This is a genomic window from Ensifer sp. YR511 (assembly GCF_900103045.1).
GTDB classification, from domain to species: domain Bacteria; phylum Pseudomonadota; class Alphaproteobacteria; order Rhizobiales; family Rhizobiaceae; genus Ensifer; species Ensifer adhaerens.
In genome coordinates this window covers 1-57,671 of the sequence record NZ_FNGR01000036.1, presented here as the reverse complement: position 1 = coordinate 57,671, position 57,671 = coordinate 1, and the positions used below count along the sequence as shown (strand labels likewise).

Annotated in this window: 49 protein-coding genes and 8 pseudogenes (1 of these 57 running past the window's edge); 39 read left to right on the top strand and 18 right to left on the bottom strand. The window is 58.5% G+C overall.

Going from position 1 to position 57,671, the window contains the following annotated elements; translation table 11 throughout:
• From BLU15_RS33185 to BLU15_RS33165, 5 genes are all read left to right on the top strand, one after another.
• Positions 1-617: the 3' portion of an ABC transporter ATP-binding protein gene (locus BLU15_RS33185; protein ID WP_090301275.1), read on the top strand. It extends 472 nt beyond the left edge of the window; only the last 617 of its 1,089 coding nucleotides appear in the window; the start codon falls outside the window, past its left edge; the stop codon is at positions 615-617.
• Between the two features lie 33 nt (positions 618-650).
• Complete coding sequence (locus BLU15_RS33180) at positions 651-1,949, top strand: ABC transporter substrate-binding protein (protein WP_090301271.1); 1,299 nt, start codon at positions 651-653, stop codon at positions 1,947-1,949.
• Between the two features lie 125 nt (positions 1,950-2,074).
• Entirely contained in the window at positions 2,075-2,989 is a 915-nt protein-coding gene (locus tag BLU15_RS33175) for an ABC transporter permease (RefSeq protein WP_090301270.1), read from the top strand.
• A gap of 1 nt (position 2,990) precedes the next feature.
• Positions 2,991-3,812, top strand: coding sequence for an ABC transporter permease (locus tag BLU15_RS33170; RefSeq protein WP_090301268.1), 822 nt, complete (start codon positions 2,991-2,993; stop codon positions 3,810-3,812).
• A gap of 5 nt (positions 3,813-3,817) precedes the next feature.
• Entirely contained in the window at positions 3,818-4,549 is a 732-nt protein-coding gene (locus BLU15_RS33165; RefSeq protein ID WP_090301266.1) for an aspartate/glutamate racemase family protein, read from the top strand.
• Positions 4,550-4,932: 383 nt separating this feature from the next.
• Here BLU15_RS33165 and BLU15_RS33155 read toward each other — a convergent pair whose 3' ends face one another.
• From BLU15_RS33155 to BLU15_RS33150, 3 genes are read right to left on the bottom strand one after another with little or no spacing between them, the layout of a single operon-like run.
• A complete protein-coding gene (locus BLU15_RS33155) occupies positions 4,933-5,385 on the bottom strand; it encodes a HipA N-terminal domain-containing protein (protein ID WP_090301262.1) in 453 nt (150 codons plus the stop codon).
• The gene (locus BLU15_RS41050) at positions 5,270-5,551 is read right to left on the bottom strand and encodes a hypothetical protein (protein WP_371590270.1); all 282 of its coding nucleotides are present in this window, start codon (positions 5,549-5,551) and stop codon (positions 5,270-5,272) included. The genes BLU15_RS33155 and BLU15_RS41050 overlap by 116 nt, the downstream gene beginning before the upstream one ends.
• On the bottom strand, positions 5,458-5,694 hold the full coding sequence (locus tag BLU15_RS33150) for a hypothetical protein (protein ID WP_371590266.1): 237 nt from the start codon (positions 5,692-5,694) through the stop codon (positions 5,458-5,460). The genes BLU15_RS41050 and BLU15_RS33150 overlap by 94 nt, the downstream gene beginning before the upstream one ends.
• A 385-nt stretch (positions 5,695-6,079) precedes the next feature.
• Here BLU15_RS33150 and BLU15_RS33145 point away from each other — a divergent pair, with 385 nt between their 5' ends.
• The 7 genes from BLU15_RS33145 (at position 6,080) to BLU15_RS33115 (ending at position 14,173) form a co-directional block, all read left to right on the top strand.
• Positions 6,080-6,907 (top strand): phosphogluconate dehydrogenase C-terminal domain-containing protein, encoded by an 828-nt coding sequence (locus BLU15_RS33145; protein WP_090301260.1) that lies wholly within the window; start codon positions 6,080-6,082, stop codon positions 6,905-6,907.
• A 110-nt stretch (positions 6,908-7,017) separates the two neighbouring features.
• Positions 7,018-7,959: a D-ribose ABC transporter substrate-binding protein gene (locus BLU15_RS33140; protein ID WP_090301258.1), complete on the top strand. Its 942-nt coding sequence runs from the start codon at positions 7,018-7,020 to the stop codon at positions 7,957-7,959.
• A 68-nt stretch (positions 7,960-8,027) separates the two neighbouring features.
• Positions 8,028-8,672, top strand: a complete 645-nt coding sequence (locus BLU15_RS33135; protein ID WP_090301256.1) for a DUF2291 family protein — start codon at positions 8,028-8,030, stop codon at positions 8,670-8,672.
• Positions 8,669-10,210 carry a sugar ABC transporter ATP-binding protein gene (locus BLU15_RS33130; RefSeq protein ID WP_090301254.1) on the top strand — a complete coding sequence of 514 codons (1,542 nt, stop codon included), beginning with the start codon at positions 8,669-8,671 and terminating at the stop codon, positions 10,208-10,210. Before BLU15_RS33135 ends, BLU15_RS33130 begins: the two co-directional genes overlap by 4 nt.
• Positions 10,210-11,274 (top strand): ABC transporter permease, encoded by a 1,065-nt coding sequence (locus BLU15_RS33125; RefSeq protein WP_090301252.1) that lies wholly within the window; start codon positions 10,210-10,212, stop codon positions 11,272-11,274. Before BLU15_RS33130 ends, BLU15_RS33125 begins: the two co-directional genes overlap by 1 nt.
• A gap of 2 nt (positions 11,275-11,276) precedes the next feature.
• Positions 11,277-12,311, top strand: a complete 1,035-nt coding sequence (locus tag BLU15_RS33120; RefSeq protein ID WP_090301250.1) for a Gfo/Idh/MocA family protein — start codon at positions 11,277-11,279, stop codon at positions 12,309-12,311.
• Positions 12,308-14,173: a D-apionate lactonase gene (locus BLU15_RS33115; RefSeq protein ID WP_090301248.1), complete on the top strand. Its 1,866-nt coding sequence runs from the start codon at positions 12,308-12,310 to the stop codon at positions 14,171-14,173. Before BLU15_RS33120 ends, BLU15_RS33115 begins: the two co-directional genes overlap by 4 nt.
• 3 nt (positions 14,174-14,176) lie before the next feature.
• On the opposite strand, the gene BLU15_RS33110 is transcribed toward BLU15_RS33115, so the two are convergent.
• On the bottom strand, positions 14,177-14,893 hold the full coding sequence (locus tag BLU15_RS33110) for a transcriptional regulator NanR (RefSeq protein WP_090301246.1): 717 nt from the start codon (positions 14,891-14,893) through the stop codon (positions 14,177-14,179).
• Between the two features lie 134 nt (positions 14,894-15,027).
• Here BLU15_RS33110 and oiaX point away from each other — a divergent pair, with 134 nt between their 5' ends.
• Positions 15,028-16,284: a 3-oxo-isoapionate-4-phosphate decarboxylase OiaX gene (oiaX, locus tag BLU15_RS33105; RefSeq protein ID WP_090301244.1), complete on the top strand. Its 1,257-nt coding sequence runs from the start codon at positions 15,028-15,030 to the stop codon at positions 16,282-16,284.
• Between the two features lie 3 nt (positions 16,285-16,287).
• The gene (locus BLU15_RS33100) at positions 16,288-17,583 is read left to right on the top strand and encodes a four-carbon acid sugar kinase family protein (RefSeq protein ID WP_090301242.1); all 1,296 of its coding nucleotides are present in this window, start codon (positions 16,288-16,290) and stop codon (positions 17,581-17,583) included.
• A gap of 320 nt (positions 17,584-17,903) precedes the next feature.
• Here BLU15_RS33100 and BLU15_RS33095 read toward each other — a convergent pair whose 3' ends face one another.
• Positions 17,904-19,940: an NADH:flavin oxidoreductase gene (locus BLU15_RS33095; protein ID WP_090301240.1), complete on the bottom strand. Its 2,037-nt coding sequence runs from the start codon at positions 19,938-19,940 to the stop codon at positions 17,904-17,906.
• 187 nt (positions 19,941-20,127) lie between these two features.
• Between BLU15_RS33095 and BLU15_RS33090 the strand changes: the two genes are divergently transcribed.
• From BLU15_RS33090 to BLU15_RS40785, 4 genes and pseudogenes are all read left to right on the top strand, one after another.
• Positions 20,128-20,754 (top strand): TetR/AcrR family transcriptional regulator, encoded by a 627-nt coding sequence (locus BLU15_RS33090; RefSeq protein ID WP_090301239.1) that lies wholly within the window; start codon positions 20,128-20,130, stop codon positions 20,752-20,754.
• Positions 20,755-20,768: 14 nt separating this feature from the next.
• Positions 20,769-21,437: pseudogene (locus tag BLU15_RS41045) on the top strand (pyrroline-5-carboxylate reductase family protein).
• 111 nt (positions 21,438-21,548) lie between these two features.
• Positions 21,549-21,706: pseudogene (locus BLU15_RS33080) on the top strand (ABC transporter permease subunit); the annotation flags it as partial.
• A 57-nt stretch (positions 21,707-21,763) separates the two neighbouring features.
• A pseudogene (locus tag BLU15_RS40785) lies at positions 21,764-22,032 on the top strand (ATP-binding cassette domain-containing protein); the annotation flags it as partial.
• Here the strand turns inward: BLU15_RS40785 and BLU15_RS33070 are convergent.
• Together BLU15_RS33070 and BLU15_RS33065 are read right to left on the bottom strand one after the other, a co-directional pair.
• A pseudogene (locus BLU15_RS33070) lies at positions 22,031-22,232 on the bottom strand (MFS transporter); the annotation flags it as partial. The pseudogenes BLU15_RS40785 and BLU15_RS33070 sit on opposite strands and share 2 nt — an antisense overlap.
• Before the next feature lie 254 nt (positions 22,233-22,486).
• Positions 22,487-23,167, bottom strand: a complete 681-nt coding sequence (locus BLU15_RS33065; protein WP_090301237.1) for a GntR family transcriptional regulator — start codon at positions 23,165-23,167, stop codon at positions 22,487-22,489.
• 98 nt (positions 23,168-23,265) lie between these two features.
• Between BLU15_RS33065 and BLU15_RS33060 the strand changes: the two genes are divergently transcribed.
• From BLU15_RS33060 to BLU15_RS33010, 11 genes are all read left to right on the top strand, one after another.
• Entirely contained in the window at positions 23,266-23,868 is a 603-nt protein-coding gene (locus BLU15_RS33060) for an amino acid synthesis family protein (protein WP_090301235.1), read from the top strand.
• Positions 23,843-24,643, top strand: a complete 801-nt coding sequence (locus BLU15_RS33055) for an alpha/beta fold hydrolase (protein ID WP_090301233.1) — start codon at positions 23,843-23,845, stop codon at positions 24,641-24,643. Before BLU15_RS33060 ends, BLU15_RS33055 begins: the two co-directional genes overlap by 26 nt.
• Positions 24,640-25,563 (top strand): flavin reductase, encoded by a 924-nt coding sequence (locus BLU15_RS33050; protein ID WP_090301231.1) that lies wholly within the window; start codon positions 24,640-24,642, stop codon positions 25,561-25,563. Before BLU15_RS33055 ends, BLU15_RS33050 begins: the two co-directional genes overlap by 4 nt.
• 4 nt (positions 25,564-25,567) lie before the next feature.
• Positions 25,568-26,605: an LLM class flavin-dependent oxidoreductase gene (locus BLU15_RS33045; protein ID WP_090301229.1), complete on the top strand. Its 1,038-nt coding sequence runs from the start codon at positions 25,568-25,570 to the stop codon at positions 26,603-26,605.
• 7 nt (positions 26,606-26,612) lie between these two features.
• Positions 26,613-28,076 (top strand): aldehyde dehydrogenase, encoded by a 1,464-nt coding sequence (locus BLU15_RS33040; protein WP_090301227.1) that lies wholly within the window; start codon positions 26,613-26,615, stop codon positions 28,074-28,076.
• Positions 28,077-28,080: 4 nt separating this feature from the next.
• Positions 28,081-28,410: an NIPSNAP family protein gene (locus BLU15_RS33035; RefSeq protein ID WP_090301225.1), complete on the top strand. Its 330-nt coding sequence runs from the start codon at positions 28,081-28,083 to the stop codon at positions 28,408-28,410.
• 32 nt (positions 28,411-28,442) lie between these two features.
• Complete coding sequence (locus BLU15_RS33030; RefSeq protein WP_090301223.1) at positions 28,443-29,453, top strand: ABC transporter substrate-binding protein; 1,011 nt, start codon at positions 28,443-28,445, stop codon at positions 29,451-29,453.
• A 70-nt stretch (positions 29,454-29,523) separates the two neighbouring features.
• A complete protein-coding gene (locus BLU15_RS33025; RefSeq protein ID WP_090301221.1) occupies positions 29,524-30,378 on the top strand; it encodes an ABC transporter permease in 855 nt (284 codons plus the stop codon).
• A 2-nt stretch (positions 30,379-30,380) separates the two neighbouring features.
• On the top strand, positions 30,381-31,181 hold the full coding sequence (locus BLU15_RS33020) for an ABC transporter permease (RefSeq protein ID WP_090301219.1): 801 nt from the start codon (positions 30,381-30,383) through the stop codon (positions 31,179-31,181).
• Entirely contained in the window at positions 31,178-32,254 is a 1,077-nt protein-coding gene (locus BLU15_RS33015; RefSeq protein WP_090301217.1) for an ABC transporter ATP-binding protein, read from the top strand. The genes BLU15_RS33020 and BLU15_RS33015 overlap by 4 nt, the downstream gene beginning before the upstream one ends.
• A 55-nt stretch (positions 32,255-32,309) precedes the next feature.
• Positions 32,310-33,791, top strand: a complete 1,482-nt coding sequence (locus tag BLU15_RS33010; protein WP_090301215.1) for an NAD-dependent succinate-semialdehyde dehydrogenase — start codon at positions 32,310-32,312, stop codon at positions 33,789-33,791.
• Between the two features lie 322 nt (positions 33,792-34,113).
• Here BLU15_RS33010 and BLU15_RS33005 read toward each other — a convergent pair whose 3' ends face one another.
• From BLU15_RS33005 to BLU15_RS32995, 3 genes and pseudogenes are all read right to left on the bottom strand, one after another.
• Positions 34,114-34,317, bottom strand: coding sequence for a cold-shock protein (locus BLU15_RS33005; protein ID WP_090301213.1), 204 nt, complete (start codon positions 34,315-34,317; stop codon positions 34,114-34,116).
• Between the two features lie 167 nt (positions 34,318-34,484).
• Positions 34,485-34,985, bottom strand: a pseudogene (locus BLU15_RS33000) (electron transfer flavoprotein subunit alpha/FixB family protein); the annotation flags it as partial.
• Positions 34,986-35,032: 47 nt separating this feature from the next.
• Positions 35,033-35,991 (bottom strand): annotated as a pseudogene (locus BLU15_RS32995) (substrate-binding domain-containing protein).
• A 326-nt stretch (positions 35,992-36,317) separates the two neighbouring features.
• On the opposite strand from BLU15_RS32995, the gene BLU15_RS32990 reads away from it, so the two are divergent.
• On the top strand, positions 36,318-37,265 hold the full coding sequence (locus BLU15_RS32990) for a MurR/RpiR family transcriptional regulator (RefSeq protein ID WP_090301211.1): 948 nt from the start codon (positions 36,318-36,320) through the stop codon (positions 37,263-37,265).
• 23 nt (positions 37,266-37,288) lie between these two features.
• Here the strand turns inward: BLU15_RS32990 and BLU15_RS32985 are convergent, their stop codons facing one another.
• Positions 37,289-38,701 (bottom strand): M24 family metallopeptidase, encoded by a 1,413-nt coding sequence (locus BLU15_RS32985; RefSeq protein ID WP_090301209.1) that lies wholly within the window; start codon positions 38,699-38,701, stop codon positions 37,289-37,291.
• 313 nt (positions 38,702-39,014) lie between these two features.
• Here BLU15_RS32985 and BLU15_RS32975 point away from each other — a divergent pair, with 313 nt between their 5' ends.
• The 5 genes from BLU15_RS32975 to BLU15_RS32955 all read left to right on the top strand — a co-directional run bounded on the left by BLU15_RS32975 (position 39,015) and on the right by BLU15_RS32955 (position 43,350).
• A complete protein-coding gene (locus BLU15_RS32975) occupies positions 39,015-39,902 on the top strand; it encodes an ABC transporter substrate-binding protein (protein ID WP_090301205.1) in 888 nt (295 codons plus the stop codon).
• Between the two features lie 20 nt (positions 39,903-39,922).
• Positions 39,923-40,837, top strand: a complete 915-nt coding sequence (locus BLU15_RS32970; protein WP_090301203.1) for an amino acid ABC transporter permease — start codon at positions 39,923-39,925, stop codon at positions 40,835-40,837.
• Positions 40,834-41,595 (top strand): amino acid ABC transporter ATP-binding protein, encoded by a 762-nt coding sequence (locus BLU15_RS32965; protein WP_305765359.1) that lies wholly within the window; start codon positions 40,834-40,836, stop codon positions 41,593-41,595. The genes BLU15_RS32970 and BLU15_RS32965 overlap by 4 nt, the downstream gene beginning before the upstream one ends.
• Positions 41,596-41,605: 10 nt before the next feature.
• Positions 41,606-42,517, top strand: a complete 912-nt coding sequence (locus tag BLU15_RS32960) for an ABC transporter substrate-binding protein (RefSeq protein WP_176960432.1) — start codon at positions 41,606-41,608, stop codon at positions 42,515-42,517.
• Between the two features lie 101 nt (positions 42,518-42,618).
• The gene (locus tag BLU15_RS32955; RefSeq protein ID WP_371590261.1) at positions 42,619-43,350 is read left to right on the top strand and encodes an aspartate/glutamate racemase family protein; all 732 of its coding nucleotides are present in this window, start codon (positions 42,619-42,621) and stop codon (positions 43,348-43,350) included.
• 442 nt (positions 43,351-43,792) lie between these two features.
• Here the strand turns inward: BLU15_RS32955 and BLU15_RS32950 are convergent, their stop codons facing one another.
• The 4 genes and pseudogenes from BLU15_RS32950 to BLU15_RS32935 form a co-directional block, all read right to left on the bottom strand.
• On the bottom strand, positions 43,793-44,767 hold the full coding sequence (locus BLU15_RS32950; protein WP_090301199.1) for a peptidyl-alpha-hydroxyglycine alpha-amidating lyase family protein: 975 nt from the start codon (positions 44,765-44,767) through the stop codon (positions 43,793-43,795).
• A 35-nt stretch (positions 44,768-44,802) separates the two neighbouring features.
• A pseudogene (locus BLU15_RS32945) lies at positions 44,803-46,528 on the bottom strand (dihydroxy-acid dehydratase).
• Positions 46,529-46,542: 14 nt separating this feature from the next.
• Positions 46,543-47,517, bottom strand: coding sequence for a 2-hydroxyacid dehydrogenase (locus BLU15_RS32940; RefSeq protein WP_090301198.1), 975 nt, complete (start codon positions 47,515-47,517; stop codon positions 46,543-46,545).
• Positions 47,518-47,986: 469 nt separating this feature from the next.
• Positions 47,987-48,655, bottom strand: a complete 669-nt coding sequence (locus BLU15_RS32935) for a GntR family transcriptional regulator (protein WP_090301196.1) — start codon at positions 48,653-48,655, stop codon at positions 47,987-47,989.
• Between the two features lie 272 nt (positions 48,656-48,927).
• Here BLU15_RS32935 and BLU15_RS32930 point away from each other — a divergent pair, with 272 nt between their 5' ends.
• Entirely contained in the window at positions 48,928-50,055 is a 1,128-nt protein-coding gene (locus tag BLU15_RS32930; protein ID WP_090301194.1) for an ABC transporter ATP-binding protein, read from the top strand.
• A 344-nt stretch (positions 50,056-50,399) separates the two neighbouring features.
• Here the strand turns inward: BLU15_RS32930 and BLU15_RS32925 are convergent, their stop codons facing one another.
• The 3 genes from BLU15_RS32925 to BLU15_RS32915 form a co-directional block, all read right to left on the bottom strand.
• A complete protein-coding gene (locus tag BLU15_RS32925) occupies positions 50,400-51,440 on the bottom strand; it encodes a threonine aldolase family protein (protein ID WP_090301192.1) in 1,041 nt (346 codons plus the stop codon).
• 272 nt (positions 51,441-51,712) lie between these two features.
• Positions 51,713-52,636 (bottom strand): branched-chain-amino-acid transaminase, encoded by a 924-nt coding sequence (ilvE, locus tag BLU15_RS32920; protein ID WP_090301191.1) that lies wholly within the window; start codon positions 52,634-52,636, stop codon positions 51,713-51,715.
• Positions 52,637-52,677: 41 nt separating this feature from the next.
• Positions 52,678-53,454 carry an HpcH/HpaI aldolase family protein gene (locus tag BLU15_RS32915; protein ID WP_090301189.1) on the bottom strand — a complete coding sequence of 259 codons (777 nt, stop codon included), beginning with the start codon at positions 53,452-53,454 and terminating at the stop codon, positions 52,678-52,680.
• 623 nt (positions 53,455-54,077) lie between these two features.
• Between BLU15_RS32915 and BLU15_RS32910 the strand changes: the two genes are divergently transcribed.
• The 3 genes and pseudogenes from BLU15_RS32910 to BLU15_RS32900 form a co-directional block, all read left to right on the top strand.
• Positions 54,078-55,193 (top strand): ABC transporter substrate-binding protein, encoded by a 1,116-nt coding sequence (locus tag BLU15_RS32910; protein WP_090301187.1) that lies wholly within the window; start codon positions 54,078-54,080, stop codon positions 55,191-55,193.
• Positions 55,194-55,272: 79 nt separating this feature from the next.
• A complete protein-coding gene (locus tag BLU15_RS32905; protein ID WP_090301185.1) occupies positions 55,273-57,012 on the top strand; it encodes an ABC transporter permease in 1,740 nt (579 codons plus the stop codon).
• A 258-nt stretch (positions 57,013-57,270) separates the two neighbouring features.
• A pseudogene (locus tag BLU15_RS32900) lies at positions 57,271-57,671 on the top strand (IS5 family transposase); the annotation flags it as partial.

Below are 57,671 nucleotides of genomic sequence, written 5' to 3'. Positions count from 1 at the left end.
TGTTGCTCGACGAGCCTCTGTCGGCGCTTGATCCGTTCCTGAAGATCCGCATGCGGGCCGAGCTCAAGAAGCTGCAAAAGACGCTCGGCATCACCTTTGTGCATGTTACCCACAGCCAGGAAGAGGCGATGGCGCTCGCCGACCTGATCGTCGTCATGAACAATGGCCGGATCGAGCAGGCCGCAGCACCGCGCACGGTGTTCGAGCGGCCGGCAACCGCCTTCGTCGCGCGCTTCATGGGCGACCACAATGTGCTTTCGGGAAAAGTACGGGCGGTCACCGACAGCATCGTCGAAATGGACACAGCAGAGGGCCAGGTCTTTTCGGTGCGCGACATCGCCCAGGAAGTCGGCCGGCCGATCGACATTGGCATCCGCACCGATCGCGTCCGGCTCCATCCGTCGAGCGAGAAAGGCCTGGGCTTCCAGGCCGTGGTTTCCAATATCGAATATCGTGGCGCTTCGGTGAAGCTCACCGCCATCGGCGCCGGCAGTGACGACTTCACGGTGATCGTCAGCGACGCCGAATATTTCAGGAAGCCCGTCGCGGTCGGCGATGCGGTGTCCCTGAGCTGGACCCTGGAGGACGTCGTCCCCCTCGGCCGCCTCTCCGCATGAGCTAATCAACCATCACAAGAAGGGGAACTGCACATGACGAATGAAACCAAGACAGGCAAACCGGCGCGCGGCCTGACACGCCGCTCGCTGCTCAAAACCGGTGCTGCTGCCGTCGGCGCCATCGCGGGATCGGGCGCCATCACCGGCTTCCCGACCATATGGGCGCAGAACCCGATCACGCTTCGCCAGTTCGGCACCGGCGTTTCCAACATCAACGCCATTGCCGAGAAGTGCAAAGAGGATCTCGGCATCACGCTGGAGATGACGGCAACGGATTCCGACGCCGCCGCCCAGCGCGCAGTGACCCAGCCCGACTCCTACGACATCGCCGACATCGAGTACTGGATCGCCAAGAAAGTCTTCCCGGCCGGCGTGATGCAGCCGATGGACGTGAAGAAGATCAAATACTTCGACAAGATCGTGCCGCTGTTCATCGACGGCAAGCTCAAGCCCGAAAGCGTCGTTGCGCAAGGGACCGCGCCCCACACCGTCGGCTTCGTCGAGGCGCAGGGCGACAAGACCTTCGCCAAGTCGCCGACCGATTGGATGACGCTGATCCCGACGATTTACAATGTCGACACGCTCGGCATCCGCCCGGATCTCGTCGGTCGCGAGATCTCGACCTGGGCCGACATCATGGACCCGGCGTTCAAGGGTAAAACCGCGATCCTCAACATTCCCTCGATCGGCATCATGGACGCCGCCATGATCATGGAGGCCATGGGCAACATCAAATATGCTGACAAGGGCAACATGACCACGGACGAGATCGACAAGACGATCGACTTCCTGATCAAGGCCAAGCAGGACGGCCAGTTCCGCGCCTTCTGGAAGTCCTTCGACGAGAGTGTCAACCTGATGGCCTCGGGCGAAGTCGTGATCCAGTCCATGTGGTCGCCTGCGGTCGCAGCCGTCCGCTCGAAGGGCATCGCCTGCAAGTACCAGCCGCTGAAGGAAGGCTATCGCGCCTGGGGCGGCGGCCTCGGCCTTGCCGCTCACCTTCAGGGTGCCCAGCTCGACGCGGCTTACGAATACATCAACTGGTACCTGTCCGGCTGGGTCGGCGCCTATCTCAACCGCCAAGGCTACTACTCCGCCGCCATGGAGACCGCCAAGGGCTACATGTCCGAAGACGAGTGGGGCTTCTGGGTGGAAGGTAAGCCCGCCCAGGGCGACATCCTCTCACCGGAAGGTAAGGTCATGGAGAAAGCGGGCGCGGTGCGCGACGGTGGCTCGTTCGAAGCGCGCATGGGCAAGGTCGCCTGCTGGAATTCGGTCCTGGACGAGGACCGCTACATGATCAAGCGCTGGAACGAATTCATCGCGGCCTAGTGGGTGGCGCGACCGTCCCATTGGCGCCCCGCCCCCCACCCTAACCTTCTCCCTGCCTTTGGCGAGAAGGTTAGGGTGGGGATGAGGGACAGCAACCACCCGAGGACATACCGAGAGGAACGACGATGGCGACACTTGCGACTTCGCAGTCAGGGGAGATCGGGACGGAGAAGGCGCCACGCCGCCTGGTCGCTCCGCGCGCCCTGGCCTCATACTTCCAGGCTCTGCCGCTGACCCTGATCATCGGCTTCTTCTTCGTGTTGCCGATCCTGACGATCATCGTTGTCAGTTTCTGGGACTATGATTTCGCTGGGCTCTATCCGGATTTCCTGACGATGAACTATGCCGACACGCTCGGTTCGTGGGTCACCTGGAAAACCTATCTCAACACGCTGAAATTCACCGCGCTCGTCTGGGCGCTGACGCTCGTGACAGGTTTCTGCGTCGCCTATTTCCTCGCCCTCCATGTCCGCACCAACACCATGCAAATGGTGCTCTTCCTCGTCTGCACCGTGCCGTTTCTGACGTCCAACATCATCCGCATGATCTCCTGGATTCCGGTGCTCGGCCGCAACGGCCTCGTCAACTCGACCCTGCTCGAGCTTGGGCTCATTTCGCAGCCGATCGAGTGGCTGCTCTATTCCGATTTTGCCGTCGTGCTCGCCATGGTCCATCTCAACACGCTGTTCATGGTGACGCCGATCTTCAACACGCTGATGCGCATCGACCGATCGTTGATCGAAGCGGCCCGAGACTGTGGCGCCTCCGGCTTCCAGATCCTCTGGAACGTCATTCTGCCGCTCGCCAAGCCCGGCATCGCCATCGGCTCGATCTTTGTCGTCACCCTCGTCATGGCGGACTTTTCGACCGTGCAGGTCATGTCCGGCGGCCAGAGCGCATCCGTCGCGCTGATGATGAAAAACCAGATGTCGCTGCTGCAGTATCCGGCAGCCGCGGCCAATGCGGTGGTGCTTTTGATCGTGGTTCTCTTGATGGTCGCCGCGATCCTGCGCGTCGTCGACATACGCAAGGAGCTTTGACATGGACCACGAGAAACGCGGCAAGGAATTCTACCTGCTTGCAACCTTCTTCACCCTGTTCGTGCTGTTTCTTTACGGACCGCTTTCGGCGGTGCTGATCCTCTCCTTTCAGGGGCCGGACGGCGGTCTGACCTTTCCGCTGAACGGCGTCTCCGTGCACTGGTTCTACAATCTGTTCGAAAAGCAGGCGGTCGGCGATTTCGGCGCCTCGTTCCGCCGCTCGTTCTCGCTCGGCCTCATGGTGATGGTGGTCAACGTCGTCGTCGCGCTGCTTGCGGGCCTTGCTTTCCGCCGGAGATTTCGCGGTGCGACGGCGCTCTTTTATCTGACCGTCGCAAGCCTCGTTGTGCCGTCGATCATCATCTCGCTTGGCATCGGCGTCGTCTTCCAGCAATTCGGCCTGAAACCCGCCTGGTATTCCTCCGGCTTTGGCGCCCATCTTACTTGGGCGCTGCCCTTCGGCGTGCTGATCATGTTTGCGGTCTTCAACCGGTTTTCGCCGGCCTATGAAGAGGCCGCTCGCGATCTCGGCGCGACGGCGTGGCAGACCTTTCGCCATGTGCTTTTGCCGATGATCGCCCCGAGCCTGATCGGCGTTGGTCTCTTCGGCTTCACGCTCTCCTATGACGAGTTCGCCCGCACGCTGATGACATCAGGCAGCTACAACACCCTGCCGCTCGAGATCTACGGCATGACGACGAACGTGACGACGCCGGTGCTCTACGCGCTCGGGACAGTCACGACGCTCTTCTCCTTCACCATCATCCTAGTCGCGCTGGCTGTCATCCTGATGCTGCGGCGCCGCCAGGCAAAGCTGAGCTAGGACCGATGCGCATTCTGATCGTCAATCCCAACACCACCCCTTCGATGACCGCCAAGGCAGCGACTGCTGCGCGGGCGGTCGCCGAACCCCACACGGAAATCCTCGCCCGCACATCGAAATCCGGTCCGGTCTCGATCGAAGGGCATTATGACGGTGCGATTGCGCTTCCGGGCCTGCTCGCGGAGATCCGTGACGGCGAAGCCGCGGGCGCGGACGCCGCCGTCATCGCCTGCTTCGACGATACGGGGCTTGAGGCGGCGCGCGCGCTAGCCCGCATGCCGGTGGTGGGCTTATGCGAATCCGCTGTCGCAACCGCAGCCATGGTGGCGCAGCGCTTCACCGTCGTGACGACGCTGGAACGTTCGCGGGTGCTGATCGAAAACCTGACCCGGCACTACGGCATGGCGGGCCGGGCGAAGGTGCGCGCCGCCGATATTCCCGTGCTTGAACTGGAGGACAAGTCCTCGAACGCCCTTGCCAAGCTGCGGAGCGAGATCGAACTGGCGCTTCATCAGGACGGCGCCGAGGCAATCGTGCTCGGTTGCGCCGGCATGGCGGATCTCGCCCGCATGCTCCAGGCCGACTATGGCGTGCCGGTCATCGACGGCGTGTCGGCCGCGGTCAAGCAGGCGGAAGCACTGGTGTCGCAGGGGTTGACGACCAGCAAGCGCGGCTCCTATGCAACGCCGCTGTCCAAGCACTACGCCGGCGCTGCGAGCGCATTGGCGCCGGCGTGAACATACGACGCCAAGTTCGTTTCACTTGATCTGGGCGCGCGTATCGCCGCAAAGCGATCAAGGAGTATCCGGAGGATGTCCCGATCGATGAACCCACCGAGCTTGCCGGCGAGCTCGGTCAACATCTCGCGGTGCTCGACCCGATGGAGCGATCGCCTACCAGCAACTCGAGCGCCGGGTCGGCGACAATCCCATCGATCTTCGCGCGCCGGTCGGCGGGTCTCTCGCAGACCGAGATCAACACCATCGTCAGGAGGGCGAAGATGTCCCAACTCCACCTGACGAAGCGTTGCCTCACGCAGAAGGACATGGCCGCCTTGCTCGACAGGAGCGACAAGACGGTTCGTCGCTGCTCAAGGCCATGCGCGAGAAGTTTTAGACAGCTACCGACGCTCTGGCGCCATGCTCGTGGCGGAGGAATAAAAAGCACACCCCGCACCACAGCCAGGGTGCGGGGTGACGGCCGTCACTAGGCCGGCTCTCGGAAAACTCGCATAGTTAGGGAACTCTGCTACCACGCCTTGCTTCGAACGGTGTCGCCCGCTGTTCACGAGCCAAGCAGCCAACCGCTGCCACGCTAAGTTCCCCGGGACCTTGCCCGCAGGCGCCCCCAACGGCAACACCGAGATCGATCCCGGGCAGTCGCGTCCAAGATGGAAAAGCAGCCCCGCGACATCGCTTCTTGCCGGTCCTTCGCGATCCATGACCCTCTGGAGCGGTTCATCGCGTTCTTGCAGGAGATTGTCGAAGAACGGCCGCGCATTCGGGTCTATATAGGAAGCGCGACGACGCAAAGGAAATCCGCGCTGCAAGCCCGCGTGAAGCTTGTGCAACATTCAAGCAAGTTGCCCTGCAGGATCTGGAGCAACAGTACGGCGCAATGAGAGCCGCGTTGAAATCGAGCCGGCTCACTCGCCACATGCACACGAACTCTGGAAGTTTGATAAGCCCTGCGACGGCAGTGAGCACCACGACGGCGAGGACCGCGACCGCCTTTGGCAGGTTTTCCAGCAGTCGGGTGACGAAAAGTAGGCAGATTGCCGCATGATCGAGGCGAACATCAGCGCCAACGGGCTGGGCGCTCCTGCCTTGTCGTTCACCGCCGACTGGCACAGGCCGCTGGCGACCGGATAGCCCTGTCCCATCGCGGCAAATAGGTTGGCGTCACCGATGCCAAGGACAGCAATCCAATCATCAAGATCCAGGAATGTCTTATTAGACCCTGTCGCGACGAGGATGCGGGGCCTTTAGAAGCACCATGACGGCGATTCCGCTTGCATCCCGGTCCGGTAAGGACGGACGCGTGATCGCTGCCCCATCCGCGACCCTTGACTCGAATGGCTTAGGACGACGTCTCGCAGAATAGTCGGCGAGCCCACAGGTTGATCATTTTCTGTGTAACTTATTCTCAAGGGTAGTTATTGACATGTTATACCAGTTGAGAAATATATCTCGAGAGGCCGGATGAGCGGCCCTACGAAAATTGCGCCTGACCGACCTGGTGAGGATTGCGGCATTGGGGAGATTTCTATGACATCGATCGCGCTGTTTGGTGCCGGTGGTAAAATGGGTTATCGGCTCGCCAAGAACCTTAAGGGTTCGTGCTTCGATGTGCGGCACGTCGAAGTCAGTGAGGCCGGGAAGGCGCGGCTTGCAAATGAACTCGGCATCGCGTGCGTTTCCGCAGATGATGGAATCAAGGGCGCCGACGTGGTCATTCTTGCCGTGCCCGATACCGTCATCGGCAAGGTCGCGTCTGCAATCTCCGATAAGCTGCAGCCGGGTACCATGGTCGTTGCACTCGATGCTGCGGCGCCCTTTGCGGGCCATCTGCCGGCACGCACCGATCTGACCTATTTCGTCACGCACCCCTGCCACCCGCCCATCTTCAACGATGAGACCGATCCGACCGCCAAGCGGGACTTCTTCGGCGGCATCGCGGCAAAGCAGCATATCGTGTCCGCTCTGATGCAAGGCCCTGAAACCGCCTATGCCCTGGGGGAGGAGATTGCCAAGGTCATCTGGGCGCCAGTCATGCGCTCGCACCGTGTCACGGTCGAGCAGATGGCGTTGCTTGAGCCGGGCCTTTCGGAAACGGTTTGCGCTTCATTGCTCGTCGTCATGCGCGAAGCCATGGACGAATGCGTCCGCCGCGGTGTTCCGAAGGAAGCGGCCCGCGATTTCCTGCTCGGCCACATGAATGTGCTTGGCGCGGTCATCTTTGAGGAAACGCCCGGCGTCTTCTCCGACGCCTGCAACAAGGCAATCGAATTCGGCAAGCCGGTGCTGATGAGGGATGACTGGAGGCGCGTCTTCGAGCCGGAAGAAATTGCCGCGAGCATCCACCGCATCACCTGACGAACGGCAAGATTTGAGGGCACCTTCGCCCGAAACAAGCAATCGCACGGGAGGGCCACCATCAATGGAGGGGTGGCCGAGGAAGCCTTGTGCCTAACTGGGAGAAGAATATGAAAGTTACCCGCAGACTGATCACCGTCGGCTTCGCCGCCGTCATGGCTGCAAGCGCCGCAATGCCGGCGTTCGCAGCCGATCTCATCGCCATCATTACGCCGAGCCATGACAACCCCTTCTTCAAGGCGGAAGCGGTTGGTGCTGAGGCCAAGGCGAAAGAACTCGGCTATGAAACGCTGGTTCTGGTGCATGACGATGACGCCAACAAGCAGTCGCAGCTGATCGACACTGCGATCGGCCGCGGTGCGAAGGCGATCATTCTCGACAACGCCGGCTCCGAGGCGTCAATTGCCGCCGTGAAGAAGGCGAAGGATGCAGGCGTTCCCTCCTTCCTGATCGATCGCGAGATCAACGCGACCGGCATTGCCGTCTCGCAGATCGTCTCGAACAACTACCAGGGCGCCCAGCTCGGTGCGGAAGAGTTCGTCCGCCTGATGGGCGAGAAAGGCAACTATGTCGAGTTGCTCGGCCGCGAAGCCGATCTCAACGCCGGCATTCGCTCCAAGGGTTACCACGACGTCATCGACGAGTTTCCGGAGATGAAAATGGTCGCCCAGCAGTCGGCCAACTGGAGCCAGACCGAGGGCTACTCCAAGATGGAGACAATCCTTCAGGCCAATCCCGATATCCAAGGCGTGATCGCCGGCAACGACACGATGGCCATGGGGGCGATCGCAGCGCTCCAGGCGGCCGGGCGCAAGGACGTCATCGTCGTTGGCTTCGATGGCTCGAACGACGTGCGCGACTCGATCAACTCCGGCGGCATCAAGGCAACTGTGATGCAGCCGGCCTACGCGCAGGCCCAGCTCGCGGTGCAGCAGGCGCATGATTTCATCACCACCGGCAAGGCTCCGGCGGAAGAGAAGCAGCTGATGGACTGCGTGCTCATCACCGCTGACAATGCCGACAAGCTCGAGACCTTCGCGCTCTCCCAGTAATCTTCCCGCGACTGCGCAAGGCGGGCCGATCCCCGCCTTGCGTTCACTGTTCATGACGGAGAATGGGAATGCCCAGGTTTCAGGCTGCATGCGCACTCGTGCTTGCCGGCGCTTTCGCGCTTGGCGGCTGCAAGCTCGTCAAAACGGAGGACGAGCAAAGGCAGACGGCGGCAGAGGCGTTCAATCCCGACAAGCTGGTTGCCGATGCCTGGGACACGAAGGTCGTTCCCTATCTCGAGCAACGCGCAGGTGTCTTCCAGGAGGTCTCGGCACTTACCGCACGTGACCTCAACGCTGCGGCGGAGAAGTATGGCCACAAGGAGAAGCAGGGCAACGCGCCCTGGACTTTTGCGGCAAAAATAGACGGTGTCATCGTCGGGGAAGAAACGAAATCGCGGGCGGCCTATGTCGACGTGGATGTCGATGGTGACGGCAAGGCGGATGTCCGCGTTTCGATCGGTCCCGCCATTCGCGGAACGGCACTGCGCGACAGCCTCGCATTCGTGAACTTCAACGAGTTCAAGAACCAGATCGAATGGGCGCAATACGGCAAATCGTTCAATGCCCACGTGAACGGCACTTTGCTCGAAAAGCTGCCGCGTGACGGTCTGACAGGCAAGACGATCAAGGCGACCGGGGCCTATCCGCTGCCGACCAAGGGCCAATTGCCACAATTCGTGCCCGCCACGATCACCGTCGGAGGTGGGGCATGAGCGATATGAATGAGGATGTCATTCTTGAACTCAAGGATGTCACCAAGGCCTATTCCGGCATCGTGGCGCTCAAGAAAGCCAATCTGAAACTCCGTCGTGGGGCGGTTAACGTCCTCGTTGGTGAAAATGGCGCCGGCAAGTCCACGATGATGCGCATCATCGCCGGCGTGGAACGGCCCACACTCGGCGAAATCTGGCTGGACGGCGAACTCATTCATCTCAATAGCCCCGCCGATGCGGTCAAGCACGGCATCGGTATCGTCTTTCAGGAGTTGAACCTGTTCGGCAACCTTTCCGTTGCCGAGAATATTTTTGCGACCCGCGAGCTCACCCGCGGTATCCGCGGTATCGATCACCGCGGCCAGGTCAAGAAAGCCAATGCGTTCCTCGACCGCCTGGAGGCGGGGATATCCGCGGAGACGCTGGCGGAAGATCTGCCGATCGGCCAGCAACAACTCGTAGAGATTGCCCGGGCGGTATCGCTCGACACGCGCATTCTGATCATGGACGAGCCTACCTCTGCGCTCAGTGCGGCAGAGGTCGATGTGCTGTTCCGCGTGATCGCGGATCTGAAGGCACGTGGCGTGGCGATCGTCTACATTTCCCATCGGCTGGAAGAGCTGATGCGTATCGGCGACTACATCACGGTGCTCAAGGATGGCCAGATCACCGGCCATGCCATGGTCAAGGATATCGATACGCGCTGGATTGTCCGCTCGATGATCGGCTCGGACGCCAAGGACTTTGCAAAGCAGGTCGATCACCAGCCAGGCGAAGAGATCTTCCGTACCGAAGACATCTGCCTGCCGAGGGCGCAAGGCGGCTATGCCGTTGATCACGTCTCGATTGGTGTGCGCAAAGGAGAAATCCTCGGCATCTACGGGCTGATGGGAGCCGGTCGCTCGGAACTCTTCGAATGCGTCATGGGGCGGCACGATCACTATACCGGTAAAATCTACGTCGAAGGCAAGGAACTCAAGGGAGGCGATACTACCCGGCGCATCCGTGAAGGCTTGGCGCTGATCCCCGAGGATCGGCAGCGTGAGGGGCTGGTGCAGTCCATGTCGATTGCCGACAACCTGACGATGGCGAGCCTCGGCCAGTTCCTGAAAGCCGGGTTTCACATCGACCTTGCGCGTGAAGCAAAGGCGATCGCCGATGCCATCCGCAACCTCTCGATCAAGGCGAAGAACCCGGAATTCGACGTGACGTCGATGTCGGGTGGGAATCAGCAGAAGGTTGTGATCGGCAAGGCGCTCATGACCGGACCGAAAGTCCTTCTCATGGATGAGCCTAGCCGGGGCATCGATGTCGGCGCCAAGGCCGATGTCTTTCTCACCATGCGCCGCCTGGCGGGCGAGGGGTTGGCAATCCTCTTTTCCACCTCCGATCTCGAAGAGGTGATGGCGCTATCCGATCGCATTGCGGTGATGAGCAACGGCCGGCTGGTGACGGTTATCGACCGCAAGGACGCGACCGAAGAAATGATCGTCTCGGCCTCAGCAGAGGGACACAAAACCAAAAGGATGCATGCGTGATGACGACAGCAACGCAAACTGCCGCCGCCGACGGCTTCTCCAGCGGCTCGGCGCTCCTGACGCTGATGAAGCTGAGGACATTCATCGCGCTATTTGCGGTGATAATCTTCTTCTCGATAGCCGCACCGAACTTCCTCTCGACCGCGAACATGATCCTGATGACGAAGCATGCGACGCAAAACGCGTTTCTCGCGATCGGCATGACCTTCGTCATCATCACCGGCGGCATCGACCTGTCCGTCGGTTCGATCGTCGGTCTCTGCGGAATGATCGCGGGCGGCCTGATCATGTACGGCGTGGCGCTTCCACTCGGCTACACGATGTATTTCAACGTCGTCGAGGTTGCCATCATCGTTGCGATCGTCGGTATCCTGATCGGCGCAGTCAACGGCCTGTTGATCACCCGATTGAATGTAGCGCCTTTCATTGCGACGCTCGGCACTCTCTATGTCGCGCGTGGCATGGCGCTGCTCTATTCCGATGGCCAGACCCTGCCCAATCTCACCGGGCGCGAGGACCTCGGCAATCAGGGCTTCAGCTATCTCGGCTCCGGCACGATCCTGGGGTTGCCCGTGTCTGTCTGGATCCTGATCGCTGTGGCTGCGGGGGCTGCCTATTTCGCCCGCTTCGTGCCGCTCGGCCGGCATATCTTCGCAGTTGGCGGAAACGAGCGTGCCTCCCGCATGTCTGGCATCCGGGTTAACCGGGTCAAGATGTTCGTCTATATGTTCTCCGGCTTCTGCGCGGCGATCGTCGGACTGGTGATTTCGTCGGAACTCATGGCCTCGCATCCGGCGACCGGTACCAATCTCGAACTCAATGCCATTGCAGCAGCCGTTCTCGGTGGTACATCCATGTCCGGCGGCCGTGGCACGATCGGCGGCACGATCATCGGCGCTTTTGTGATCGGCATTCTCTCTGACGGGTTGGTGATGATGGGTGTGAGTTCGTTCTGGCAGATGGTGATCAAGGGGCTGGTGATCATCGTGGCCGTCGTGGTGGATCAGGCTCAGCGCCGCCTGCAGCAGCGTGTCGCGCTCATGCAAATGGCAAAGGCGGGCTGAAAATGGCGAGGATCAAGGGCGCGTTGATCGGTTGCGGCTTCTTCGCCATTAACCAGATGCATGCTTGGCGCGAGCTGTCGGAAGTCGAGATCGTGGCGATCTGCGATCGTGATCCCGAACGCCTCAAGATCGTCGGCGATCAGTTCGACGTGGCTCGTCGCTACGCGTCGGCGGATGAGATGTTCGCCGAGGGTGGGTTCGATTTTGTCGACATTGCCACGACCGTTGGCAGTCATCGTGCTCTCGTCGAACTCGCCGCGCTCCACAAAGTGCCGGCGATCTGCCAGAAGCCGTTCGCGCCGACGCTCAACGATGCCAAGGCGATGGTAGCCGCGGCGGAAGAGGCAGGGATCGCGCTGATGATCCACGAAAACTTCCGCTGGCAGACGCCCATCCTGGCCGTCAAGGAAGTCATCGACAGTGGCGAGATTGGTACCCCGTTCTGGGGGCGCGTGTCGTTCCGCTCCGGCTTCGACGTGTTTTCAGGCCAGCCCTATCTTGCGAAGGGCAAGCGCTTCATCATCGAAGATCTCGGTATCCATTCGCTCGACATCGCTCGCTTTCTGTTCGGCGACGCCCTAACGCTGTCTGCCCGCACGTGCCGGATCAATCCGGATATCGCCGGCGAGGATGTGGCGACGATGATGCTCGGCCACGACAACGGTGTCACCTCGATCGTCGACGTCAGCTATGCGACGAAACTTGCCGAAGAGCCGTTCCCGCAAACCTTGATCGAGGTCGACGGAAGCGAGGGTACGCTGCGCCTTGGGCTCGGCTACAAGCTCGTCGTTTACGGTCCGGCCGGAGCGGTCGAGCGTGACGTCGCACCGAACTTGCTGCCCTGGGCCTCGAAACCGTGGCACAACATTCAGGAAAGCGTTGCTCTCATCCAGAGACACTGGATCGAGCGGCTGGCTTCCGGCCGCGCGCCTGATACGTCCGGGCGCGACAACCTCAGGACCTTCGCATTGGTGGAGGCTGCCTATCTCAGCGCCGAGCGTGACGAGACCATCGTCGTCGGAGACCTGTTGCGATGAAGGATGAGCTGTTTCGGCTCTATGGCACCGCCGAACGCGAGCCGGAAAGCCGCACGCTCGTCGCCGGCAATCTGAGCATGTCTTTTCAGGACGGCAGCCTGCGCAGCTTGCGGTTCGGCGGCCATGAGGTGCTGCGCGCAATCTCCTTCCTCGTGCGAGACAAGGATTGGGGCACCTGCAGGGCTCGGCTGAGCGACCTGAGGATCGCGGAAGACGAGCGAGCCTTCTCACTCACCTATGTCGCACGCTTTACAGCCCCTTCCGGGGCCAATCTCGATTGCGATGTCGCCATCTCCGGCTCGGCAACGAGCGTGCATTTCTCGGCTGACTATATGAGCGATGCGGATTTCGAAACCGCCCGTGCTGGTTTCGTGGTCTTGCATCCGGTCATCGGTGTTGCAGGACAACCGGTCGCAATCACCCACGATGACGGCTCGGCGGAAGAGGCACGCTGGCCCGATACGATCGAACCTTGGCAACCGTTCAAGAACATTTCTCAGATCACCCACCGTGTGGCGCCCGGTATCATGGCGACAACGAAGTTCATTGGCAATGTATTCGAGATGGAGGATCAACGCAACTGGACCGACGCCTCCTACAAGACCTACGTGCGGCCTTTGGCTTTGCCGTGGCCCTATCTCGTGCCGCAGGGTGAGCGCTTCAGCCAGCGGATCTCCGTAGAGGTGCTTGCCGAGAGGAATGCGGAGATTGCAGCCGACCGCTCGGATGCGATATCCATCAGGCTCATCCCGACGAATGTAAGACTTCCCGCGATCGGCGTAGGGCTGCGACCCGAGTGTCGCCGGGAAGAGTTGGCTTCGCTCGATATTTTGAAGGCCATCGGCGCGGAACATCTGATCGCCCATTTCGATCCCGCTGCGGGACATGGCGTGGAGGCCCTGAAGGGTTACGCTGCGATTGCGGCCGGGTCCGGCCTCAAGGTGACGCTGGAGGTTGCGGTGCCTTGCCTAAGACCTCTCGAAGAAGAGATGGCGCAATTTGCCACGATGGTTGATCAGGCCAAGCTCCTACTCGATACGCTGTTTGTTTGCCCGTCGGTCGATCGACAATCGACGCCGCCGGGGAGCAAGTGGCCGGAATGTCCCGCGCTTGGCGACGTCTACGCTGCTGCGCGCGTCGCCTTTCCCGGCCTTCGGCTCGGTGGCGGAATGATGAGCTACTTCACCGAACTCAATCGCAAGCGCGTGCCGCCGGATCAGATCGACTATATCTGCCACGCGACCAACCCGATCGTGCATGCTGCCGATGATCTTTCGGTCATGCAGACCTTCGAGGCGCTGCGTCATGTCGTCAACTCCACCCGCGCTATCTACGGCAACAAGCCGTATCGCATTGGGCCCTCGACGATCGCGATGCGTCAAAATCCTTACGGCAGCGCCACCAAGGACAATCCGATGGGTTCGCGTATCCCCATGGCGAATGTCGATCCGCGGCACAATGGCCAGTTCGGTGCTGCCTGGACGCTGGCCTATGCGGCAACGGTAGCGCCGGCGGCGCTGGACGTTCTCACCCTTTCGACGCTTGCGGGTCCATTCGGGCTTTTGGCCGGCGAGGGAGAAGGAACGGTCAGCGGCGAGTTGCGACCGCTGGCGCATGTCCTTGCGCGACTTGCGTCCATGTCCCACGAGTTGCTCTTCGCCGTCGAGACTACCCGGCCCGATGCCGTGTTGGGACTGGCCTCACAGAAGCGGCTTCTCCTGGTCAATATCACCTGCGATGAGCAGACGGTCATCTTGCCGGCAAATCCAAGGAAGGTCTCAACGATCGCGGATGGTGGCGAGCTCACAGCGCAGCATCAGCTTACGTTGGCGCCTTACGCCTGTATCGATGTCGCTCTTTGAGCGCTATCCCTGGGTCTTGAGAGCGTAGAGCGCGCGTGAGCGTTCGAGGTGCTTGACCATCGCCCGTTCGGCCAGATCGGCATCGCGGCTCTCGATGGCGCGGATGATTTCCTCATGTTCGGAGAGCGTAAAATTCTCGCGACCCGTCCAGATGAGCATTTCGGTATGGTAGGACTTCAGCCACCCCAGCATCGCGCCGCTGACGGCTACAAAGATCGGATTACCCGAAATCCTGGCGATGCATTGATGAAACTCCATATCCGCATCGATGAAGGCATCCGCGTCGCCAAGGCTCTGCTTTTGCTTGTCGAGAAGTGCGTAAAGTTCATCGATATGCGACGAGGTTGCCTTGGCCGCCGCCTCCCGGATCATGCCGCGCTCGAAGAAGATGCGCGCGTTCTTCAGATGCTCCAGCGTATCTGCGGAACCGGAGAGCATAAGTTTTGCCGGCAGGTCGACCTGCTTGATGATGGATTCGGCGGTAATGCGCAGCACCTTGGCGCGCTCGCCTTGCGAGATTTCGACGAGTCCCTTTCCGGCGAGCGCCTGCATAGCTTCGCGAATGGCCGGACGACCGACACCGTAGCGTTCCATGAGTTCGCGTTCGGACGGCATATCGTCGCCAGCCTTGAGCTCGCCGGCTTCGATCATCTGCTTCAGACGAGCGAAGACCTCGTCGGACAGTTTCTTGCGCACAATCGGTTCGGAAACGACGTTCATGAGTCACCTGATTTCGACAGGTTTGAATATGCATCAAGTTAGATCGCCGCAATAGCCTGTCAGCCGATGGCTTGCAATAACATAAATACTCATTATACCAGTTAGCAAGCTTTAACTTGAGGTCTGAGAGAACCATGATCCGCCTGACCTATCGCATAGAGACTCCCGGCTCGGTGGAAGCGCTGGCGGCCAAGATTGCCAGCGATCAATCGACGGGAACCTTCGTCGCATTGCCGGGCGAGACAGAGGAATTGAAGGCGCGTGTGGCCGCCCGTGTCGTCGCCATACGCCCCCTCGTTTCGTCGGATCGCGCGTCCTTTCCCGATGAGGCCCACGGAGCAACGCATTTTAACCGTGCGGATGTCGACATTGATTTCCCCCTGGATGCCATCGGGACCGATCTCTCGGCATTGATGACGGTCGCGATCGGTGGGGTTTTCTCGATCAAGGGCATGACCGGCATCCGCGTAGTCGGTATGCAGCTGCCAGAGGCGTTCGCCGCAGCGCATCCTGGTCCGCAGTTCGGCGCGCGCGGCAGTTTGGCTCTGACGGGGGTGAGTGCGCGCCCGATCATCGGAACCATCGTCAAGCCGGCGCTTGGCTTGCGGCCAATCGAGACCGCCGAGATGGTTGGCGAGCTGATCGACGCGGGCGTCGATTTTATCAAGGACGATGAAAAGCTGATGAGCCCGGCCTATTCGCCGCTTAGGGAGCGCGTGGCCGAAATCATGCCACGCATTCTCAACCACGAGCAGAAGACCGGCAAGAAGGTCATGTATGCCTTCGGCATCAGTCATGCCGATCCGGACGAGATGATGCGCAATCATGACATTGTGCTTCAAGCCGGCGGCAACTGCGCCGTGGTCAATATCAACTCGATCGGGTTTGGCGGTCTCGCCTTTCTGCGCAAACGCTCTGGCCTCGTGCTCCATGCCCATCGCAACGGCTGGGATATCCTCACGCGCCATCCCGGTCTTGGTTTCGAGTTTTCGGTCTGGCAGCAATTCTGGCGTCTGCTCGGTGTCGACCAATTCCAGATCAACGGCATTCGCGTGAAATATTGGGAGCCAGACGAGAGTTTCGTCCGCTCCTACAAGGCCGTTAGCACGCCGTTGTTTTCCGAAAAGGACGTGGTGCTGCCGGTTGTCGGCTCGGGCCAATGGGGTGGACAGGCACCGGATACGATTGCGGCTACTGGGGGCTCTACCGATCTTCTCTATCTTTGTGGGGGCGGTATCGTCAGTCATCCCGGCGGCCCGGGCGCCGGCGTGAAGGCGGTCAAGCAGGCCTGGGAAGCCGCCGTCGCCGGAGTACCGCTGGAAACCTACGCGATGGACCATCCCGAGCTTGCACAATCCATTGAGAAATTTGCAGATGGCAGGGCGGCCTGAGACATGACGCGACCGCTGATCAGCTACTACGGCGATGATTTTACCGGCTCGACCGACGTCATGGAGGCGTTGTCCTCCAACGGTGTGGAGACCGTGCTGTTTCTAAAGGTGCCGGACGCGGCGCTATCGTCGCGTTTCCCCGAGGCAAGCGCGTTCGGACTGGCCGGGACAAGCCGTAGCGAGACGCCGGAATGGATGGACGTGCATCTGCGCAAAGCCTTTGAATGGCTGAGAACACTCGACGCGGAACTTTGCCACTACAAGGTTTGCTCGACCTTCGATTCCGCTCCGCATGTTGGCAATATTGGTCGGGCGATCGAGATCGGCCGCACCGTCTTTGGTGCTATGACCGTACCGCTCATCGTCGGCGCTCCGCAGATACGTCGCTATACGGCGTTCGGCGAACTGTTTGCCGCGTACCAGGGCGTAAACCATCGCATCGATCGTCACCCGGTGATGTCGCGTCATCCGGTCACGCCGATGGATGAGGCAAATCTACTGCGGCATCTTTCCCGCCAGACGAAGCTGTCATCGGCCCTCGTCGATGTCGTTTCGCTTTTCACGGACGCCCGGCCGGAGAAGACGGATGTAATGCTTCTCGACGTCCTCGATGCGGCAACCCAAACCGCCGCCGGTTCGCTGCTCTGGAACCAACGGCGCCAGAACGGCCGCTTCGTTTGCGGCTCCTCGGGCGTCGAGTACGCACTACTGCCGGCCTGGCGAAGCGAGGGGATCCTTGGCGACAAGCCCGTCTTTGCCGCAGCCGGCCCGGTCGACCGACTAGCTGTCGTTTCCGGCAGCGTTTCGCCGACGACCGAGCGGCAGATCCGGCACGCGATAGCAAACGGCTTCGAGGGCATCATGCTCGATCCCATTGCGCTGTCGCGCGAACCGGAGGGTCCGGCGATTGCGATCGCCGTGGAGGCCGCACTCGAGGTGTTGAAGGAGGGCCGTAGCGTCATTCTGTATACTGCGCTCGGGCCGGCAGCCGACAGGGGCGGCGATCTGTCGAACAGTGCGCGCCACCGACTCGGCCGTGCGCTTGGCCGCATCCAGGCGGCGCTTGTTTCGCGTGCGGAATTGGCGCGGGCTGTTGTCGCCGGCGGGGACACGTCGAGCCATGCCCTTGGCGAGATGGGCATCTCTGCCTTGACCCTTAAAATGCCGCTGCCCCAGACGCCCGGTTCGCCGCTCTGCATCGCGCATGGCGGTCCATTGGACGGCTTGGAGATCGCGCTCAAGGGCGGCCAAGTGGGCGGCGACAACTACTTCTCGATGATCCGCGCCGGTCGATCCTAATTCACAACCTGTGAACTGACGAGAAGGCCTGCTGGCATACGAGCGTTACTTGAAATCGCATCGAAGCGGGGGAAGTGGTTCGCGCGACCAAGACGCGCGTCTGCATTTCTGGTCCGACAGCCTCTGAAGCAAAAGCGATCACCGGTTCGAATCCAGTCAAGGCGAGGGACTACGTGCTCGGTTGCGGTGACGGGAATTTCAGAATGTTGTGCGAGCGACGAGGGCGAATGCCAGGGCGGCTGCCGTAAAGGCTTCGAGCTTATCACTTCGCTTGGTCATTGTATTCGTCCTGATCTGATGATGTTTTCGACGCCAAGGCGTCAGATTGCTTTGGCTAGACGCAGACCATCATAGATGGCCGCATGCGTGTTTCTTGCGGCGACCGCATCGCCAATTCGAAAGAGTTGGAAAGCGCCCTCGGGATTGCGCACGATCGATTGCGGTCGACCGTCGATCAATGCATCGTGAGAAATTTCGCCGTGATTGCTCGACGACGGTTTCAGTTCGAAGTAAAGGTCATCGAGTGGCCTAGTCCCGTGGTTTATAACAACCTGGTCAACAATTCTCGTTTGCTGCACGTCTCCATAATCGCTGCCAACGGACGCCACCAGTTGATTGCCATCGCGCTCAACTTTGCTCAGCCTGTAGGTAACCGTGAAAGCGACGTTCAGTTTCTGCATCGAGCGCATGTATGGCACGAGGTTCATGCTCATTACTTCTGGCGCGAACGAGCGGTGCGGCGTCATGACTTCCACCCTTGCGCCGGCTGTCGCCAGTATCTCTGCCGCCTGAAGACCTGCATGGTCTCCCGCGTCATCGAAAACCAGCACGTTCATCCCAGGCTTTACGTCGCCCGAAATGATATCCCAGGAAGAGGCGACAAGATCGTTCCCTTGTGACAGGACTTCGGTATGTGGATATCCCCCCGTCGCCACAATCACGACCTCGGGCTTTTCCGCGAGAACCACGTCTGCTTCCGCCCAGTTGTTGAAATGAAACACGACGCCAAGTTTCTCGCACTGGCTCATGCGCCAGTCGATAATGCTAATCATTTCCTGTCGTCTGGGATTTTGCGCCGTCAGGCGAAGCTGGCCGCCCGGTTGGTTTGCCGCTTCGAAGACCACGACATGATGACCGCGCTCGGCACAAACGCGGGCGGCTTCAAGGCCGCCAGGCCCCGCACCGACAATGACGACTTTCTTGCGGGTGGCCGCTCGCTCAATCGTGTGGGGCTGACTTGTTTCACGTCCTGTAGCGGGATTATGAATGCAATAGGCGGCGCCGCCCTGATAAATGCGGTCAAGGCAGTAATTGGCACCGACACACGGACGGATGTCGTCCTCTCGCTTCTCTACAATCTTGCGGACGATGTGTGGGTCAGCAATATGCGCGCGCGTCATGCCCACCATATCAACCTTGCCGGAGGCAATTGCGAAACGTGCTGTTGCTACGTCAGGGATCTTAGCCGCGTGAAAGGTTGGAAAATTGGTCGCGGCTCGAATCTCGCCCGCAAAATCAAGATGCGGCGAGTTAGCCATGCCTTGAATAGGAATGAGGTCGGTCAATCCTGCATCGGTGTCGATGTGGCCGCGCACAACATTCAGAAAGTCGATGAGGCCGCTATCCTTAAGCCGGTGTGAGATCGCGATCCCCTCATTCTTGTCCAAACCCCCGGGTAGCCGTTCGTCACCGGTGTATCGAATCCCGACGATAAACTCAGTGCCCACTCGTCTACGAATGGCCTTCAAGACGTCAAACGTGAATCGCAGCCGGTTCTCAAGACAACCGCCATATGGGCTATCTAGCTCGTTGGTGAGTGGTGACCAGAACTGATCGAGCAGATGGCCGGAAGCCTGAACCTCGATACCATCCATTCCTCCTGCCTGCATACGCTCGGCTGCATCAGCATAGTCGCTGATGATGCGCTCGATGTCCCAGTCTTCGATCTTTTTTGGAAATGCGCGATGGGCTGGCTCCTGCTCGTGCGAGGGAGAGACAATCGGCAACCAATGCTCGGCGTCCCATCGTGTGCGGCGACCCAGATGTGTAATTTGGATCATCACCGCCGCGCCATGCTCGTGAATGGCATCCGTCAAGTCCCTGGTCCACCGGACGACTTCATCCTTGTAGACATGGATATTGTTAAAGCCCGGTACGCTGTCTTTCGAAACGACCGCCGATCCCGCGGTCATTGTCAGTGCAACGCCGGCCCTCGCCCTTTCAACGTGATATGCGCGGTAGAGCTCCTTAGGCATGCCATCCACGGCATAAGCCGGCTCATGCGACGTGATCATTATGCGGTTTCGAAGGGCCAAATGCTTAAGTTTATATGGTTGCAGTAGGGGGTCATTCGACATCGGCCTGGCTCCAACTAAGACAAATTCGTCAGACCGTAATCGTAAATGTACACTAATGTCAATTTAGAAAACACAGAAGTCGTGTTAGAAGACACAAAAGTCATCCTACATAACATGATAGTCGCTTTTGACGACGACTGTGTACATTTTTATTGTTTTTAGCACCTCCGTTTGCTAGGAGAGACCCATGGAACACTTGTCTGGTGACAACGGAGCGCGCAGTTCGAGGGAGGGGTGGCTAGAGGCTGCCTACGAGATCCTGATCGAATCTGGTGTGGACTCAGTGAAGATTCTACCGATGGCGAAGAAGCTCAATACGGCACGCACGAGCTTTTATTGGTTCTTCAAAGATCGCGAGACACTGCTAGAGGCGCTGATTGGGCGCTGGCGTGACCTAAACACAGGAAACATCGTCAAGCAGTCGGAGGCCTATGCTGAGTCTATCGCTGAAGCGATGCTGAATGTAATCGACTGCTGGTTGGACAATAAACTGTTCGACGCCCAGTTCGAATTCGCGGTCCGGAGCTGGGCGCTTCAGTCCGAGGATATCCTCTCTGAGGTCCAGAACGCGGACGACGCGAGGCTTCGGGCGCTCGAAAAGATGTTCATCCGGTTTGGATGCGAAGACATCACTGCCGATGTGCGTGCTCGCACGACCTATATGGCGCAGATCGGCTACATTTCGATGCAGACGAGCGAGGATCTCGCCGTCCGCATGGCCCGGATACGCGAATACGTCACGATTTTTACTGGACAAGCACCGCAGCAAAGAGAGCTCGACCGCTTCTTTGCGCGCCACAACTACTCGACCTAAGAGAGCGCCGGGACATGAGCGGATCATTGCGGGTCGGAGTGGGTGGTGGAAGTGGCTGGCTGGCAACCGCTATTGCCAAATCCGTGCTCGATTTGAGGTTCGTTCTTCGCGATGCATTGACACTTTCGTACCGTTCCGTTCGGACCTATTCCAGGGGTGCATTGGACAACCGATAATCAGGAGCTGGCCGATCGCTCGCACGTGATCATCCTCTCGAATTCGTCCCGCTGAATGGGCTTGTCTCTCATCGATGCGGGTTCCAAACTGGTCATTTCCGTACTGGCGGGAATTACCGTCCGCCAACTGTCGACCCCCACGGAACAAACCGTGTCGTTCGTGCAATGCCCAACGCAGCTGCGGACGTTCGCGGGTCATGGACACCGTGGGTGGCTTCACCAGAAGTCGATCAAGTTGAGTGATGAATTCTACCAACCGGCAGTTGTGTCTCTGTTGGTGGGAACAGGCAGACTGTCCGAGCGACAGAATGGTTCACCTTCCAGGCCTTTAGACGCGTCCCACGACTTTCAAGGCACCACAGCCGCAGCGATGAAGCTATGGAGAAGGTCGGATTTGCGGCCGCAATCGCTCGTGGCCGCCAGGCGGCCGAAAGGAAATCGGTGAGTTTGGGAGAGCAAATCTCCCGCCTCCCGCTGAGTGGGCGACCAGTGGCACCTCCCGCTTGATCACGCGCCACGAAAAGAGGGAACATTTATGCGAACACTTCTAACGTCAACATGTCTGATAACTGAGCTTTTTGACCTCACGCCTGCCGCCAATGCTGCTGAGTGCGGCACGAAGCTGCCGACACGTTCGGTGCATCGAGCCGTCAAAAGCTCGTCAAGGTCCAGTTACCACTCGCGCTTCCGACGATAATGGCAGGAATAACCAGACGATCATGATGGCTTTGGCGATGGTCGTCGTGGCGTCGATGATTGGCGTACATGGCCTCGGTTCAGCAGCACCGGCAGGCGGCCCATGGTTAACGATCGTTTGATGGAATCAAAATCCGCTTTTCGGCCCTGATCCCAAGGCTTCCGTGCAATCGGGCCTGTCGAAGGCAGAACTTAATGATCGCTACGGTCACATCGTCGACGCGATATCAACATCGAGATTCCGTCAGGTCGCATTGAGGTCATAATGGGGCTTTCTGGCTCCGGAAAGTCCACCCTCATCCGCCATATCAATCGATTGATTGAGCCGACAACGGGCGAGCTCCTTATCGACAACGTGGATGTCGTGAACTTACGCGCTAGCGAACTGCAGCAGTATCGCCGGCACTCGCGCAGCACGCGTTGACGCCCAACCGGAGTCATCAGCGCGGCGGACGCACCCTGGAAGAGTCGAGCTACCTTCAATTCACCGAGTGATCCTGAGAAGCCGCAAGCAACGGAGGTGAGCGTGAACAGCGCGATAGCGGCAAGAAAAACGTCCCGCGGGCCAAACCGTTCGGCCAGCCAGGCGGCCGCTGGGATGAACACGACTGCGTCCATCGGGAACTCGACAGCATGGTGATCGGCTGCAATCCTTCCTGGCAAGTAATGGGGTAGGTTTCACTGGGCGAGATCCCCCGAACTACCGACACGGACGCCTACGTTGCATCAATTCCAAGCTTGTCGAGCGCGGCGTTTCTCCATCCACGAATGCGAAGCCGCCGATCGTTGCCGCGGCGATCAAGCCGTTAGCGAACATCCTGTGGGCACTGCTACCATAGGACGTTCAGGCTGGGGTTGCGTCACGCGAGAATGGTCCTGGCAATATCGGCGGCCGCACCGACATGCGCCCGGCAAGCGGCTTCGGCACGGTCAGGATCGTTCTTATCGATCGCAGCGAAAATCTCCCGGATCTGCGCCGGGCCCGAGACTGTCCGATTGGTGGTCGAAAGCGTCATCACGCGAAGGCGCGAAATACGGCTGTTCAATCGACTGACGATGTCCCAAGCGATGTTGTGGCCACCTGTTTCAAAGATGATCCGATAAAACTCGGTCGTCGCATCGAGGATACCGGGTGGCGAGTTTTCCTTGGACGTACGGTCGAGCTCGTTCAGCGCAACACGTAGTCTGCCCTTGACGCCCGCATCCGCGGCACGGGCGCAATCGGCGACGGCGGTCGCCTCGAGCGCTGCCCTGATCTCATAGATCTGCCGAGCGTCATCCCAGCTGATCGTGGCAACGATCGGGCCCTGCTTTGCCAGCATCTCCACAAGACCCTCCGCTTCCAGGTGGCGGATGACCTCGCGGATGACCGAGCGCGAGACGCCGAGCTGGTCGCAGAGCGTTCTCTCTACCAACCTTTCGCCCGGTTCGAACAAGCCGCTGATGATCGCGCGCCGCATGCGCCCGAGCGCAATCTCTCGCAGGGTTGCGGGAGGGGTTTCGATCCGCAGGGCGGCCAGTGTGTCAGTGTTTTTGGTCATATCTCCCTCTACCTGCAAAAAATCTTCAACGCAAGGACTTGACACGCGGTCTTACGGTATACCAACATACGAGAAGACAAATCTACTGGAGATCGCCAATGTCCGCCACGGTTCGAAAAACTCTTCTGCATGTGGAACAGACGTTCATCGAAGGGGGGAAAGAGACGGTGAGGCCGCTGACGTTGATCGCCGCCATTGCGGTCGTGAAGAATCCCTGGGCCGGACGAGGTTTTGTCGAAGACCTCAAACCGGAAATACATGAGGTCGCGCCGGTGCTTGGCGAACTCCTGACGAAGATGATTATCGATACGGCCGGATCCGGGGAAAAGGTCGAAGCCTACGGCAAGTCTGCGGTGGTCGGGCTTGATGGCGAGATCGAGCACGCTTCAGCGCTGATCCATACTCTACGTTTCGGCAACCATTACCGCAGCGCCGTCGGCGCAAAATCCTACCTCGCTTTCTGCAATACGCGCGGCCCGGCCAATGCGCCAATCACGATCCCTCTGATGGACAAGAACGATGAGGGGCGCCGCTCGCACTACCTGACCATTCAGTGCGCCATTCCCGATGCTCCGGCAGCCGACGAGATTGTTGTGGCGCTTGGCGCATCCATCGGTGGCCGGCCACATCACCGAATTGGCGACCGCTACCAGGACCTGAAGGAGCTGGGTCACAATGTTGAAAACCCTGCAGCGGTCTAAGACCCCTTCGGGCGTCGCCTATGTTGATCAGGGCGAGGGTGACAAAACCGTCATCCTCATCCACGGAGTAGGGATGCGGATCGAGGCGTGGCAGCCACAGATCGACTTTCTCGCGCGCCACGCACGGGTGGTTGCGGTCGATCTGCCTGGCCATGGCTCGTCTGCGCCACTCGATAAGTCCGCGGATTTGCCGAACTTTGTGGAGTGGTTTGGGAGTTTCATTGACGAATTGGACCTCGGCCGCGTCAATGTCGCCGGGCACTCGATGGGAGCGTTGATCGCAACAGGTGCTGTTGTCACCTTTCCCAAGAAGGTTGGTCGAGTGGCGTTACTCAACGGCGTCTACAAGCGCAGCCTCGCCGCCCGCAAAGCTGTCGAAGCGCGTGCGGACGAGATCTTCAGTGGCACCTTTGATCGTCATGCGCCGCTCAGTAGATGGTTTTCGGCGGACGAAAGGGATGGCGACGCCTATCGCTGCGTTAGCGAGCTGCTGCAGGCAGTCGATGCCTTCGGCTACGCGGCGGCCTATCGCGCCTTTGCGACCGGAGATTCCGTCTACTCTGACTGCTGGCCGAATGTCTCGTGCCCGGCGCTTTTTCTGACTGGCGCCGGCGATCTGAACTCGACTGCCGCCATGGCAAAGGACATGGCCGCAGCCGCGCGCAACGGCAAAGCGGTGGTGATTGCTGGCCATCGCCACATGGTGAACCTCACAGCACCGGAGGAGGTGAACGAGGCACTCATGAATTGGTTGAATTGGGAGGTGGAGAAATGACTTTTGACGCCCGATCGCTGCGGGATGCATTCGGTGCCTTTTTGACAGGGGTGACAGTGGTCACGTCCTGGAGCGAAGAGGGAGCGCCGATCGGTTTTACCGCAAACAGCTTTACAAGCGTATCTCTCGATCCGCCACTGTTGCTTGTTTGTCTTGCGAAGACCTCGCGGAATTGCGCGGCGTTGACCAGTTCCAAAGGCTTCGGCGTGAACATCTTGTCCGAAAGCCAAAAGGAGGTATCGAACACCTTCGCCCGGCCCGTTGAAGATCGCTTTGCCGCCGTCGAATGGCGCAAAGGCCCCCATGGCGCGCCGGTGTTCGCAGACGTCGCGGCGTGGTTCGACTGCGCATCACACGATGTCGTGGATGCCGGAGACCATGTGATATTGATCGGCCGCATCGAGGCCTTCGAAAATAGCGGCATGACCGGCCTCGGTTACGCCCGCGGCGGCTACTTTACACCTGCGCTTGCAGAAAAAACCTTGCTCGCTTCGGCAGACGGCGCTCTTCTGCTTGGCGCTGTGGCCTTACAAGGCGACAAAGTTTTGCTCGTCGAAGACGGCAAGGGAGGGTGGACGCTGCCCTTCGTCGAGAAGGCCGAGAGCCAGGGCCTTGAAGGATTGGAGAGCCACCTTGCAGAGACGAGCGGGCTCACGGTCCAGACGGGCCTGCTCTATTCCGTCTACGAAGATACGAAAACGGGCCGCCAGCACGTCGTCTATCGGGTCGAGCTCGGAGATGGTGCTTCTCAAACGGGTCAGTTCTTCCCGATAGACGCTCCCCCGCTGACCGAAATCTCGGATTCCGCTGTGCGCGATATCGTCAAACGCTATGGCGTCGAAAGCACCCTCGGCAACTTCGGAGTCTACTTCGGCAATCAGGAAAAGGGCCGCGTCCATGCCGTGGCCGCGAAAGGATAAATCGATGAAATTCTCGCTCTTTGTTCATATGGAACGCCTGGACGCCAGCCAGAACCATCAGGAACTCTATGAGGAGTTCATCGAGCTTTGCGAAATTGCCGATAAGGGCGGCATGCACGCGATCTGGACCGGCGAGCATCATGGCATGGACTTTACCATCGCCCCGAACCCCTTCATCAACATCGCCGACCTCGCGCAGCGGACGAAGAACGTCCGGCTTGGTACCGGTACTGTGATTGCGCCCTTTTGGCATCCGATCAAGCTTGCCGGCGAAGCGGCGATGACCGACATCATCACCGGCGGCCGCCTCGACCTCGGTATCGCCCGCGGTGCCTACAGCTTCGAGTACGAGCGTCTGTTGCCAGGTCTTGATCCCTGGGGTGCGGGCCAGCGCATGCGCGAACTGATCCCGGCGGTCAAGGGCATCTGGGCCGGTGACTACACGCATGATGGAGAGTTCTGGAAGTTTCCCTCGACCACGTCCGCGCCGAAGCCGGCTCAACAGCCGCATCCGCCGATCTGGGTGGCAGCGCGCGATCCAAACAGCCACGAATTCGCCGTCGCCAATGGCTGCAACGTCCAGTGCACGCCGCTCGCCAACGGCGAGGCCGAGATCGCCAGCCTGATGGAACGCTTTAATGCGGCCTGCGATAAGTCGCCGGAGGTGGCACGGCCGAAGATCATGCTGCTCCTCCACACCTATGTCGGCAGCGGTCTGGCCGATATCGACCAAGCGGCCAAGGAGGTCAGCACCTACTACAATTACTTCTTCGCCTGGTTCAAGAATGAACGACCTATCAACCAGGGACTAATCTCTCGTCTGAGTGATGAGGAGCTTGCCGCCAACCCCAATCTGACGCCCGCGAAGATGCGGGCGAATATGCCGATCGGTACGGCGGACGAGGTGATCCAGCGTTTGAAGGTCTACGAAGACCTCGGCTTCGACGAATACTCGTTCTGGATCGACACAGGCATGAGCTTCCAGCGCAAGAAGGCGTCGCTCGAACGCTTCATCGCCGACGTGATGCCGGCTTTTAAGTGAGGCCGCCATGCAGAGCTTCCAGCAATATATCGATGGGCAATTCGAGGACGGACAAGCCCGTTTCAACTCGATAGACCCTGCCACCGGCGACGCATGGGCTTCGATGCCCGAAGCGCGAGAGGACGACGTCGACAGGGCCGTCAAAGCGGCCGAACGCGCGCTTTGGAACGGCGCCTGGCCGGCGATGACGGCAAGCGCCCGCGGCAAGCTGCTCTACAGGCTTGCCGACCTAGTACAGGCAAACGCGCCTCGGTTGGCAGAGCTTGAAACCCGCGACACCGGCAAGATCATTCGCGAAACCTCGGCGCAGATCGCCTATGTCGCGGAATACTACCGCTACTATGCGGGCCTCGCCGACAAGGTCGAGGGCGCCACCCTCGCGATCGACAAGGCGGACATGGATGTCTGGACCAGGCGTGAGCCGATCGGGGTCGTGGCTGCGATCGTACCGTGGAACAGTCAACTTTTTCTGGCTGCCGTCAAGATCGGTCCGGCGCTGGCTGCCGGCTGCACACTCGTCGTCAAGGCATCCGAGGATGGTCCAGCACCGATGCTGGAGTTTGCCCGCCTTGTGCATGAGGCAGGCTTCCCCAACGGCGTCGTCAACGTCGTCACGGGCTTTGGCCCGTTCTGCGGCAGCGCACTCACCCGGCATTCTGGTGTTTCGCATATCGCCTTCACGGGGGGGCCATCCACCGCGGCGCAGGTAGTGCGCAATTCTGCAGAAAACCTTGCGAGCACGTCGCTGGAACTCGGCGGCAAGTCGCCCTTCATCGTCTTTGCCGATGCAGATCTCGAAAGTGCCGCCAACGCCCAGATCGCGGGCATTTTTGCTGCCACCGGCCAGAGCTGTGTCGCGGGGTCGCGCCTGATCGTCGAGGCGTCGATCAAGGATCGCTTCGTCGCCATGCTGAAGGTGAAGGCCGAAGCAATCCGAATTGGCACGCCCCTCGACATGGCGACCGAGGTTGGCCCGCTCTGCACGCGCCGCCAGCGCGAGCACATCGAGAAAATCGTCGCTGCCTCTGTCGACGCTGGCGCGAAGACGGTTACCGGTGGTCGGGCAGGGGATGGGCCAGGCTTCTTCTACCTGCCGACAATCCTCGACTGCGACGGCGTCAATTCGCCATCCGTGGAAACCGAACTGTTCGGCCCTGTCCTGTCAGTGATGTCGTTCTCCAGCGAGGACGAAGCGGTGCGGCTCGCCAATGAAACTCCCTATGGTCTGGCCTCCGGGGTCTTTACCCAGAACCTCACCCGCGCACACCGGATGAGCAAGCGAATCCGAGCCGGCATCGTCTGGGTCAACACCTATCGAGCCGTTTCACCGATTGCGCCGTTCGGCGGCTATGGCCAGTCCGGCCACGGACGTGAAGGCGGGCTCGCGGCGGCGCTCGACTATACAAAGACGAAGACGGTCTGGCTCCGAACCTCGGACGAGCCATTCCCCGATCCCTTCGTGATGCGGTGAGCCCATGTACTACGAAATCCGCTCATACCGGCTGAAGAACGGTGGCGTCCCCGAATACCTCAAGGTCGTGGGCGAGACGGGGATCACCATTCAAAAGCGCCACCTCGGCAACCTCGTTGGCTACTTCTCCTCGGAGATCGGCCCGATCAACGAGATCGTGCACATCTGGGGCTTCGAAAGCCTCGACGACAGGCAGGCACGGCGCGCTCGCCTTGCTGCCGACCCTGATTGGCAGGCTTTTCTGCCGAAGATCCGCGACCTGATCGTCACCGCGGACAACAAGATCATGACGCCGGCTCCCTTCTCGCCGCTTGGCGGCACGGCGCCGGCCTGACTATTGGAACACTCAACTGGGAGGATGAGAACATGAAATACAAGTTTACAGGCGCGCTTTTGTCGGTAGCGCTCGGCTTTGCCGGAAGTGCCGCGGCCGAAGACATGGTCTTCACGAGTTGGGGTGGCACGACGCAGGATGCGCAGAAAGCGCATTGGGCCGACGAATTCGCCAAAAAAACCAGCATTAATGTGACCCAGGACGGCCCGACCGACTACGGCAAGCTCAAGGCCATGGTGGAGGCGGGCAACGTCAACTGGGACGTGGTCGATGTGGAGGGCGATTATGCAGTCCAGGCTGGCAAGGCCGGCCTTCTCGAGAAGCTCGACTTCTCGGTCATCGACAAGACGAACCTCGATCCCCGCTTTGTTACCGATTATTCGGTCGGCAGCTTTTATTACTCTTTTGTGATTGGCTGCAACAAGGATGCGGTCGAAGACTGCCCCAAGAGCTGGGCGGATCTGTTTGACACACAGAAGTTTCCGGGCAAGCGCACCTTCTACAAGTGGTCCGCTCCCGGTGTGATCGAGGCGGCACTCCTTGCCGACGGTGTCCCGGCCGACAAGCTCTATCCACTCGACCTCGATCGTGCGTTCAAGAAGCTCGACACGATCAAGGCAGACATCATCTGGTGGGATAGCGGCGCGCAATCCCAGCAGTTGTTGGCCTCGGCAGAAGCACCGTTCGGCTCCTTCTGGAACGGTCGCCTGACTGCTCTGGCTGCAACCGGGGTCACGGTTGAGACTTCGTGGATCAATAATATCACGGCGGCTGACGCACTCGTCGTTCCCAAGGGCACGAAGAACAAGGAAGCGGCAATGAAGTTCATTGCTGCCGCCACCAGCGATGCAGCCCAGGCGCAGTTTGCCACTGAAACCGGCTATGCGCCAATCAACGTGAAGTCGGCTGCGCTCATGAAGCCCGATCAGCGCAACAGCCTGCCGGACATGCAGGCCGAGACCCAGGTGAATGCCGACATGAACTACTGGGCGGAGCATCGCGACGAAATTGGCACGCGTTGGTACGCGTGGCAGGCGAAATAAAAGCGGTCTCCCAAGACGCCTACGGACCGGCCCTGAAGCCGGTCCGCCATTAACCAACGGATGATCGACTATGGCTATTTCGGCGACTGCCAGCCCAGTAAACAGCGGAACGAAGGGCAGCGGCTTCGGCTATCTTGTCCCTGCGCTGCTGCTCGTCGCGATCTTCTTCATCCTCCCGGTGCTGATGCTCCTGCTGCGAAGCGTATTGGAGCCTGAGCCGGGACTGCAGAACTACGCGACCCTTTTGGGATCGACCACTTACCTGAAGGTTTTCCTCAACACCTTCATTGTCGCGGGCGTCGTCACAGTGATCTCCATTGTCGTGGGGTATCCGGTCGCCTGGTTGCTCGCGATCATGCCGGAGCGTTGGGCACGGCTCGTGCTGGCGATCATCATCCTGTCGATGTGGACCAATCTGCTTGCGCGTACCTATGCGTGGATGGTGCTGTTGCAACGCACGGGTCTCATCAACAAGACGCTAATTGGACTTGGTCTCATCGACGCGCCGCTTCCGCTCGTCAACAATCTCGTCGGCGTGACGATTGGCATGACCTACATCATGCTGCCCTTCGTCATCCTGCCGCTGATGGGCGTCATCCGCTCGATCGATCCCGCAACTTTGCGCGCGGCAGCCCTTTGTGGTGCCACCCGGTTGCAGTGTTTCCTGCGCGTACTCTTGCCCCTTTCCCTGCCTGGTATCGCCTCCGGTGCGCTCATGGTCTTCGTCATGTCGCTTGGCTACTTCGTCACTCCGGCGCTGCTCGGTGGCACGTCCAACATGATGCTCGCCGAACTCGTGGCGCAGTTCGTGCAATCGCTTGTCAATTGGGGAATGGGTGGAGCCGCGGCACTTGTGCTTCTCGTCGTGACGCTGGTGCTCTACGCGGTGCAGCTCAAGTACTTCAATCCTAATAGGGCGAGGTGATCATGCTGCTCGATTTCGAAAAACTCGGCGGGCTTCGGACCTTCTTGATCGGCCTCACGGTTCTGGTCTGCCTCTTCCTGGTTCTCCCAATCGTCTTTATTGCCGCGCTGTCATTCGGCTCGTCGCAATGGCTGATCTTTCCGCCGCCATCCTGGACGTTCAGATGGTATCAGGAATTGTTCGCGGACCCGCGTTGGCTCTACTCCGCGCTGACCAGTCTGAAGATCGCGGCAATCGTGACTGTGTTGTCGGTCGTCATCGGGTTCCTGGCGGCACTCGGCCTCAACAGAGGTACGTTTGTCGGTCGCGAAGCGTTGCGTGCGCTGTTCCTGACGCCGATGATCTTGCCAGTGGTTGTCTTGGCGGTGGCGCTTTACGCCTTGTTCCTGAAGCTCGGGCTCGCCGGAACGACGCTTGCTTTCATCATTGCCCACCTGCTGATCGCACTGCCATTTTCGATCATTTCAATCGGCAACGCGCTCGAGAGCTTCGACAAATCGATCGAGGACGCTGCGGTTCTCTGTGGTGCGAACCCTTGGGAGGCGCGCGTGAGGGTCACCGTTCCGGCCGTCAGTCATGGCATCTTCGCCGCGGCAGTGTTCTCGTTCCTCGCCTCCTGGGACGAGGTGGTGCTGGCGATCTTCATGGCAAGCCCGACCTTGCAGACGCTCCCGGTCAAAATCTGGGCAACGCTCAGACAGGATTTGACGCCGGTTATTGCGGCAGCCTCCACCCTTCTTATCGCATTCACCATCGTGCTGATGGTGCTCGCGTCACTCTTTCGCAAGGGACAAAAGTCATGACTGAACCCTTCCTCAGCATCCGCGGTATTCGCAAGAAGTTCGGCTCGTTCACGGCCGTCAAGGACGTCACTATGAACATTGCCAAGGGCGAGTTCATGACCTTCCTTGGCCCGTCGGGGTCCGGCAAGTCGACGACCCTTTACATTCTCGCCGGTTTCCAGGACCCGACCGAGGGCGACATCCTGCTGAGCGGCAAGAGCCTTTTGTCGACGCCGTCCCACCAGCGCAACATCGGCATGGTGTTCCAGCGCTATACGCTCTTTCCGCACCTGTCCGTCGGCGAGAACGTGGCCTTTCCGTTGCGCATCCGCCGTAGGCCGCAGGCAGAGATTGCAGAGCGTGTGAAGGCCGCACTCAAGCTGGTGAGGCTCGATGGTTTCGAGGACCGGAAACCCGCGCTGATGTCGGGAGGCCAGCAGCAGCGTGTCGCGCTGGCGCGCGCCCTTGTCTACAATCCGCCGGTGTTGTTGATGGACGAGCCGCTGTCGGCCCTCGACAAGAAACTACGCGAGGAGATCCAGTTCGAAATCCGGCGCATCCACCAGGAAACCGGCGTCACCATTCTCTATGTCACCCACGATCAGGAGGAGGCGCTGCGTCTGTCCGATCGCATTGCTGTCTTCAGCCAGGGCGAAATCGATCAGATCGGTACCGGCCAGGAACTCTATGCCAATCCAGCCACGCACTTCGTCGCGGGCTTTATCGGAGACAGCAATTTCATCGAGACGGAAATCCTTGCGAGTGAAGGTGGGGAAGCCAGGCTCGCGCTTCCAGGAGGCACGGTTGTCGATGGCGTTCCAATGCATGGCGGAAAGCCGGCCGGCAAAAAGGCCTCTCTTCTTTTACGGCCGGAGCGCCTCTCCCTTTCGCACGTGCCAGTTGATAAGGGCCTCTCGGTCACGATCAACGATATCACCTTCCTTGGCAACAATATCGAGGTGGCCACTCAAACGAGCAGCGGTGATAGCCTGTCCGTTCGGCTGCCGTTCGGCCACCAGGCGATTTCCCAACTCACGCGGGGTGATCGCGCATGGCTGAGCTTTGACACGCGGTCGACCCACGCATTTGCGTGAGGCAAAGACGTGACGCTGTGGAGCGTGTGCTGTAATTGATCAGGAGTTCTACTCGATGGCCATTGCCCAGTCGCTGCTTTCCAGACTGCAAGATAGCTCTCTTGTCACAGACAAGGCCCTGGTTGGAGGACGCTGGGTCGGACCAGGGGAGAGGCGTCGGACATTCGATGTGACGAACCCCTCTACCGGGGAAACGATCGCGACCTTGCCCGACCTTGGCCCCGCGGACGCTGTACGAGCCATCGATGCCGCTTACGAGGCACAAAAGTCTTGGGCTAAAATGACAGGCAAGGAGCGGGCCGCGATCCTACGAAAGCTTTACGATCTGATGGTCGCAAATGCCGACGATCTTGCTTCGATCCTGACGATGGAAATGGGAAAGCCCTTTGCGGAAGCGCGCGGCGAAATCCTTTACGGAGGCTCCTATGTGGAGTGGTTCGGCGAAGAAGCCAAACGCGTCTATGGCGACACCATTCCCGGGCATCAGCAGGACAAACGCATCCTCGTTTTGAAGCAGCCGGTCGGGGTCGTCGCAGCGATAACTCCATGGAACTTTCCGAACGCGATGCTCGCCCGCAAACTCGCGCCAGCACTCGCGGCCGGCTGCGCCATGGTATCCAAGCCTGCGGCTGAAACGCCGCTTTCTGCGCTGTCGCTTGGACTGCTTGCGGAGCGTGCCGGCGTGCCCGCAGGTGTGTTCAGCGTCCTTCTGTCAACGGATTCTGCTTCAATCGGCAAGGAGCTCACCAGCAACGACAAGGTTCGAAAGCTCACCTTCACCGGCTCGACCGAAGTTGGTCGCATTCTGATGCGTCAGGGAGCCGACAAGATCCTGAAGCTTGGCCTAGAACTCGGCGGCAACGCGCCGTTCATAGTCTTCGACGACGCGGATCTCGACGCGGCGGTCGAAGGCGCGATGGTGTCAAAGTTCCGCAACAATGGGCAGACATGCGTCTGCGCCAACCGGCTCTACGTTCAGGCGGGCGTCTATGACGCGTTCGCCGAAAAGCTTGCAGCCAGGGTTGCCTCGATCAAGACCGGGGACGGCTTCGATGAGGGGGTCAATGCCGGACCGCTTATCGATGAAAATGCGCTCGCCAAGGTCGAGGACCATATCGCTGACGCCGTATCGAACGGAGGGACGGTGGCGCTCGGCGGCAAAAGGGACGAGAAGGGCGGCCTGTTCTTTCAGCCGACCGTTCTGACCGGCGTGACGGCCGCGATGAAGGTCTCACGGGAGGAAACATTCGGCCCGGTTGCACCGCTCTTCAAGTTTGAGACGGAAGAAGAGGTCGTAGCACTTGCCAACGACACGGAGTTCGGATTGGCCTCGTATCTCTACTCTAAGGACCTAGCCAAAGTGTTCCGAGTGGCGGAAGCACTCGAATACGGGATCGTCGGCGTCAACACCGGTGCGATTTCGACCGAGGTGGCGCCGTTTGGGGGGATCAAGCAGTCAGGCCAAGGACGAGAGGGGTCAAAGTACGGCATCGAGGACTATCTTGAGCTGAAGTACCTATGCCTTGATGTTGCGTAAGGCCGTTCGGCTGCAGAACTTCCGCCGGCACAAAGGAACACCGTTTCAAATCCAGGAGGACCGCCTTCAGTGTTAGGATCTGCGACGCGGATCAATCGGGGTCGCATTCCACCCCAACTTTCGCCACTAGCCCGCCGTATCCTTCTTGGCCCCTCAAACCGCCCGTCTGGTGAGCGCATAAACAGGGGATGCGAAGGCAGCCACTGGTAAGGCCCCGAAGGGGTGTCGAAGCCCCGGCGCCAATGGGCCGGGACCGCGCCGTCATTCCGGCCTGGATCGGGCCGCGTCCTTTTGATGAAATGTGGGTTCCCGTCGGACGACCTCAAGCGGTGGCGACGTTTTCGGCTTTCGACTTGCCTGTCTTGCGATCCTGGCCGAGTTCATACGTGACCTTCTGGCCTTCACGCAGCGTGCCACCGTAGCCGATGGCAGAGACATGCACGAACACATCCGCGCCGCCGTTGTCTGGAGTGATGAAGCCGAAACCCTTGTCATGATTGAAAAACTTAACGGTACCTGATGCCACGGTGTCCCCCTGGTGTTATGGCCAATTGCCGACAAAACCTTAGCGACTGAAGTGAGCAGCGGCAAACGGGAAAGTGGCGAGGATATAAATTACCATCACGCGCATACGTGCCTTGTGTCGTGTCGCTTGGAATAAAAGAGGATTCCAACCGAGCGGGGACGACATCATTAACATTGGCCGGGCAGGTGAAAAGATGTGAAGCCAGATCCATTCCTAAAGCCCTTCTGCAACTCCGGCAGGTCATCGAAGGGTCGGCAACCAGGCCGTAGTCGGCGACCTGGAAGATCTTCTTCGTCCTTGTTGATGGCGACGATGACCTTCGAGTCCTTCATGCCGGCGAGGTGCTGGATGGCACCGGAAATGCCGCAGGCGATGTAGAGATCGGGAGCGACGACCTTGCCGGTCTGGCCAACTTGCCAGTCGTTCGGGGCGTAGCCGGCGTCGACGGCCGCGCGCGAAGCGCCAACGGCAGCGCCGAGCTTGTCGGCAACCGGCGGGATCACTTGCCTGAACTTTTCGGACGAGCCGAGCGCACGGCCACCGGAGATGATGATCTTGGCGGACGTCAGCTCCGGGCGATCCGACGACAACAGGGCGTCGGCGACGAAGCTCGAAATACCCGCCGCTATACTTCCAGGCCAGGGCGATGAGGCGGATGCTGGTGTTCGACCACGTCGCCTTAGGCTGCGACGTCAGGACCGCCTTGATTGGTTGCTCAGAGATTTTCGCGCGTGAAAATCTCGAAGGGGACGATTCTTGTATGGCTCGCATTGTCCCCTTTTGACGCAACCGCGGCGACCATACCCCTGATCGCCTCAGCGGCGAGGCGCTCAAGTGGGTGGGCGATGAACAATGTCATGGCGCCGTCAATGAGCGCGGTCTTAACGTTGGCCATGAGTTCGTAGCCAACCACGACCAGCGTACCCGCCCGTCCGGTCGCGCGCAGGGCTGCAAGTACCCCGCTGATGCCGCCGCCCGCCACATAGAGGCCACCAAGATCAGGATGCTGTTCCAGAAGACGTTCGGTCATTTCTTGCGCGACTGCGGAGGATTCGAAGGTCGACAAGGATTCAAGCAACTGGAAATCCTGGGCGTGTTCGCGAAAGTACGAGCGGAACCGGTTTCGTTCATCTCCTGGTTTCGATACCGAGGATTGCCCATCAGCAGGCCAATCTTGCCTGGTTTCTTGAAGATATGGTCGAAGGCCCAGGCCGCGGTTCGCCCGACCTTCCAGTTGTCGAGGCCGATGTGGTGGATTTGGCCGGTCGCCGCGAGTTGGGAGATCAACGCGAAAACTGGAATACCTCGTGCCTGAATTTTTTCGAGGGCCTGGGTGACGATAGGATGGACCGCGGTGGTGATGCAGAGAGCATCGCACTCGCTGGCGAGCGCCAAGGCCCGCTCTGCTGTATTTTGCGGCGATAGGTCTTCGAGATGCTCAATCAACAACTCGACATAAACCGCTTCGATTGCGCCCGCCTCTTGCAACAAAGCGCGGGAGACGAGTTGATAAAACGGCTGGTGCGGCTGGAGAAGTATCACGCCAAAACGGAGTTTCGGGCGTGCGGCGGCATTGCGCGCCTGGATCGCCCCCAGGCCATAGAAGCCGATGGTTTCGGCAGCTGACTGGACCTTTTCGCGCGTAGCCTCTCGGACGCTTTCCGATCCAGACAAGACCCGATTTGCGGTTGCGATCGACAGGCCGGCCCTATCTGCAAGGTCGCGGATCGTCGGTCTCTTGATTATCGCCGCATGATGTGAATTGTATCATTGTGTTCGAGCGTATGAGACGAATGATACGATCATCTCCCATAAGAGAATTGCGCCTTGATTTAACACCCGTCAAGTCGGCATTGTCTGTGTCAGAGGACGGCGAGGGAGCGATCAAACGGCTCACACGCCCGGGACTGCAGATTCGTACTCCGAAGGAATTCGTGGCGACCTTTGGGAGTGCGGGTTTTCATATGGCAGGTGGACACGGAGCGTCAGCTTGATATCCTATGCGCAGAAAGACGGTTGCGTTAGGAAGAAAAATTGCAACATTGCCAAATGCTTGGAAAGTCATGCGGTCGATAGAAACCCGCATTTACGAATGCTATGATGAGCTTTCGCCGAGCGAACGCCAGCTTGCGAACGTACTGTTGAAGCACCAGCGCGACTTCTCAAGCTATACTGCCACCGAGCTGTCGGAAAAGGCCGGGGTGTCGAAGGCGACGGCCGCGCGGTTGTTCCGAAGCCTTGGCTATAAGACCTATGGAGAGGCAAGGCGTGACGCGCGAAACTCGAAACTCTGGGGCTCACCGCTCATCCGGGTCGAAGAGGAGAACGATGCGCCCGGGCAGAGCCAGTCGTTCGAAGGCTTCATCCAGGCCGACATGGAGAACCTACGACGCACGTTCGATGGTAATCAGGCCTCGGAAATCCACCGGGCATGTGCGGCTATAAGTGGCGCTCATCGGGTTGTCATTCTCGGTGTGCGGCATGGTTATGGCTTGGCGTATCTTGCAAAGAACCTGCTGGGCTTCGGCAAAGATATGGTGCAGGTCCTCGCCAATGGATCGAACATCAGCGATGATATCACCTCCCTCAGGAGGGGCGATGTTTTCATGGTATTCGCCTTCAAGAGACGCCCCGAATATCTGCAGACCGTTTTTTCCGAGGTCCGTTCAACCGGGGCGCAGATTCTTGTGATCGGCGATCTGAGCCTCGAGAATCCGAGCGAAGATATCGTACTCCGATGCCACACGCATATCCCGGGTCTTTTCACTTCGTTCACCTCGGCCGTGACGATATTGAACTACCTGGGCTGGGCGGTTTTCAACGCGGCGGGAGAGACCGCCCGGACACGCCTGCAAAACTTGGAACGTCTCGTCGTCTCGATCGACCGCGTCGAAGGTCCCGACGATAAACGCAAGGCTTCGCCGCGTCGCCCCGTTGCGAAGCCTTAATGTTCGCACAGAAACCGGGCCGTTTAGCGAATGCGATGTGGCTCCAGTGGGGTGTGACGACTGAGGTTCTCGTAGCCCTCGGTCGTCACTGCGTAGCAATCGCCGATGTTGCAGCCTGCCGAGAGTGGCTCCAGCCATTGGGCATGGAGCACGAAGACCATGCCCTCCTCCAGTGCTCCGTAGTTGTTGGAGGATATGTTGTAGCTCGATGTCTTGGGCATCCCGACCGAATGCCCGAGATTGGGATTATGCGGGCCGTGGGTGGCGGGGTAGACATGCATTAGTTTGCGTCCCTGTGCCTCGTAGCTAGGCGAGGAGACATACTGGCGGGGCACAAGTCGTGGCGAACCGTTGGGCATCGCTTCCCAGTTGAACGGCATCGTGCGGGCCTCGGCATTCTCTAGCAGGCCACGGTCTACATAGGCGGTGAAGGCCGCGTTGTTGACTTGCCGTGCAAGCGCGCCGGGACGGATCTCGGCCTCGGCTCGCCGCATGCCTTCGAGGCAGACGGCAATCACCTCCTCCTGACGATCCGTAAGACTGCCGACCGCTATCATGCGGGCGGTCTGGGCATAGTAGCCGCGATAGGTGACATTGGAGACGTACAGGTTGATCAGATCGCCGTCCCGTACGACATGTCCATAGGGCTTGCCGCAATGGGTGCCGAATTCATTGATGCCAATCTGATAGCCATCGCCCGTTTCCCCGCCGCGGGCGAGTTGGGCGTAGGTGAAGGCGGCATAGATTTCGTGATCAGTGACGCCCCGCCGCGTAACGTGACAGGCGGCCTCGTAACCAATGTTGATTAGCTGCGAGGCGGCACGAACGAGCGCAACTTCGCGCGGTGAGCGCACGCGCTGCATGCGATCGAGGATGCTACGCGCCGGCTCAAACCTCGCCTTCGGCAGTTCGCCCTTGAGTGCGTGCCAATACGGCTCGGATGTGTGGTCTCCCACGAGGCCGATTTGTGCTCGATCCAACCCGTTTGCCACAAGGTGCTGCGTGCAGGCTTGGGCCGTCTTGTCGATGGCGGACCCCGGCCGGTCAAGATATTCGCGGCCCCAGGGGGCGATCTGCCAGATGTCCTCAACGAGAAGTGGCTCGCCTGCGGGCGGGAGGATGACCGAGCTGCCGTAGAAGGACAGGAGCGTCAGCGGGCGGTCGGCATCCGTGGGAATAATGAGCATTCCCTCACGCATCCAGTCGCAGATATAGCGAAGGTAGGAGTTGGAGGTGTGATACCAGCCGATTACGTCTGTGTGGACGAGCATGACGTCGTGTCCGGCCTGCGAAGCCTCCTGGCGAATCCGTCGCAATCGGTCTTGGAACTCCTCCAGCGGTAATGGTGGGACCGGTTCAAAGTCAAAACTGGGAGTGAAGCCGTCGAGCAAGCCCTCCCATCTCCGCGTGGCATCACTCTCGATTTTCGTCAACATCAGCACCCTCAAACGTTAGATCATGAAACAAAAGTTTCCAAAAGAATGCACGAGGGGCGGCCCATGGGCAAGAGGAATGGGCGAACTTCAGTGCTTTCTTTCCGAAACGTTTCGCGCAAAGATCGAAGTGGCATCGTGCTCAAACCCTCGAATTGCTGGGGAATCAATATACAATCCTGAGCCGCAACAGTTGGAGAGAGGCGCAGATGGAGGAGAAATTGACGTTGACAAGCTGAAACTTTTGTTCCAACAATTCGCATATAAGGCAATGGCGATTGATAGCTAGGCCAACAATCAAAAAAGGGAACGACGCATGAATGTGAACAAGGGAATCGCTGCGGCTCTTCTGCTGCTTTCCGGCTTTGCCGGACTGCCTAAAGGGGCTGTTGCCGAGGTCGTCTTCGACCAGGCGCTACAGGACAAGCTGCCTAAATCCGTTCGCGATGCAGGCAAGGTGACAGTTGCCACCACGGCCTATACGCCGCCGATTGTTTTCATGGGACCAGACAACACGGAAATCATCGGCCTCGATGCCGACATCATCAACGCCTTCAGCGTCATGTTCGGTGTCAAGTTTGAGATCGCCGATCTTGGCAACTTCGCCGCACTCATCCCCGCCTTGAAAGCCAAGCGCTTTGACATGTCGATTTCCGGCATGGGCGCCACACTCGAGCGCGAGAAGCAGCTCGATATGATCCCTTACATGTATGACGGCAAGACCATCATGGTTCAAAAGGGTAATCCCCTGGGCATCAAAACGATGGAAGACCTATGTGGCCAAAAGGTCGCAGTGGGCGTGGGGACAGCCCAGGAAGCCCTGGTGAAGAAGACGTCGGATACGAAGTGCAAGACGCCCATCGAAGTGCTTTCGATCCCCAAGCAGCCTGAGGTGCTGATCGCGGTCCGCACCGGTCGAGCCGCCGCCACGGTCGGAGGTTATGCCACGGGTGTCTACACGACCAAGCACCAGATCCAGAACGGCGTCGGACTGGAAGCGCTTCCCGAAGTCCGTCAGGATGTCGGCTACAACACCATAGCACTTGCCAAGGACAATTCCGAATTGCGCGATGCCGTGATGGCCGCGTTTCAAAAGCTGATCGATTCCGGCGATTACGCGAAAATGCTGGCGAAGTGGGAACTGGCTCCTCTCGCCATCGAGAACGCGCGGCTTAACGATGCGTCAAATCTTCCGAACAATTGATTGAAGTGGAGAGGCACGCCATGTCGACCGGCATTTTGGACAATATCAACGCCCCCTCGGGGGCCGAGCTTGAAACTGTGCCCCTGCGCCATTGGGGTCGCATTTTCGGGGCTGCGGCGGTGCTCGGGCTCCTCGCCTTCTTCGCATACATCGTCTCATCAAGCCAAAGCATCCAGTGGAGCGCGATTGCGGAATATCTCTTCAATCCGGCGATCCTCAAGGGCGTGTTGGTCACGATTGAGCTGACCGTTCTCGCCATGGTTATCGGTACGGTGATCGGCGTCGTACTTGCGGTGATGCGGATGAGCGCCAACCCTGTGCTCAGTAGTGTGGCGGCAGGTTATGTCTGGTTCTTCCGCGGCACACCGCTGATGGTACAGATTTTCTTCTGGTTCAACATTGCGCTCTTCATTCCCGTGGTACAGATCGGCGAATACTCCATCTCCACGAATATGCTGATTTCGGCCTATAGCGCCGGTCTGCTGGCGCTGGCGCTCCACGAGGCCGCAAACATGGCCGAAATAGTGCGCGGCGGCATCCTGTCCGTTGACAATGGACAGATGGAAGCGTCGCTCGCGCTTGGACTGATGAGAAGGCAAGCCATGCGCCGCATCGTTCTGCCGCAGGCAGTCAAGGTCATCCTTCCGCCTACGGGCAACCAGGCGATCGGTATGCTGAAAGCGACCGCCATGGTCTCCGTCATTGGCACCCACGATCTCCTAACGCAGGCGCAAAACACATATGCTCGCAACTTCCTGGTCATCGAATTGCTGATTGTCGCCTCGATCTGGTATCTCGCCCTCACAACGGTTGCGAGTATCGGCCAGTACTATCTCGAGCGGCATTTCCAGCGTGACACCGTGCGCCAGCAGCCGCAAACTCTCATCGGCCGTATCGGGCGGTCCGTCAATCCCTTCGCAGGAGCCGCCTCATGAGCACGATGGTATCGGCAGAAGGCATCTGGAAGTCTTATGGAGTGTTCCAGGCACTGCGTGGCGTGAATCTGGAGGTCGAAAAGGGCGAGGTGCTGTGCATAGTCGGGCCTTCTGGCTCCGGGAAAAGCACGTTTCTTCGCTGCATCAATCATTTGGAAACAATCGAACGCGGTAAGCTGCGCGTGGACGGCCAGCTTGTTGGTTACGAAGAACGCGCAGGGCGGCTTCATGAGCTGAGAGAAAAACAGCTTGCGGCGCGGCGTGCAGAAATCGGTATGGTCTTCCAGCGTTTCAACCTTTTTCCTCACAAGACAGTCATCGAGAACATTATCGAAGCGCCCGTCTTGCTCGGGAGGATGACCAAGCCGGAAGCTGTGTCGCAGGCGACTGCGCTCCTCAGGCGTGTCGGCTTGCTCGACAAGCGTGACAATTTTCCGGTCCAGTTATCCGGCGGCCAGCAGCAGCGCGTGGCTATTGCGCGCGCGCTGGCGATGAAACCCAAGCTGATGTTGTTTGACGAGCCGACATCTGCGCTCGACCCCGAACTTGTCGGCGAGGTGCTTGCGGTCATTCAGGACCTGGCCAAGGAGGGCCGCACCATGGTCATTGTCACCCATGAGATCGGCTTTGCGCTGGAGGTGGCGGACACACTGGTTCTGATGGATCAAGGCACCATCGTCGAGCAGGGCAAACCTAAGGAAGTGGTCGCGGCACCCAAAAATCCGCGAACAGCCGCCTTCCTCGCCAGCGTTCTTTAGAGGTTGCCGCGTGCCAGACAAGCTCCGCATTACTGAATCGTCTCCGGCGGCGAAATTTGCGCCGCAATACGTCGCCGAGTCGTTGGGGTACTTCCGTGACGAAGACTTGGATGTGACCTTCGGCGTCGATGCTGGGCCGGCAGGTTCCTGGCTTGCCGACAATCTCGTTGCGGACAAGGCCGACATAGCACTCGGTGGGATATGGTTGCCTTTCGCCTATCGCGACCTCGGGATAGCGGATCTCGTCCCGTTTGCGGCCGTCTGCCACCGAAATCCAGCCATGCTGGTTTCCCGCACGCCTATCCATGGCCCATTCGACTGGGCGATACTGGAGGGCAAGCGCCTAGTTCTCGCGCTCGCGGCAACCAGTCAATGGATGTTTCTCGAGGGCGTGCTCCAGGAACGCGGGGTCGATCTGGGGCGGGTTCAGGTCGTGCGCGATCTACACATTGAAACCATGCAGCGCCTGTGGAAGGAGGGCCTTGGTGATTTTTTCCTTGCCGAGCCGACAACGGCCCTCGCGCTGATCGATGCCGGTTACGTTCTTGCCGCGACCATGGCGGACGCCGCCGGCCCCGTTCCCTGGAGCGTTTACTATGCCCGGCGCGGCAGCGTGTTTGCAAACTCGCCGATGCACCGCTTTCAGCGGGCGATAGCGCGCGCGGTCGACTGGATACTCGATGGCCATGCGAGCGACACTGCTGCGATTGTTGCAGAGCGCCTTAAGCAGAGCAACACCACTGTGATGCAGCGCACTGTGCAGCATCTCATCGCCAGCGGCACATGGCAAAGAAATCTGAACATCTGCGCCGATGCTACCGATCGGTACGCAGCGATGATGGTGCGCTACGGCCTTCTGCGAGTGATGCCGGATGCAGCGTCGGTGGGTTTCAACGCCCCAAGCGCAATCTGCAGGACGTAGTCGTTCCATAGCAAGCCGGGCGAGACCGTCTAGCAGCATCCTAATCACTTTACGGACATGTCCCAAGCTTGGGACATGTGGACACGCAACTGATCCGTTCAATGGAAATTGAGATCGAAATGAAGATATCCGTAATCAATCCCAACACGACAAAAGAAATGACGAGAGCGATTGGTATGGCAGCCCGCCGTTCCGCCACTTCTGAGACGGAACTGCTGATCAGCCAGTCGCAGTCGGGTCCTTCGGCTATCGAAGGTCCATTTGATGGAGCCATGTGTCTGCCAGGGTTTCTCAAGGCCCTTCAGGACGCAGAGAATGCGGGTGCGATGGCGCATATCATTGCGTGTTTCGACGATACGGGCCTTGATGCCGCGCGCGCGCTGTCCAGCCGTCCGGTGGTTGGCATCGGCGAGGCGGCGTTGCATGTGGCGAGTCTTATCGCACAGGAGTTCTGTGTAGTGACAACGCTGTCTCGTTCAGTTCCAATCTTGAAGGCAAACGTTCTGCGCTACGGGTTTGAAAGACGTTGCCCTCAGATACTTGCTAGCGACATACCTGTACTCGAACTGCACGATCCTGAAAGCGGAGCGCGCGAAAAAATCACCTTCTTGATCAATAGCGCGATCGAGAACGGCGCAGAAGCTGCAATACTGGGATGTGCGGGCATGTCCGACTTTCAGGCCGAATTGCAGCGCGAAGTTGGCATCCCAATTGTAGATGGCGTTGATGCGGCTGTGCGTCTCGCCGAGATGCTTGCAGCATCTGGGCTTACGCCATCAAAGCGGGGCGCATGGGCAAGCCCGGCTCGCGCGGCGCTCATTCGCATGGATTAATATTGCGGGGTAGGAAGACAACGTCATCGCTATTAGCACGACGCTGTTAACGCCGTTCCGCACTGATCGGCATCCAACAGTTGTCCACCAAAACGGCGTCTCAATTCTGGTCGAATAGTCGCCGCGGACGGAGTAGTGGGCATGCGGATGGTCGATACTATACGGACAGTCGTCATGCAGGTTACCTCGCTTGCGAAGGGGAGCAGTGACGCCCTCGATCCACGCTAAAGTGTCGCCAGCGCTTCACCCCGATGTCGACTGCGCTGATCCGGAACCTTGCGTCTCGGTTCGGCCGCCGGACTGCCTACTCTGAGGGTAAGACAATCCGTCGGGCCGGTCAGTTCTGCACTTGAAGACCCACCAATAAAGCGGACCTGGTTCTCGAGAGGTCGCGTTCCAAACATTGAGCTCCAGCAGATGGGTTCGACCAAGTTCCGCGTTGTCAGAGAACTTGCATCGCAACTTTCTCAAGTTTTTGGAAGGTCTTCAAATCGTCCGGCAGAGGTGTCGAAAAATACTTCCTCCAGGAATTCCTGGCAACTTCCCCAACATAGATATTCTCTTGGGAGTCGACGGCGATGCCGTGCGGTGAAATAAATCCTCCCGGCTCCGGGCTCGGTTTTCCGCTGCCGAGCCTTGCAAGGCATTGGCCATTTTCATCCAGTACGCTGATGTAAGGGCCAAGCCCACGCCAGTCCGAAACAGGCCCGGTGCTGGGGGCTCCGCCCGCTACGAAGAAGCGTTTTGTGTCCTTTCCTTCCACAACGCAAACACCAAGTGGCCTGAATATATCTGTCCACTGCCCCTCAAAGTTGCCGTCTCCATCGAACACCTGGATGCGGTAGTTCTCCCTGTCGACGACATAGACAAAGCCGTCGCGATCACACGCCACATCGTGCGGAAGACTGAATTCTCCCGGTCGATATCCGGGTGTGCCCCAACTCCTCAGGAGGCGACCGTCGGGATCAAATTTGTGGACGCTGGCGTTCTTGTAGCCGTCGGATACGTAGATTTCGCCTTTCGGCCCTATCGCGACGTTTGTGCAGCGGTTGAACGGGCGACCGCTCAGAAAGCCTGACGGAGTGCCCTCCTGCCCCAGCGTGAGAAGCAGGCGACCAGACAGATCATATTTTCTGACCACATGAAGCTCGTCATCCGTGAGATAAATCGAATCGTCAGGGCCCACTTGAGCGCCATGAGGGCGGACAAATTGACCCTCGCCCCAGGAGCGGAGGAAATTCCCCTCCCTGTCAAAAACCATCACGGGATGGTCGTTTCTCGAAAAAAGATAGACATTGTCGCTGTGGTCGACCGCGACACTGGGTACGTCGCGAATGACGTAACCTGGCGGAAACTTGGCCCATTCCGCGTTCACGCGGTAACAATATTCACCGTCGGATAGAATCGGCTGGTTCATTCAGTGCCTCCCTACGAAACTTCGGATATTGCGTGTCAGATACCTTGGGTCTGATGCGGTTCCTGCCTTAGGAATTCGAAGTCACACCCCTCATCAGCTTGAAGAATTTGTTCGTGATAAAGACGATCATCCGCGTCGCTGAGCGGTAGCGGAAACAGGCCTGGCCTGACGCCGGAGCTCCCGTTCTGTGGCATCGACGTGCAAGATCAGCTCTCGCTTTGAGAGGCTGATTGAAATGCGGTCGCCATCCACAATATCTCCAATCGGACCGCCCGAAGCTGTGTCAGGTGAAACATGCAGGATCACAGTTCCGTATGCGGTCCCACTCATCCGTGCATCCGAAATACGAACCATGTCTGTCACACCCTGTCGCGCGAGTTTCAGGGGGATGGGGATGAAGCCGGCTTCGGGCATCGCTGCGTCGCTGCAAGGACCAGCGTTCTGGAGTACGAGAAAATCTTCGGGCGTAACGTCGAGCTCAGGGTCATCAATGCGCTGAGCAAGATCCGCCAATGACGTGAAGACCACGGCCCGGCCTTCGGTCTCCATGAGACGAGGATCGGCAGCGGACCTCTTAACAATCGCACCTCTGGGAGCAAGATTGCCGAACAAGGCGATCAGACCTCCGTTCGAACGGACCGGACTTTCGACCGTCTTGATGATCGAAACATCAGTCCAACCGGGAGTTCGCTCGATGCGATCTCTGACCGTTTCTCCCGTTACCGTTCGGCAGTCGAGATGAAGAAGATGCTTGAGTTCCCTCATTACGGCAGGAATACCGCCAGCCGCGTGAAGATCCTCCATGTAGTGCTGGCCAGTAGGTTTGAGGTCAACCAGCACCGGCGTTTGATCGCTGATTTCGTTCATCCGCTGGAGATCAATGGCAATGCCCAACCGCTCCGCAATGGCGGTGAGGTGAATGATTGCGTTCGTTGAGCCGCCAATCGCCACTAGCACGGTCAAGGCATTTTCAAACGCCTCGGGCGTCATGATTGCGCGCGGCACCAGATCGGAATCGACAAGCGACATCGCAATGCGGCCTGTTTCCTCAGCCATGCGCAAGCGGTCGGCGTCGATAGCCGGGATCGCGGCCGAATTTGCCGGCATCATCCCAAGCGCTTCGGCCACTGAGGCCATTGTGCTCGCGGTTCCCATCACGGCGCATGTTCCTGCGGTTGTTGCCAGCCTGCTTCCAATCGCCGAGATCTGCTCCTGCGAGACCTTGTTTGCTCGATACTGTGCCCAGAAACGGCGGCAGTCCGTGCATGCGCCAAGTCGTTCCCCTTGATGGCGGGTCGTAGACATCGGGCCGCCTACAAGCTGGATGGCCGGAATTCCCGCCGATGCGGCACCCATCAGCTGTGCCGGCACGGTCTTGTCGCATCCACCAATTAACACGAGCGAGTCGATCGGTTGGGCTCGCGACATCTCCTCGACATCCATGGACATCAAGTTGCGAAACTTGAACGTCGTCGGTGAGACGAACGCTTCGCCAAGGGAAATGGTGGGAAACTCCAACGGAAGGCCGCCTGCCGCCAGAACGCCGCGTTTGACGGCCTCCACAAGCTCCGGGAAATGCCTATGGCAATTGTTAAAGCCGCTTGCGCTGTTTGCAATGCCCACGATAGGGCGGGACAGCATTTCGTCGCTGAACCCCATCGAGCTTGCGAATGTACGACGCAAATAGTGGCTGAACCCATCGTCGCCGTAGTGGGTTAGCCCTCGTTGAAGACCGTGTTTTTTTGTGGGCTGATCGCTCATGTTCCTGCTTTCGTTCAGTTCATGGATTTTAGAAGGCCGAGTACTTCCGGGACGGGTGTCAAGAGGGTCCGATTTTCGAGCCAGCCTGTGAGATTGTCACAGGCGAGCTGCCACATGGCTTTGCGCGTGTGCGCGCTTCCTGACGCCGTGTGCGGGGTGAGAACGACATTCTGAAATGCAAGGAACGCTTCGTTTATCGCGGGCTCATTTTCAAACACGTCCAGGGCGGCGGCAAGCAAGGCGCCGCTGTCCAGCGCTTGAAGGAGCGCTGCTTCATCAACGACGCTGCCTCTGGACAAATTGACCAGAATGCCGGACGGACCTAGACGATGAAGAATTTCCGCAGTGATCAAGCGTTCAGTCGCCGGGCTCCCCGGCACGATAACGATCATCGTGTCGACGTGACCTGCCATCGAGCTGAGGCTTGGAAAATGCCGCCATGGCAGATCGCACCGTGGGCTCCTGCTGTGATAGACGACCTCGACGTCGAAAGCCGAAATCCGCTTGGCAACCTGTTCGCCGATCCTCCCGATTCCAACGAGCCCCACCGTCCGTCCGCGCAACGTCGCAGTATTGTGAAAAGGCCCATTCAGCCACTCGCGGGTACGGACGTAGGCGTCTGCGCGGGGGATTTGCCGAATGGCAGCAAGGAGCACAGCAACGGCGAAATCTGCTACCTCCGCATCGAGCACGCCCGGTGTGTTGGATACGAGGACACCATGGCGCAGTGCGGTCGCTACGTTCGCCGCATCGTAGCCCACGCCAACGCTTGCGATGACCTCCAGTTCCGGCAGGCGCTCGAACAACTGCGTACGAACAACGGCATTGCCCTGGCGGAGGATGCCGCGGACCTCGGTCAATGCAGGTTCGCCTATCGTGCTGAAATGATCCTCTGACATCACCCGATAGCCTGATGAGGCGAGTTGCATTACGACGTCTTGTGGAATTACGCCGAGGCAAAGAACGGGGCAGGGGTAACGTTTGGTCATGATCTTTCGCAACAATGAGCCACAGCACCGATGCGATGGCGTATCGGGTGAGGTTGTTTGGGGCCTATCTTTCAGCAAACGCCACGCATGAGGGATGTTAGATCCCACTTCGATGCCAACCAAATTGCTGGCTCGAATGCCCGGAAGATTGGAAATTCAGATTCTAAGCTGCTCTAGTTGATCATCGGATTGTCGGGTTTTACCGCGGAATTGGGCGTCCCAGGCATTTCGCGGCTGAGGCGAATAGCAGGTGCGGTGATGCTGGGCTGTTCGAGCACCCGACCAAATAATCTGGCGCGCACCAGAAGGGGTGAGAACTTGAGCAGAATAAGCGCTTTGCGACAACAACGACCCACAAGCGCCAGCTTCTAATGACGGCAGTTTCACTTGTCGCACGGCGTTCCCCTCCATCGCGAGAATGCAGTGAGGGTAGCAACGCCGTCAGGATTGTCAATAAGATTATTGATATTTACGCATTGGTCCTAAAACTCTCTTGGATGAAGAGATCCCGAGCGGGAATGAGATGGTTTCGGCAGAGCTTCACCAGCATGGCTCGATCACTCCGCTCTAGAGCGTTTATGATCTCATGATGTTCGTCGCGAGAGCGAGCAAGCATTTCGGGTCGGCGGAACGCGTAGAAACGAAAGCCGTGCGTATGATTTGCGTACTCTTCGATCACTTTTGTAAGGAAAGGATTTCCTGTTAGCTCAAACAGCGCTCGGTGGAAGCGAATGTTGATCCGGAAGGCTGACTGAATGTCCTTCCTTTTAACAGCGCTATCGTGTTCCGCTTGGATCTGACGCAACATCTCAAGGTCGCCGTCGGCAACAGGAAGTGGGATCAGCTTGGCAGCGTTGCTTTCCAAAATGTCGCGCAACTGGTAAAGATGGAGCACGGTCTCTTCCGAATAGGATTTGACTCGCGAGCCTTTGTTCGGGACGCGTTCAACGATCCCGATTCTCTCTAGCTCCACCAGAACCTGGCGGATGATATGGCGCTTTGTTTGGAAACGGGCCAATAGTTCGTCTTCGATTAGCCGCTCATTGGGGTGAAGCTTGCCGAAGACGATGTCCTCTTCCAATTCGTTGACGATCTCATTCAACTTGAAAGCTTCGCTGGCAGCTGCATTCTCTGGCATTTTCCGCGTTCCTGGTTCGGAAATTGAGCAATTCTTGAGCCTGACATAGAAATTAAAATCCGCCGTGGTCAAGATGCTCGTATTATCAATATTATTATTGACATAAATGGTTGATAAAATCTACGTTCACAGCGGAGGAGTTTTTCATGACGCATACCAAAGGTAGGCTCATCCCCTTTGGACGGTGATCGACGCCACGTCTTTTCGGACCAACGCGATCCCCGGGAGATTTGTGTCAGCTCTCCCTCAAAGATCAATAAGAAGGGGGTCCCGTGGTAAAGCTAATAGTTGAGAATCTCGTCAAAGCGTTTGGCTCTTTTGTCGGCGTCGACAATGTTTCTTTCGAAGTCCAGGACGGAGAGTTCCTGACGCTGCTGGGGCCCAGCGGTTGCGGGAAGTCAACGACCCTCGCCGCAATCGCTGGGTTGGACCGCCCTACATCCGGTCGCATCGTCGCTGGAAACGTAACCTTCTTCGATGGTGCCAGGAACGAGTATCTGGTCACAGAGCGGAGGAACTGCGGTCTCGTTTTTCAATCCTATGCGCTCTGGCCACACATGACTGTCGCAAAGAACGTGGCTTTTCCACTGGAGTTGAGGAAGGTACCGAAAGCGGAGATAACGCGTCGGGTGGACGACGTACTGAAGCTTGTCGAACTGAGCAAGCTGGGAGATCGGTACCCACATCAGCTTTCCGGCGGGCAGCAACAGCGCGTGGCGCTTGCAAGGACGCTCGTATACAGACCCTCTATCCTTCTCCTGGATGAGCCGCTGTCGAACCTCGACGCGAAATTGCGAGAACGTGCCAGGGGCTGGCTTCGGGAGATTCAGGAGCGCGTTCGCATAACGACGATTTACGTGACCCACGACCAGGCCGAGGCGCTTGCGCTGAGCGATCGCATCGCAGTGATGAGTTCAGGGCGCATTGCCCAACTCGGAACCCCGCGTGAAATCTATAACCAACCTAGTAACCCGACGGTGGCGGAGTTTATTGGAACGACGAGTTTCTTGGATGGTACAGCCGTCGGTCAGGCGCCAGCGCATGGCGATATGTTCGTCCGCCTTTCGTCGGGCGAGATCATCACAGCACCATCAAATCGAAAACTTTCGAGGGGCGCGCCGGTCCGGATCGCACTGAGGCCAGAGCGTCTTGATCTGCTCAAGGAAGACACCGCCATGGATGAGACAGGTGCGAAGATAAACGTTAAAATCGAGGGGGCGACTTATCTTGGTAACACGATTCAGTATGAGGTATCTCTCGGGGACGACCGGAGGATCAAGGTTGAAACCCAGCGCGATCTAATGGCGGACCGGGCTCTGCTCTGGATACCGTCTCGCGCCTGCAGCCTGTTCGAGGTAGATGGCTCAGCGCCAGTGCCGACACGCATTCGTTTGCCATAAGGCCGCGGCAAAAGCTGCCTTCAAACGTGCCATCTGGCGGTGTATCACCTGTGCTACGTTCATCTTCAACCAGGTGCGGCTAGCTTGTGCGATCCGGTGTTCAACAGTGGTAACCGTCGCCTACTGTTGAACTCGCGCTGAGGCGCGGCGCAGTGTCCGGGCCACTGGCGGCTTCTGCACTAATCCCCCATGGTCAACTGATATTCCCACCCGCAAACGGTTTAACGGTGAGCCAGCGAGGTCTGTTGCTCAAGCTCGCCAAATTGCGCCTCGCCGTGCGGTGCGACGAAGACCGGGTGTGGGAAGTTCAAGCCCCATCGAGACCCCCGAAAGTACATTTTCCGTCAGGTTTGCCAGGTGCGAACCAAATCGAGGAGCGCTTCCAGTTCCTGTGCGCTCGTCTCGAATGAAGTGACAAACCGTGCAGTCATGCTTTCCGATGCGGCATCCGTCGTCAGGAAGGAAACGCCTGCAGCACGCAGGTAATCGACCAGCGAGATCGGCAGGCTCGCAAAGACCATGTTGATCTCGACGGCGTGGGTGATTTCCAAGCCAAGTTCCACCAGTCCGTCAGCGAGGTTCCTCGCTTGCGCTCGAGCATGCCGTGCTGCCTCGTAGATAACGTCATTCTCCAGAAGCGCGGGCCATTGGCACGAAAGGAACCGCATCTTGGACAGGGTCTGACCGCTGCGTTTCTGTAACAATTTGGCTTTTGGAAGAAGCGAGGGATCGAACAGGACAATGGCCTCGGCGGCAAAGCCGCCCGTTTTTGTTCCTCCGAAGGTCAGCACATCGATCCCTGCACGCCATGTCAGATCGGCAGGGGAGGTTGCAAGCGACGCTACAGCTTGCGGAAATCTTGCCCCGTCCATGTGGACGACGGCATTGTTCGAATGCGCAATTTGGCAAATTCTCTTGAGCTCATCACAGTCGTAGAGTGAACCGAAGTCAGATGGCTGGGTGACGCTAACCGCGGCGTAGCGCAGCATCTGTCCACGGCCGCTTTTGCCACGCTCAAACTCGCGTGCTAGTTCACCATCGTCAATCTTACCTGAAACCCCGCCGAGCGGGACGAGCTTTGCTCCCTGCGTGAAGAACTCGGGTGCTCCTGCTTCGCGCAATTGGATATGGGAATGTTCGTGACAGAGGATCGCTTCGAAGGGGTGGGCGATCACTGAAAGAGCAAGCGAATTTGCAGCCGTTCCGGACGACGTAAGCACAACCGCGACCTCCTTTTCGAAATGCCGGGAGAACAGTTGGTCAAGAGACTTGGTGTGACCGTCGTTTCCATAGGGCGGGGTACGCTCCATCGCCACGTTTGCGAGCGCAACTGCGACCTGAGGCAGTATTCCGGAGGTGTTGTCGCTCAGAAAATCGTGTGTCATTGTTTATCCGTTGCTTGTTGAAAAAAAGGAAGTTGCCGTTCGTCCGCTCCTGCCAAACGCCACGCTTGAGCCCGAAGGCAAGAAACTGCACGCACCATCGCCAGGCCAATCCAGGCCTTTTAAACAAGGAGTGCACCTCCCTTAACGCCACGGAAACCTGCGAAACACGTCGACGTGTCGTTCGCTACGAAGGAGATTCAAAGCCGAGGAGCGCGTGCCGAGGCCTCTGGAAGCGTGCGCTTTATGGCGGCGCAGGTCGCGCCGCCACAGGTTCAGGCGGGTTGTCGAGCCATGTCGATTTCCCGGATCCAACCGGCATATCGGGGATTGGCGCCGCGAACTGCATCCATGTAGTGTCGCGTGATTTCACGGGTAATTGGCCCAGGCGCCCCTGCGCGCAGTGCAAGATTGTCTATGCTTGCCACCGGCGTGATCTCCCAGCCCGTGCCACACATAAAGACCTCATCTGCATCATAGAGCTCCGTTCGATCGATCGGCCGCTCGTTGACAGCAAGTCCCATCTCGTCTGCGATGAGTTGAATTACGCTGTCCCGAGTTATCCCTTCCAGGATGCCTTCCGTCACCGAGGGCGTGAAAATCTTGTCGCGGCGGATCATAAAGACTGATGCAACCGGCGTCTCTGAAACTGTTCCATGCCGGGTCAACATCAGAGGCATGTCATAACCGTGTTCGTCGGCCTCGATCATGGCAAGACGGCCGTTGCTGTAGTTGGCGGTGCCTTTGATGCGTGGTGGTTGCGAGCTCTCTTGGACCCGTTGCCATGTCGAAGTGCCAAGTTTGAGGCCGCGCTCCAGGTACTTATTTGGGGCAAAAGGGCCGGCTGTCATTGCTATTACGGCGCTGCCTCGTGAAAGCATGCTCGTGGCTCCGTCCATCATGACAAGCACGCGTGCGTGGACGTCCTGACGCCATCCATTTGCCTGGATCAGCCTGGCAAGCTGTTGTGTAAGATCTTCCGGTGAAAATTGCTCCTCGAAACGAAGTGCTCGCATCGAGGCATTCAGGCGGTCGAAGTGTTCCAAACCCCTAAACAACAGAAACCGGTCGTTGACATAGTAAGCTCGCAATCCCTCGAAGACCGAGGTTGCATAAGCGACTGCTGGAGATAGCACGTGGATCTTCGCGTCGTCGTAATCGACGAGTTTTCCGTTGAGCATGATATACTTGCTCGTCATAGGAATTCCTCCGTTTATCTGATCTGATGCGGCAGGGAAGCTCAGGCTGGAAAGGCCTTCTTATAGTTCGCAATCTTGCTTCGCATGTCGTCTTCGATGTTGCGATCGCCGCTGAGGACCAGCAACTGCGTTCCCCAGTTCAATGCCTTAGGGAAGAAGGCTTCGGTGTAGACGCCGCCAAGGCGCACGAATTTGCCATGTTTCTTGGCCGCCGCCACGACTTTTCCATAGGCTTCAATTAGATCTGGGTGATCATCGTTCTGCGGTATCCCCATTTCAACAGACAAGTCGTTCGAGCCGACGCTGATCACATCTATGCCGGCAACCGAGGCGATTTCTTCGACGTTGTCGAGCGCCTCCACTGTTTCCATGGATACGGATATGAGAACATTTTCGTTCTTTATTTTCATCCGCTCGTACTTCGTCATCGGAGCCCAGCGCGTGAACGAACCGCCATATTCGGACAGACTGCCGTAGGGCGGAAAGCGTAGCGTTTCAACGATGTATCTAGCCTGATCGGCCGTGTTGACGTGCGGTACGATTATCCCTTGCGCGCCATAGTCGAGAAGGCGCGTAGCAATATCGAGAGAGTTGGTGGGCACGCGTACAAAAGACGTTATCTTCTCGCTCACACAAGCGAGGCAGAGTTGTGCGGCGACATCGAGGTCCATCGATCCGTGCTCCAGGTCGATGTAAATGAAGTGATAGCCAAATGCCTTAGCCATCATGACGACTTCAATGGAGCGTTGCGTGCGGATCTGATAGCCGAGTGCGATATTTCCCTTCTGCAATTCCTGCTTTGCGGTGTTGATCATCATTGGAGTTCCTCCCTACCAGATTGATAATGTTTGCCGGTCGCCGCTCCTTGAACCTTGCCGCCGATGGCAAACGATCATCCTCAGACGTTTGGCTGGCCGATCGGAGAGTTGCGATCCCTGTGCAATCCAGTGGCTTTCGACGGCCCGAAGTCGTGGGTCACTGTGCTCGATGGCTTGAAGGTTGATTCTCGGCAGCGGCCTGCAGTAAGATTATTGATAATGACGTTTGATCCAAGTGGCAATATTAATAATTATATTGACAATATTTATTCGTCACGCCATCGTTGGTCCGGCTCAAAAGTCGCCTGGAGAAGCGGCAGTGGAATGAACGGGCAGCTAGGCGCGTTGAACGCCGTCCATTAGGAGCCTGTGAAGCCGCGGCGTGTTTGTGTCGTGAAGCTGGTTTGCCCAGTGCTGCGAAGGCTCTGGCGTCGGCATGAGATGATGCTCGTTGCGCGGGCGATATCACTTCGCCCGCGCTTTGCAACTGCCACGACGAATGGTCACCTGCATTCACATCGAGCAGGCGGAATTGGCCAATTCCCGCGCAGGACTCGGGTGCAAGTTCCGATCGAGGAGGATCAGAATTTGCATCTCATCATCAAACAGAGTGGAGGAACAACATGAAAAGACGGCAATTTATTCTAAGTGCATCTGCCCTTGGCGCTTCCGCTTTTTTTCCGGCACGAATGTCCGCGCAGACGCAAGCTTTTCCCGCGTTCTATCCGGCAGGATACCAAGTGATCGTGGAAGGATCTAAGGCAGAGCAGCCCTTGCTGATCTATACCACCTTCGCGACATCTAACTGGGCACCGATCATCAAGCATTTCCGGGAAAAATACCCGTGGATTGAGGTGTCGGTTTTAGACCTAAACCCCAGAGAAGCGCTCGAACGCTACCGAACCGAGCGCGGCGCCAATAGCCGCTCGGCGGATCTGTTGTACATCAATGCGCCGGAAATCTGGTCAGAGTTGAGTGCCGACAAGGAAATCCTGGTCTACAAATCCCCCGAAGATGCGAGCCTTGAAGGCTGGGCGAAACCGTTGCCGGGAGTCTATGCCGCGACATTGAGCGCGGAAATCTACATGTGGAACAAGCTTTTGTTGCCTGAAAATCTGGTGCCGACAGGTTTGAAGGACCTTTACGAAAAGGCAAAAGCCAACCCGGACATCTTCAATGGCCGCATCTGCACCTACAACGCGCCAGCGAGCGTCTACTACAGTCTTGTCGTCTACCAGATGGTGAAACATCATGGCGAGCAGATCTGGGAATGGCTCGATTTCCTTGGACCCATGACGAAACTGGAAAGCGGCGGGGCGGCTGCGGCGGAGAAGCTCTATTCGGGCGAGTATATATTCACCTATAACCACAACCTTACCAATGGCGTGGCAGCTGACCGGGATCCTAACAAACATCAGTTGGCCGGATGGGGTTTTTTCAAGGATGGCACACCGGTCGGAGCGCGCTTCGGAGCCGTGTCCGCCGGAACCAGAAGCCCCAACTCATCCAAGCTGATGCTTGATTTTGTCGTCTCGTTTGATGGTCAGAAGGCTGTCGCTGAAGGGGGGAGGGAAGCGTACCATTCCAGAATCAAGCAGGGAGATGTTCCCGGCTGGACCTATGATGGTATCAAGAAAGAGGTGCCGTCGGATCAATTGGTCTACGTTAAATACGATCCGTCTGAACGTGCGGAGTTCGAGAAAACGATTGAGCGTTGGAAGAAGGCACACCACGTTTAAACAAAGCTCCTGGCTGTGAATATTCGGAGCGGGTCATTAGTGCCCGCGCCACTCCCGTTAGAGTTTCCAGGAAAACGCAATGACGTCTCTATCCATCATCGCGACCGATCCCAGCTACCGCAAGTTCCAGGGCCAGTCCCAGACGAGATCCATCGCCATTCAGTACGGTCTGTCATTGGTGACCGTTTTACTCATTCTCTCTCCTATCGTGCCGCTCTTCTACCAAGCCCTCATCGATAGGCCCCTCTATCGATCGGGCCATGAGTTTACGATTGAGAATTTCGCCGAATTGGTGACGAGCCGTTCTTTTCACTCTGCACTCCTCAATTCTTTGATCTTCTCTATTTTGTCGACGATTATTGCAGTGGCAGGGGGCGCCTTTCAGGCCATTCTCATCGCGCGCACAAATGTACCAGGAAGACGATTTCTTGGAAGCGTCGTGTTGTGGCCGCTCTTTGTGTCCCCGATGATCATCGCTTTCGGTTGGTTCATTTTGTACGGCCCGGCGGGCTACTTGACGCTTTTGAGCAAGACAACGTTCGGCTGGGCTCCGTGGGATCTCTACTCTTTGACGGGCATGTCGATTGTCTCGGGCGTCAGCCAGGCACCTCTGGTGTTCCTCTATTGCGTCGGCTCAGCCGCTCTTGCCGATTCTTCAATGGAAGATGCAGCCCGCGTATGCGGTTCGGGGACGCTTCGCATCCTTCGTCGCGTAACCTTTCCGCTCATGTCCCCTGCACTTATTTACAGCTCAACGCTTATCTTCGTGAACTCCATGGAGATGCTGGCCATCCCTCTCATATACGGAGAACCGGCGGGGATCGAACTGCTCTTGCCCTATTTGTACAAACAGGCCTTCAGTGGATTTGACTCCAATTACGGATTGGTAGGCGCGATAGCGGTCTTCCTTCTGGTTCTGGTTGTCGCATTGGTTTGGCTACAAAACCGTCTGCTCGTAGGCGCGGGCCGATACACGACTGTTTCGGGTAAGGCCACTCGACCGCGTCCATTGGCGCTTGGTGCTGCTCGCTGGCCGATCCTTGTCCTGGTTGGGCTATATTTGCTTATGTACGTTGTTCTGCCTGTCGCTGCGATCTTTTTGCGGTCAGTGGTTAGTTTTCTCAGTCCGCTGATCCCGTTCTGGAAAGTGTTGACACTGCAGCACTTCGCATCGCTGATCGACAACGACATATATCGCCGGGCCATAACCAATACCCTTCAAATTGCCTTGTTCGGTGGCATCGCCACGGCAACGTTTACGGCACTCCTTGCGGTCGTCCTCTATCGCTCGGCTTTCCGCTACAAAGTGCCGCTGGAATATGTTGCGATGTTACCGAGGGCCGTGCCTGGTATCGTCTCGGGGCTTGGCTTCCTCTACATCATACTCATGATCCCTTATTTGGGCGAGTTAAGAAGCACCATCGCTGTTCTCGTGGTGGTCTACGTTTCGAAGTTCTTGCCAATTGCACTGGGAACGATCGCGCCGACAATGCATCAGATTTCTGCCGACCTCGACCGGAGCGCAAATGTCATGGGAGCGAGCTGGTGGACGGGATGCCGCCGCATCGTTCTGCCCATCGTAAGGCCGGCTGCCATCTCAGCCTTCGTCCTGGTGTTCATTCAGATCACTAAAGAATACGCCACAGCAGTTTTCCTGATTTCGCCTGGCAGCGAAGTACTCGGCGTCAGTCTGCTTCAGGCGTGGGAGATGGGCGACGTTGGAATGGTGGCCGCAATCGCGACGGTCCAGATTGTGATCCTTGTCATCTTTACGCTGTTTGCGCGGTGGGTGCTTGGAGCCAACGTTTACGACCGTTAAGCCGGCGTGGCGTGTTCGGGTGACCCCATACGGTACCCAGGCTTACGCGTCGAGGAGACAAGGAAGTACTTATCATCGTTTGAATTATTGATAATATTATTGACATAAATCACCTGACGAAATATAACCTGATGGTCACAAGTCGACGTGACGGGCGGGAAAGAGGGAGAGCGCAGTCTTTGCTAGGTCGTAAACTCATAAAATTGCTTGGTGTTTTTCGCGTGTCGTGATTCAAGGCTTCCGGATAAGGGAGGCTGTATGACGCGTCGCCGCTACGAACTTACCGATCACGAATGGTCGATCCTGTCACCACTGTTGCCCAACAAACCCCGCGGCGTTCCTCGGGTCGATGACCGGCGGGTGCTGAATGGCATCCTTTGGCGGTTCCGGACTGGTTCGCCTTGGGCGGAAATCCCGGAGCGCTACGGTCCGCCGACCACCTGCTACAACCGCTTCGTCCGTTGGCGGAAGGCCGGTGTCTGGGACAAGCTTCTTGAGGCGGTTTCCGAGGCTTACGATGGCGATATCGTCATGATCGACTCGACCTGTGTCCGCGTTCACCAGCATGCGGCCACGGGAAAAAAGGGGATGGAGACGATGGAGGCATGGGACGTTCCCGCGGCGGGCTTACAAGCAAAATCCACGCGCTCGTCGACGCG

Coding starts and splice junctions, on each gene's coding strand:
- BLU15_RS33010 (WP_090301215.1), top strand. CDS start 32,310: ATGGCCATTGCCCAGTCGCTGCTTTCCAGACTGCAAGATAGCTCTCTT.
- BLU15_RS33150 (WP_371590266.1), bottom strand. CDS start 5,694: ATGGGACAGGGCTATCCGGTCGCCAGCGGCCTGTGCCAGTCGGCGGTG.
- BLU15_RS33020 (WP_090301219.1), top strand. CDS start 30,381: ATGCTGCTCGATTTCGAAAAACTCGGCGGGCTTCGGACCTTCTTGATC.
- BLU15_RS33170 (WP_090301268.1), top strand. CDS start 2,991: ATGGACCACGAGAAACGCGGCAAGGAATTCTACCTGCTTGCAACCTTC.
- BLU15_RS32940 (WP_090301198.1), bottom strand. CDS start 47,517: ATGACCAAACGTTACCCCTGCCCCGTTCTTTGCCTCGGCGTAATTCCA.
- BLU15_RS32970 (WP_090301203.1), top strand. CDS start 39,923: ATGTCGACCGGCATTTTGGACAATATCAACGCCCCCTCGGGGGCCGAG.
- BLU15_RS33135 (WP_090301256.1), top strand. CDS start 8,028: ATGCCCAGGTTTCAGGCTGCATGCGCACTCGTGCTTGCCGGCGCTTTC.
- BLU15_RS33030 (WP_090301223.1), top strand. CDS start 28,443: ATGAAATACAAGTTTACAGGCGCGCTTTTGTCGGTAGCGCTCGGCTTT.
- BLU15_RS32915 (WP_090301189.1), bottom strand. CDS start 53,454: ATGATGATCAACACCGCAAAGCAGGAATTGCAGAAGGGAAATATCGCA.
- BLU15_RS32985 (WP_090301209.1), bottom strand. CDS start 38,701: ATGTTGACGAAAATCGAGAGTGATGCCACGCGGAGATGGGAGGGCTTG.
- BLU15_RS33015 (WP_090301217.1), top strand. CDS start 31,178: ATGACTGAACCCTTCCTCAGCATCCGCGGTATTCGCAAGAAGTTCGGC.
- BLU15_RS33040 (WP_090301227.1), top strand. CDS start 26,613: ATGCAGAGCTTCCAGCAATATATCGATGGGCAATTCGAGGACGGACAA.
- BLU15_RS33155 (WP_090301262.1), bottom strand. CDS start 5,385: ATGTTGCACAAGCTTCACGCGGGCTTGCAGCGCGGATTTCCTTTGCGT.
- BLU15_RS33145 (WP_090301260.1), top strand. CDS start 6,080: ATGACATCGATCGCGCTGTTTGGTGCCGGTGGTAAAATGGGTTATCGG.
- BLU15_RS32975 (WP_090301205.1), top strand. CDS start 39,015: ATGAATGTGAACAAGGGAATCGCTGCGGCTCTTCTGCTGCTTTCCGGC.
- BLU15_RS33035 (WP_090301225.1), top strand. CDS start 28,081: ATGTACTACGAAATCCGCTCATACCGGCTGAAGAACGGTGGCGTCCCC.
- BLU15_RS33050 (WP_090301231.1), top strand. CDS start 24,640: ATGACTTTTGACGCCCGATCGCTGCGGGATGCATTCGGTGCCTTTTTG.
- BLU15_RS33100 (WP_090301242.1), top strand. CDS start 16,288: ATGACGCGACCGCTGATCAGCTACTACGGCGATGATTTTACCGGCTCG.
- BLU15_RS32925 (WP_090301192.1), bottom strand. CDS start 51,440: ATGACACACGATTTTCTGAGCGACAACACCTCCGGAATACTGCCTCAG.
- BLU15_RS33060 (WP_090301235.1), top strand. CDS start 23,266: ATGTCCGCCACGGTTCGAAAAACTCTTCTGCATGTGGAACAGACGTTC.
- BLU15_RS32965 (WP_305765359.1), top strand. CDS start 40,834: ATGAGCACGATGGTATCGGCAGAAGGCATCTGGAAGTCTTATGGAGTG.
- BLU15_RS32905 (WP_090301185.1), top strand. CDS start 55,273: ATGACGTCTCTATCCATCATCGCGACCGATCCCAGCTACCGCAAGTTC.
- BLU15_RS33055 (WP_090301233.1), top strand. CDS start 23,843: ATGTTGAAAACCCTGCAGCGGTCTAAGACCCCTTCGGGCGTCGCCTAT.
- oiaX (WP_090301244.1), top strand. CDS start 15,028: ATGATCCGCCTGACCTATCGCATAGAGACTCCCGGCTCGGTGGAAGCG.
- BLU15_RS33130 (WP_090301254.1), top strand. CDS start 8,669: ATGAGCGATATGAATGAGGATGTCATTCTTGAACTCAAGGATGTCACC.
- BLU15_RS33110 (WP_090301246.1), bottom strand. CDS start 14,893: ATGAACGTCGTTTCCGAACCGATTGTGCGCAAGAAACTGTCCGACGAG.
- BLU15_RS33065 (WP_090301237.1), bottom strand. CDS start 23,167: ATGACCAAAAACACTGACACACTGGCCGCCCTGCGGATCGAAACCCCT.
- BLU15_RS32955 (WP_371590261.1), top strand. CDS start 42,619: ATGGAAATTGAGATCGAAATGAAGATATCCGTAATCAATCCCAACACG.
- BLU15_RS33025 (WP_090301221.1), top strand. CDS start 29,524: ATGGCTATTTCGGCGACTGCCAGCCCAGTAAACAGCGGAACGAAGGGC.
- BLU15_RS33095 (WP_090301240.1), bottom strand. CDS start 19,940: ATGTCGAATGACCCCCTACTGCAACCATATAAACTTAAGCATTTGGCC.
- BLU15_RS33140 (WP_090301258.1), top strand. CDS start 7,018: ATGAAAGTTACCCGCAGACTGATCACCGTCGGCTTCGCCGCCGTCATG.
- BLU15_RS32910 (WP_090301187.1), top strand. CDS start 54,078: ATGAAAAGACGGCAATTTATTCTAAGTGCATCTGCCCTTGGCGCTTCC.
- BLU15_RS33175 (WP_090301270.1), top strand. CDS start 2,075: ATGGCGACACTTGCGACTTCGCAGTCAGGGGAGATCGGGACGGAGAAG.
- BLU15_RS32990 (WP_090301211.1), top strand. CDS start 36,318: ATGCGCAGAAAGACGGTTGCGTTAGGAAGAAAAATTGCAACATTGCCA.
- BLU15_RS33090 (WP_090301239.1), top strand. CDS start 20,128: ATGGAACACTTGTCTGGTGACAACGGAGCGCGCAGTTCGAGGGAGGGG.
- BLU15_RS32950 (WP_090301199.1), bottom strand. CDS start 44,767: ATGAACCAGCCGATTCTATCCGACGGTGAATATTGTTACCGCGTGAAC.
- BLU15_RS33115 (WP_090301248.1), top strand. CDS start 12,308: ATGAAGGATGAGCTGTTTCGGCTCTATGGCACCGCCGAACGCGAGCCG.
- BLU15_RS33165 (WP_090301266.1), top strand. CDS start 3,818: ATGCGCATTCTGATCGTCAATCCCAACACCACCCCTTCGATGACCGCC.
- BLU15_RS33120 (WP_090301250.1), top strand. CDS start 11,277: ATGGCGAGGATCAAGGGCGCGTTGATCGGTTGCGGCTTCTTCGCCATT.
- BLU15_RS33180 (WP_090301271.1), top strand. CDS start 651: ATGACGAATGAAACCAAGACAGGCAAACCGGCGCGCGGCCTGACACGC.
- BLU15_RS33045 (WP_090301229.1), top strand. CDS start 25,568: ATGAAATTCTCGCTCTTTGTTCATATGGAACGCCTGGACGCCAGCCAG.
- ilvE (WP_090301191.1), bottom strand. CDS start 52,636: ATGACGAGCAAGTATATCATGCTCAACGGAAAACTCGTCGATTACGAC.
- BLU15_RS33125 (WP_090301252.1), top strand. CDS start 10,210: ATGACGACAGCAACGCAAACTGCCGCCGCCGACGGCTTCTCCAGCGGC.
- BLU15_RS32935 (WP_090301196.1), bottom strand. CDS start 48,655: ATGCCAGAGAATGCAGCTGCCAGCGAAGCTTTCAAGTTGAATGAGATC.